This window comes from Pyramidobacter sp. C12-8, assembly GCF_002007215.1.
Taxonomy (GTDB): Bacteria; Synergistota; Synergistia; order Synergistales; family Dethiosulfovibrionaceae; genus Pyramidobacter.
This window is the reverse complement of sequence record NZ_MUHX01000020.1, coordinates 1-46,458: the sequence shown is the minus strand read 5'-3', so window position 1 is coordinate 46,458 and position 46,458 is coordinate 1. Positions and strand designations below refer to the sequence as shown.

Sequence of the window (46,458 nt, the reverse complement as noted above, 5' to 3'; positions counted from 1 at the left end):
GCTAAACCAGAAAGTTGAGTTAACGATGAACTCCTAGGGTGGTGTTTCGGGAATCTGGGATGAATCGCAGCCGCCGCGTCGTGATCGCTTTGAGAGAAGCGGACGCTTTTGCCGCGACGGTTTGTCTGCGAGCGTTTTTTCGGTGTTTTCGCGGTCCAGGACGCGAAAAGGGATTTTTTTTATCGGGAACTCCTGATATAATGTTTAAGATGAGTCGGGACGAGCGTTTCTCGTCCGTTCCCAAGTTTGCGGGCTGATAAAATTTTTAGGGGAAACCGTGAAGGGAGGAATCGGCTGTGACGTTGCCCTTCAGCGCTGACGCGATCGTGCCGCTGCTTCTGGTGGCGATCGGGTGCGTGGCGCTTCAGCGTTTTTTCAGGAAAAAACTGAGCCGAGATCAATATTTCTACATGAGGGACCTCTCGCTGATGACGGTGATGATGCTGCTGGCCCTGTGGAGCGGCAGCGACCGCATCGAAGCGCTGGTGGCCTGTTCGCTGCTGTCCATGGTCGTGGGGCTGGCGGAGCGGGCTCGACCGGGAAAAGGTTTCTTTGCCTTTATCGTTCTGCCCGGGCTGATCTTCGCCCTGACGGGGCAGCCGATCTCATTCGTCTCTTCCAGCGGCTCCGCGTTCCTCTACCTGTCTTCATGGCAGTCTATCCTGCTGACCACGGCGTGGATGACGCTGTTCCCCGTGTTGTTCCGGCGGCTCGACCAGGTGCCGGGGTTGGCGGGACATCTGCTGGGCGTCAGCCTTTCGCTGATGGTCGCGGTGACGTATTTTTCGCGCCAGAATCTGGGCGAGGCGTTTTTGGTCTCGGTCGTGTCTCTGGTGCTGGTCGGCGCGTACTGGAGCCGGCTCGGCCATCAGTTCCGTCAGCTGGGAACGCCGCTGGCGTCCCTGTGGGGCACGCTGGTGGCGGGCATTTCCATCATCGGCGTCAGCAAGGGTATCACGCTCACGGCGCTGATGGTGATCCCGCTGGGATTTTACGCTGTGCCGTTGGTGGAGCTGTCGCTGGGGCTGGTCAGTCACGCGTTCACGCATGGACAGACTCGCGTGGCGCCTGACCTTTACAGCCGCGTGATCGAGCGCGGCGTGGATCATCCGGCGGCAGTGCGTCTGGTGACGGAGATTTGCCTGCTGGTGGGCGCCTCGGTGGCGCTGATGCAGCTGATCCCGGATTCCGCCGCGCTGAAAATGGCGGTGCCGGCGATGGCCGGCGTGCTGTTGCTGGTGCTGTGGGGCGTGCACGGCGGCCGCCGCGCGCGCGCCGATGACCATGCGCTGTGGGGCGTGAGGATCGACGGGATCTCCATGAACTACGCGCTGTCGAAGAGTCTGGCCTGGCTCAAGAGCTCCGAGCCGCGCTTCCACATGGTGGTGACGATGAACGCGCTGGGGCTGAACGAGACGCGCTCCGACGCGGAGTTCCGCCGCATCGCCAACGCGGCCGATCTGAATCTTCCCGACGGCGCGGGGCTGGTATGGGCGTTGAAAAAACTGAAAGTGCCTGTGGTGGAACGCATCGCTGGCATCGATTACATGGATCGGCTCTGCCGTCTGGCGGCGTCCGAATCGCTGCCCGTGTACCTGTTGGGCGGCCGCCCGGGCATTGCCCGCCGCGCCGCGGAACGCCTGCAAAGAGAATATCCCGGGTTGGTCGTTTCGGGCTGTTACGACGGCTATTTCGACCGCGCGTTTTCCGACGAAGTGGCCGGCAACGTGCGCAAAAGCGGCGCCAAGATCCTGTTTGCGGCGCTGGGCATGCCGGCACAGGAGAAGTGGCTCGACTCGCAGCGCGCGAATCTTGACGGGGTCCTCTGCGTGGGCGTGGGCGGCAGCTTCGACGTTTACGCCGGCGTGTTGAAGCGGGCGCCCCGCTTCTGGCAGAAAATCGGCTGCGAATGGCTCTATCGCCTGTTCCAGGAGCCGTGGCGGCTGAAGCGCGATTTCCAGCTGCTGGCTTTTGTGCTGGCGGTGTTTCGCGAGCGGCTCAACGTCTTCCCGTGGAGAGAAAAAGATCATGAGTAACGAAATGGTGACCGCCGAGCAGCTGATGAAGCGCGATCTGACCGCGGTGATGGCCGAAGACACCGTCGAAGACGCCATGCACGTGCTGCACAGTCACAGCCTGAGCGGCGTTCCGGTCGTGGACGAGCGGTGGCGTCTGGTGGGTTTCCTTTCGGAATCGGACATCCTCCGTTCCGTGTTGCCGTCGTATCTGGAGATCCTTGCGCAGGATTCCTTCCTCTACGGCGAGCACGAACTGCTGACGAAAAAATTCTCGCAGGTCCGCGCCGGCACGGTGCGCGACTATATGCAGATAAACTGTCAGTCCGTGAAGACGACGGCGAACATCATGAACGTGGCCGACCTGATGCTGCGGCTCAGAGTCAAGCGCCTGCCCGTCCTCGACGGGCGGCTTCTCGTCGGGATCATCGACCGGGGCGATCTGTGCGAGTATCTGATGAATTCCAGAGGCGCCTCATGACGCCGAAGGAAAGCGAATCGCGCTGGAAAGAGCGGTTGCGCCAACTCGTTGCGTCTCAGCGGACGCAGACGCTCAACCTGGAACGGGAGCTCGAAGCTCGCGTCGACGAGACGGAACGGCGGGCGCGGTTGATGGTGGAGAACACGCTGAAACGCTGCGACGAGATGCAGAAGGCCAGAGTTGCCGCTTATGAGCGCGAGACTCAGCTGCTTCTCGAACGGATGCGCGAGGAAGCGGAGCGCCGCCGCGTCGAAGCCGCCTGCGCGCCGATGGATGCGGAACTGGACCGCGCCTGGGCGGCAATGAACGGAGAGGAGGAAGCGCGCCGATGATCGAAAAAATGTGCCGGCTGTCGTTGGCGCTCCCCGAATCTCTGGGGATGGAGCTGATCGACTTCTTGCAGGCCGACGGGCGCGTCCATCTGATCCTGCCTTCTGAAGAACAGCACAACGTCGATCTGGCAGATCGGCTCTTGGTGCTGCGCGAGAAGCTGCGCGCCGTGGTGGAAACGTTGGAGGGAATTGCCGTTCCCGCTTCGGCGGAAAGCGTTCCTGCTGCGGCCGACGCCGAGGTGGAGCGGATCCTGTCCGAATCCTTCGCTCTCACCGTTCCCGAGCTGGAAAAAAGCGTAGAAAAATTTCAGGCGGAGCTAGCCTGCATCATGAAAGGGCATGACCGTCTTACTGATGAGAAAAAACTGCTGGAACGTATTCTTGCGCAGCTGGGAACGCTCGCTTTTAAGGATTCTTTGGGACGTCGCTGTCTGCTCTGGTGGGTAGCGAAAGACCTTTGGCCGCTGGCGCTGAGACAGATCGAACGCCAGTGTGCTGACGGCGAGAAAACGCTGTTTCACGTGCACGATACCGCCAAAGAGGATCAGCTGCTGGTCGAGCTTTCGGTGCCGGCGGCTCGGATTTCCGCTGTGACGGAAATCCTGCATGACATCGGCGCTGCGTTGTGGACGCCGCCGCCTCAATATGCCGGAAAAAATTATGCTGAAAGCATGGAACTGATGAAACGCCGTCTGTCGGAGATCCAGTCCCTTCTCAAGGCGGAGCAGTCTGCACTTGTCGCCATGAGAAAGCAGTGGGGTCCTCGGCAGAAGGCGTTTTTTTTGCTGATCGATCGCAAGGTCGACCAGTATCAGGTCTTCAGCCGCTGCGACCGCCTCGGCGGCGTGCTGCTGATCGAAGGCTGGATGCCGCAGCGTGGTCTGGAAGATTTCCGTGTCCGTTTGGAAGAAAAATTTGCCGGGCGCGTCGCGCTTCACAGCCGCGAACCGGAACCCGACGAATATGGACAGGTGCCGACCGCTCTCCGCCACGGCGCATTCTTTGCGCCCTTCGCGGTGTTTCTCAAACTCGTGCAGCCGCCGGCTTATGGCACGGCGGATCCCACCAGCCTGATCGGCGTGTTTTTCCCGTTTTTCGCAGGCTGCATCATCGGCGACGCCGGCTACGGACTGGTCATGATGATCCTGACGTGTCTCGTGCGCCGCCGCGCCAAAAGCGAAGCGGTGCGCGACGTGGCTTTCGTTCTCATGACCATGTGCGTTTGGAGCATTCTCTGGGGCGCCGCCTTCGGCGAGTTCTTCGGCGATTTCGCGCACCGGATGTTCCACGTGGAACCGCTCTGGGTGGAACGTTCTCAGGCCGTCATGCCGGTGCTGATGTTTTCGGTGGCCCTCGGGCTGGGGCACGTGCTGCTCGGTCTGGCGGTGGGGCTGATCCACGGTCTGAAAGCTCGCCATAAAAAGCACGCCATGGAAAAGCTGGGCGCCATGCTGGTGATCCTGGCTATGGTGGCGGCGCTCATGTCCGTGCGCCGGCTTTTGCCGCCGCAAGCTTTTCCGGGCGGCATCGCGGCGCTCGTCGTCGGCTTGGTGCTGCTGACGGCCGGGGGCGGCATCGGCGGACTGATCGAAGCGATGAGTTCTTTCGGGCACATCCTCAGTTATGTGCGCATCGGCGCCATCGGCCTGTCGTCGGCTATCCTTGCGGTGGCCGCTTCGAAGTTCGTGGACGTTCTCGGCGTTTCGGCGCTGGGACTTTTCGTCGCGCTGGCGATCCATCTGCTCAATTTCGTGTTGGCGTTCGCCGAGTCGGGGCTGCACGCGGCGCGTCTTCATTATGTGGAGTTCATGGGCAATTTTTACGCTGCTCAGGGAAAAGATTATCATCCTTTTATATACAGGAGGAAACTATCGTGGAAAAAGGACTCGTAGCATTGGCGGCAGCGCTGGCCGTGGGGATCCCCGCGCTTGCGACCGCTTTCGCCCAGGCCAGGATCGGCAGCGTGGCGGCCGGCAGCGTGGCGGAAAAACCGGAAACGGCCGGCACGATGATCATTCTCGAAGCGATCCCGGAGACGATGGTCATTCTCGGTTTCGTCGTGGCCATCATGCTGATCTTGCAGTTCGCCTAGGAGTTTTCCGTTGACGGGCGAGGAACTTCTGCCTCCGGCGTTTCTGCGCGCCATGGAGGCGGAACTTGCGGCGCAGCACGAGGCGATGCGGGCGTCCGCGGACAGCCGCATGGGCGGGCTGATCGCCGCCTGCCGTGACGAGGCGGCCGCCGCTGTGAAGGAATGCACCGCCGCCTGCGAAGAGGCGCTGGAGCGCTTGAGCATGCGCCGTCGCCGTCTGGTGCGCGCGCTGGAGAGCAGCGTGCAGAAAGAGCTCGAAGCGCAGCATCTGCGGCGGCTCGAACGGGAACTGCGGCGGAGAATCGAACTTTTTCGAAGCAGCGAGAGCTACGGCGCGTTCCTGGCGAGAATGGCGGAGCAATGCCGTCGCGCCGGATTTTCCGGCGCGGGAACGTTTCGCGCCGGGCCGCGCGAAGCCGGACTGCTTCGTGCCGCGGGATTCAACGTGGAAGAAAAAGATCCCGGGCGCTGGGGCGGCTTTATCCTGATCGAGGAGGGAGGCGCGCTCTTTGACTGCACCTTTCAGACCCGCTGGGAGCAATACCGCTGCGAGCTTGTCGTCCACCGTCAGGGAAGAGGCTAATTACGAATACGTGAACGGGCGTCTGCGCGCCCGCACGCGGGATTTCCTCCCGACTCAGGTTTTTGCCGAACTTGCGTGTGCGGATTTGCAAGGCGTGGAACGATATTTGCTCGATACGGTTTACGGCCCGCTGTACCGCCGGGACTTCATGCTCTCGGACATGCCGCTGGCGCTGAAACTGGAGAGCCTGATCTCCGCTTCCGCCCGACAGCGTTTCGGCGAACTGAAAAGTTGGGGCAAAGGCACGGTGCGCTTGCTCACGTCGGTGCTTTCGATCCAGTCGGATCTGGAAAACGGCCAGCTCTTTTTGCGCGCGCTCCAATCGGGGCGGAACGATTACGAGCCGGCTATGCCCGGCTGCGGCGAACTGAGCCCGGAATTCTGGCGGCAGCTGGCCGGCGCCGGCGGCGACCGGGAACAGATCGACGAACTGTGCCGCTACGATCCGACGGAGCTGTCCAATGCGCTCAGCACGGCAGTGAAACTGCTTGACGAGTCGGGACGGCTCTGGGAAGCCGAGTGGTCCTACATGAAGAGCTCTTTTGACTGGGCCGGCGGCGTGCTGAAACGGTGCCGCGGCGCGAATGGGATGGTTGTCTCGCAATGTCTCGGCTATCTGATCGACTTGTGGAATCTGCGCGTCTGGCTGAGTGTCCATTACGGCTCCGGCGCGCCGGACGAACCGGCGCGTTTTCTCGAAGGCGGTTCGTTGCCGCTGGAGCGTCTGCTCTTCGCAAAGAGCTATAAAGCGCTGCTGCGCGGCACGTTCTGGCGTTCCCGCGGCGCGGAACCCGACGAACGTTCGCTGTTCGAGTTGGAACGGCAGTATCTGCTCTGGCAGATGACGCTGCGCCGTGAAGACCCGCTCGGCGTATCGGTGATCATATCCTATCGGGCGCGCTTATTCTGCGAGTGGCGCGATCTGATGACCGTCGTTTCCGGACTGCAGAGCGGCTTGGACCGCGCGGCGCTGCAGAGCGTGCTGCTCGTCGGCCGTTAGGGGGAGACATGAAAAATCATGCGCTTTTGATCGGTTCGGCGTCGTTTCTCCGTCTCTGGTCGGTGCTGGGCTGTATGGAAAAAATCGTTCCCGCTCGGGTCGGATTTCAGGAACTGAAAGAAGCCGGACTCGCCTCCGGAGCGGAGGCCGTCTTATACGAGGAAACGCTCGTGAAGAGCTTTTCTTCGTTGGAAAAAAAATATTTTCAGGAGTCGGTCGATCCTTACTGGATCCCCTTGCCTGCGGTGGAAGGAGGCGAGTTGAAATAAAGGGGCATTCTGCGCCGGTTCAGTCGGTTTGCGCCGAAAGCGTTTGCATCGAAGCCGGATTTCCGGTCGTGCTGGGCGAATTCGCCTGCACCGAAGACAACTCGTGGTATGGGCAGGTGCAGAGTCATGACGGACGGACCGTGCGCATCCTGCCGCTGGATCTTCCGGAAAAGATCCGGCCGGGCGAGTTGCTGCGCCTGAGCGGCGAGACGCTGGAAGAACGCCTTGCCCGCGCGGAGCCGGGCGCCGTGATCGATCCGCTGGGACGGCAGATCATAAAGATCGGCGACGTGTCGATGGGCAATCTCAACTTTTCCGCGGTTCCTCAGCAGACGGCTGGCGGCAGTTTCTGGGGGCTGAAAACGCTGGGCGAATTCATGAACCTGCACGACGGCGAGGGCGTGGCGCTGCTGGGCACACCGCCGGGCGGTTTCGCTTTGTTGTTCAGCCAGGTCGCCGCGGCGCAGCGGGCGGATTTTCTGTATATTTTCTGCCAAGGCGGTTACCACGAACTGTATCGTTACTGCCGCGCCGTGCAGATGGCTGGCAGTGCGGAGAGCTGCACGATCCTCTGGACGCCGCCGTGGAACGTGCCGGCGATAAAGACTCTGGTGCCGCGGGCACTCACGTATCTGACGGGGCGTCCTCACGCCATCCGGCGACGGCTGGTCCTGATCGACGATCTGCATTACTGGCTGGAATCGGCGCGTGAATACGGCGAAAGTTCGGGCGAGCCGCTGCTCCCCGACGGTTATCCTTATACGGCCCGGCGTCAGTTGGGCGATCTGCTGGACCTCAAGTCGCGGCCCGATGGAGACGGTCGCTCCACGTCGCTGATCGTCGGCTGGCGCTATGAAGAGGGCTTTTCACCGCTTGCGGAGCATCCCTATATGGGGCGTTTGCCGCGTTTTATGCGCACAGGCATCATCCTTGAAGAGTTTTCGGAGAATCTGGTACCGTCGGCGGACTCCTGGGGTGATCTGTCGCCCGCCGGCCGCTGTTGGCGGCAACTGTGCCGCCTGACCGAGGAATGCGACGAGGACATTCGTCACGCGCTGGAAGCGCTGACAGGACTTTTCGGGGAGCTCTTCGTGGAGTATTCTCCGCTCGGCTTTGCGATGGAGCCGGAGAATCACGTGCAGTGGAGCGATGCCGACGGTGAGACGCTTCTGAGACTGGCGTCCCGGGCCGGTCCGGCGTTGCTGGCGTCGGTGCTGAAGATTCGCGCCGAACTGCAGCTGAACTTTCGCGAATGGCCCGATGTGCGCCGCCGCAGCTTTATCGACTGGCTGCGCGCGCAGGAGGAGGAACGGCCATGAAACTGCTTCGCCGCGGTTCGAACAACGTCAGTTTTCTCTCTGCTTCGTCGCTTTGGGTCGAGCGCCTCGCCGGCGCGTCGCTGAACGATCTGGTGACGATCCGGGACGATTCCGGCGACAGTTTCGTGGGGCGCGTCGTCGAAGTCCAAAACGACCGCTGTCATGTGCGTATCTGCGACGGCGAGCATTCTCTCTGTCGTGATTCGCTGCAGGTCTGGCTGGGCAGCAACGAACTGGAACTGCCGGTCGAGCCGCCGCTGGCCGCTTCGCGGCTGACGCGCCGCTCGGTCTTCAAGACGGGGATCGCGCCGGTGGACGCTCTTTTTCCCTTGCAGCACGGTCATTCGATCTTTGTGGCCGGAGTGTCGCTCTATCGCTCGCTGGGATTCTTTTCCGCGCTGCTGCACGGCGCGCTTTCGGATCATCAGTGGCCGTGCCTGATCTCGCTCGACACGTCGAAAAACGAGGCGGAGGAAATCCGCCGTATCTGGGATCATTATGGGCTGGAAGACGAAGGGCTGTTTGTTTCCGACAGCCGCGACCAGCTCTATCAGAGCATGACGCCGCTGCGCCTGGGCTGGGAAGCGGCGATCGGCCGCGCCGACGAAGGGCGCGACGTGTTCCTGATGGTGCTCGACCTCGAATCGTGGGCGCGCTTCTATCAGGAAGATCTGGCGCTGCGAGGTTATTACCGCAGCCGCGCCGGAGCTCTGAACGGTTTCAGAAACGCGTTGAGCACTCACATGCAGCTGCTGTACGGCCACAAGGGACGCATCACCGTGGCGATGCTGCTCTCGGAACGTAAAGTGGCGGGACTGCCTTCGGAGCTGCTGGCGCTGCGCGATCTTTTCGACGGCGTTTTGCCCCTGCGCGGCGACGGCGCGCTGTCGCTGAACGGTTACATGCCCCAGCTCCCGCGGGGGATGGACCGTTCGGTCGAGTTCGCCTGCCTGCTGCGCCGCCAGTGCAAGGAACTGAGAGCGGAATTGAAACGCCGGCGCATGGACGAATATCCGCTCAGCGAGGAGGAGCGGGCGTTCGACCGCGCCCTGCACGAGTTCCTGAGCGATCTGGAACCGCACGCCGACGCTTCGCCGCAGCGGATCTGGCGGATCCTTGCCCTGATGCCGGAAAGCCGCATCAGCCGTGTGCCGCTGTCGTTGCTGCGGGAATACGGCCGCAATGACGGCGGGGAGGCGTCACGATGAGCGGAGAAGACGTCCGCTCTTTGCCGGAGAGGCTGCGCCAGCGCATCCGTCGGCTGATCGTCAGCCGGGAGCGCCTCGGCGCCCGGAGTCTCGAACAGAAACGGCGGCTGGCCGAACTGACAACGCGGACCGCTTCCGCTCTGGCGATGCTGAACATTTACAGCGGGCCGCAGAGCGCCGAGCTGTTCCGGCTCAGTTTTTCCCCGATCGCCGTCGAATCGAAAAAGGAAATCCGTTCCGGCGTGGAGTGTCCGCAGTTTTACCGTGCGGACGCCGGCATGCGGCACGGCCTGCTGCCGCGCTATACTTCGCTGCTCACCTCGCCTCAGGAGGAGAGCGCTTCGCTCCAGATCGAAGAACTGGTGCGCTCGCTGTGGGAATATATCAACGGCGTGATGGAACTGCGTTCGGCGGATCATCTGATCCGCCGGCTGCGGCGCAGCCTGAAACAGGCGGAGCGGGCGCGCGAGCAGGCTGTCCGTTCGTTTGCGGCGCGGCGTGTCGCCCGCGAGCGCGCTTTCGAAACGGAACGGCACCGGAGGAAAGTGAGCGAAGGACGATGAAAATCGAGGTGCTGGCCATGGGGCGTCCGCGCGAGCCGTTCATCGTCAAAGGTCTGGAACACTATCGGACGCGTTTGAAGCCGCTGCTGCCGGTAGAGTGGACTTTTTTGCCCGAACCGGGCAAAGGGAAAAAACTGACCGTCGAGCAGCGCAAAGAGCTTGAGGGGCAGGAGTTCCTCAAGCGCATCGGCGGCGAGGACGTTCTTTTTCTGCTGGACGAGCGCGGGCGAGCGCTGGGCAGCGAAGAGCTCTCGAGCAGGATCTACGATCTGCTTGGCGGCGGGCGGGGACGGCTGGTTTTCCTGATCGGCGGTCCCTACGGCACTTCGGAGGCGCTGCAAAAACGCGGAAACGTGATAATATCTTTGTCGAAGATGACTTTCACGCACGAGATGGCGCTGCTGCTTCTCAGCGAGCAGATCTATCGCGCGGCCATGATCCACGAGGGCTCGAAATATCATCATTAGAATCGTATTTTGCGAAAGGATTGAAGAAAAATGAACTTTGGCGGCAGAGGCGGTATGGGCAACATGAGCCAGATGCTCAAGCAGGCTCAGGCGATGCAGGCGAAGATGATGAAGGCTCAGGAAGAGCTGAAGGAGGCCCGAGTGGAAGGCAATGCCGGCGGCGGCATGGTCAGCGCCACGGTCAACGGGCAGGGCGAACTGGTCGGCGTGAAGATCTCCAAAGAGGTGGTCGATCCCGAAGACGTGGAAATGCTCGAAGACCTGATCCTCGCGGCAGTGTCCGACGCGGCCAACAAAGCCCGGGAAATGATGGAACAGCGCATGGGCTCTCTGACCGGCGGCATGAAGCTGCCGTTTTAGTGACCGGCGATGTCTCTGCCTGAACCGATCGAACGTCTGATCTCGCTGCTGAAAAAATTTCCCGGCGTGGGCGAAAAGAGCGCCCGGCGCATGGCCTTTTACGTGCTCCAGGAGGGCGAGGGCTTCGGCGCCGACCTGGCGCGTTCCGTCGGCGAGCTGAACCGGCGCCTGACGACCTGCGAGAAGTGCGGCAACCTGACCGAGACACAGCCCTGCCCCATCTGCGGCGATCCGCTGCGCGACCGTTCGCTGCTCTGCGTCACCGAAACCATCGAGGACCTCGTCAGTATCGAACAGTCGGGGCTTTTCAACGGCCTGTACTTCGTGCTCGGCACGTCGCTTTCGCCGCTGGAAGACCGCGAATCGCTCCCCGAGGAGACAGTGCGCCTGCTGCGCAAACGCTTCGAAGAGTATCCGATCCGCGAGGCGATTATCGCCACGAATCCGCGCATTGAAGGCGACATGACCTTTTACGCGCTGCTGGAGGCGCTGCGGGATATCCCCGTAAAAAAATCGCGCCTGGCGTACGGCCTGCCGGTCGGCGGTTCCATCGAGTTCGCCGATCGCGTCACGCTCCACGCGGCGCTGGAAAGCCGGCAGGAAATCAGGGAATAGCCGGCGGAGTTTCGGGAGCGCTTTTCGGGCGCTCTCGTTTCGTTCAAAGGAGGTGGAAAACCAATCATGACCGACGGACTGAAAAAAATCGTCAGGTACAGCTGCGGTGCCCTGCTCGGACTGCTGGGGGCTTTGGCCGGTTATCAGGCGGGGGCGCCGCTGCTCAGGGCATATTTCCCCGACACGTTTCTTTTCCATGGACTGGCGATCGTCCTTTCCATTGCCGTTTTCGGCTTTATTGGCGTCCTTCTGGCGCCGTATTTTATGAAGTTGCTCCACGACGTGGGCCTGCTTTTCGAACGTCAGCTGCGCAGCACGGCCTGGCCCGAGATCGTCGCCGCGCTGACGGGCATGATCGTCGGGCTCGTGCTGGCCAATTTGCTGGTGCTGCCCTTTTCCGACACGCCCTTCGGCCCGTACCTGACGGTGCTGTTGAACGTGCTGATCGGCTTCGTCATGGCCTGGATCTTCGTGACCCGTCAGGGGGACATCCGCGGCGCCATGGCTTCGGTGAAAGAGCGCCTCAGCCAGAAGCGGAAGAGCCGCGCCGGAAAAGTCCCGGCGGAAGAGAGCGAAGACGCTGAACCGGCGGCCGATCCGGTGCCGCGCAAGATCCTCGACACCAGCGTCATCATCGACGGACGCATCCTCGACATCGCCAAGACGGGATTCCTTCAGGGCACTTTGATCCTGCCGTCGTTCGTGCTGCTCGAACTGCAGACCGTGGCCGACTCGAAGGACCAGAACCGCCGCGCCCGCGGCCGCATGGGACTGGATGTGGTCAAGGAGCTGCAGAAACTTCAACAGGTGAAGCTGGCGCTGATCGAAGCCTCGCTGGCCGATTATCACACCGAGTTCGTGGATTCGGGCGTGGTGTCCATGGCCAAAAAATTCGGTTACGACGTGCTCACCACCGATTACAATCTCAACAAAGTCGCGCAGATCCAGAACGTACGCGTGCTGAACGTCAACGATCTGGCCAACGCCATGAAACCCGCTCTGCTGCCCGGCGACGAGGTGACGGTGGATCTGATCAAACAAGGCAAGGACGCGCGTCAGGGCATCGGCTATCTCGACAACGGCACGATGCTCGTCGTCGAAGACGGCGGCCCCTACATCGGCAAGACGGTGGAGGTGACGCTCTCGTCGCTGCTGCAGACCTCGGCCGGGCGCATGGTCTTCGGCCGCGTCAAACGCGAGGTGAAAAGTTGAGCCGCGCTTTCGTCATCCTCGCGGCGGGAAGAGGAACGCGTCTCGGCGGCGAACCCAAACAATTCCGCCTTTTGGGCGGGCGTCCCGTCTGGGGATGGAGTTTGGAAACGGCGCGGATACTGTGGCGGGAAAAGATGATCGACCGGATCGTGCTCGTCCTGCCGCCTGAAAACGCGCTGACGGCGCCCGACGGCGTGACCGTCGCGGCCGGCGGCGCGTCGCGCGCGCTGTCCGTGTTGTCGGCGCTGCGCGCCTGCGATGAGGACGAAGTGCTGCTGCATGACGCCGCGCGCCCGTTTGCTGGCGTGCCGCTGTGCCGGCGTCTGATCGCCGCCTCGACGGGGAAAAACGCCGTGGTCCCGCTGCTGCCGGAAGCGAACGCGCTGAAAAAGATCGAAGACGGACGCATCGAATCGCTCGACCGCGACGGCGTTTACATCACCCAGACGCCGCAGCTTTTTCCGCGCGCAGCGTTGCGGGAACTGCTCGAGAACGCCCCCCGCGCCGACTTCAAAGACGAGGCCGAGTTGTGGTTGCAGCGGGGCGGGACTCTTGATTGGGTGGCGGGCGAGAGCGTGAACTTCAAGGTGACGGAAGGCGGCGACTGGGAAATAGCGCGGAAAATTGCCGATGCCGGCGAGATCCGTACCGGCCTCGGCTACGACGTGCATCCGCTCGTGCCGGAGCGAAGGCTGATCCTCGGCGGCGTCACCGTCGACTCACCGCTGGGGCTCGACGGCCATTCCGACGCCGACGCGCTCGCTCACGCCGCGGCCGACGCCCTGCTCAGCGCCGCGGGACTGCCGGACATCGGCACGCTGTATCCCGCCGGCGACGAAAAGTTCAAAGACGCCGACAGCATGGCGCTGCTTCGCGACGCGCTCGCCAAAGTCAACGCCGAAGGCTGGCGGCTCGAATGGCTGAGCGCCGTGCTGACTGTGCAGACGCCGCGGCTGGCGCCGTGGAAAGACGCGATCGTCCGTTCGCTGGAAACGGTTCTCGGCAGCGGACGGCTGAGCGTGACCTTCAAATCGGGCGAACGCGTCGGTCCGGCCGGCGAGGCGCAGGCCGTCTTCGTCTGGGCGTCGGCGACGTTGCGCCGCTGACGTCCAGACGGCGTTGGCCGGAGGGGAGCAAAGAGAATTTTTTTGCACGAAACAGGTTGCTATCTGAAAACTTTCATGTTACAATACGCGAAGAATTTGGAGGCTGGGAGTGAAGAGTGGGCTGTGCCCACTCTTCGTTTTTTATAAATCGGCCAATCATAAAGCGAGGCATCGTCATGGACATGGAAAAGATTTCCGAACAACTGAAGGCGTTCGTCGAATCGCTGGGGTATGAATTCGTCGGCGCAGAGACCGTCAAGGAAGCCGGCTCGCAGATCCTGCGCGTGTACATCGACCGCGACGGCGGCGTTGGTCTCGACGACTGCGAACGGTGCGCCAAGGACATCAGCGCTCTGCTCGATACCGCGGCGGACGTCTTCGAGGACCATTATCTGCTCGAGGTCAGTTCGCCCGGACTGGAACGTCCGCTGTTCAAAGCGGAGGACTACGCGCGTTTTGCGGGACGTTCCGTCAGCATCCGCCTGAGAGACGTTTACGAGGGGAGACGGCGCGTCACGGCCGTGATCGAGGGGATAAAGGACGGCGCGGTCCTTTTGGACTGCGGCGGCGAACCGCTGGATCTTCCGTTGGCGAAAATCCAGAAAGCCCATTTGGTTTACGAGGAAGAAAAGGGGCAGAAGAAGACCTTCAAGAAAAGGGGAGGAAAAAGTTAGAATGGAACTGGGTGTTGATTTTCTGGGGGCGCTCAAACAGCTGGGCGAGGAGCGGGGCCTCTCCGAAGAAGTGATCCTCGCCAGCATCGAGGCGGCGCTGGCGCTGGCCTATCGGAAATTCAGGGACGGCAAGTTCGATCCCGTCGTCACCATCGACCGCGCGACCGGCAGCGTGTCCATTTTCGACGTGCGCCGGGCGGTCGATGCCGAGGTGCACAGCGACAGCGAGATCAGCCTCGGCGAAGCGCGTGCCCTCGGCTACCCCGACGTTCAGGCGGGAGACAGCGTCAAGGTGCCCGTGCTCGAGCACCCCAAGAGCTTCGGACGCATCGCCGCTCAGACCGCCCGTCAGGTGATCACTCAGCGCCTCAAGGACGCCGAGCGCGAAATCGTATATAATGAGTTCAACGACAAGATCGGCGACCTGATCACGGCCACCATCTTCAAGGCCGAGAACGATCAGATCCTCGTCCGCTTGAGCGAGCGCAGCGAGGCCGTGCTGCCCCGCGAAGAACGTATCGCCGGCGAAGTCTACACGCCCGGCGAGAGCAAGAAATTCTTCCTGCTCGATGTGCGCCAGACCGGGCGCGGCCCGCGCATCGTCGTTTCGCGCACCCATCCCGGGCTGCTGAGGAAGCTGCTCGAGCTGGAGATCCCCGAGATCCACGACGGCACCGTAGAGATCAAAGGCATCGTGCGCGAGGCCGGCGCCCGCGCCAAAGTCGCCGTGGCCTCCACCGATCCCGCCGTCGATTCCGTGGGAGCCTGCGTCGGCAACAGCGGCGCCCGCATCAGGAACATCAGCGCCGATCTCTGCGACGAAAAGATCGACATCATCGTCTGGAACGAAGATCCTCTCGAGTTCATCAGAAACGCGCTTTCGCCCGCCCGCGTGACCAGCGTCGAGGCCGTCGAGGGACAGGACCGCACCGCCAAGGTGTACGCTCCCGCCGATCAGCTCTCGCTGGCCATCGGCAAAGCCGGACAAAACGTGCGCCTCGCCGCCCGCCTGACAGGCTGGAAAGTGGACATCAACACCGACGCCGCGCCCGCCGGAAAGCCCGAGACCGAAGAGGGGGAGCGGGCTTGAGGCGATCCGTGAATCCCCGCCGATGCGTGGCCTGCCGCCGCGAGCGCGCGCCCCGCGAGATGCTGCGCGTGGTGCGCCGGCCCGACGGACAGGTCGCACTTGACGAACAGGGAAAAACGTCGGGACGGGGCGCGTACGTCTGTCCCGATCCTCAGTGCGTAGCCCTCTGCCTGAAGAGGCGGCTGCTGGAAAAATCTCTTAAATGTTCCGTTCCCGCGGAGGTGCAGGCCAAACTTCGCGCCGCGGTGAACCTCGAAGAATGCGACGCGCTCCCCGATGCGGCGGAGCTCTTTGAGGAAATCAAGGGCACTTTGGGGCTGGCGCGGCGTGCCGGCGAGCTGATCGTCGGTCAGGACCGCGTGCTGGGGGCGCTTTCCACCGGGCAGAACCTGTTCGTCCTGCTGACGCACGATCATTCCGTTACGTTGAAAAGATCCATTGACGCCAGAACTGTCACCACGCACGTTTTGGCGGGGGTAAGCCGTTTGGAACTCGGACAACTCCTGGGACTGCGACAGGCTCAGATAGTCGCCCTTCCGGTGCAGAGCGGCTTTGCAGAGAAAATAAAAGGACTGCTTCCAGAAGGAGGAAATGCCGTTGAGTAAGATGAGAGTATACGAACTCGCAAAGCTGCTGGAGATGAACAACAAGGATCTGCTCACTTTGCTGGAAAAGGTGAACGTCTCCGTCAAGTCCCACATGAGCACGATCGACGACGATGCGATCCAGCTTGTCGAAGAAGAGATCGAGAAGAGCAAAAAGAAGAAAAGTCCCTCCGGAAAGAGTGTGCCTGCCAAGGCCGAGCCTGAAAAGAAGGCTCCCGCGCCGAAAGCCGAGAAGGCCGAGAGCAAAACGCCCGCTCCGGCGGAGGAAAAGAAAGCCCCCGCTCCTGCAAAGGAGACCGTGAAAGTCAAACACGGCGGCTGCGTGAAAGACTTGGCCGACGCGCTCGGACTTTCCGCCGCCGAAGCCGTGAAGAAATTGATGAGCGCCGGGATGATGGTTCCCGCATCCGCGTCCTTGAACGACGACATCCTGCTCACTCTCGGCGACGTTTGCGGCGTCGACGTCGACTGGAGCGACGAAGAACCGGCCAAAGAAGCGAAAAAAGCTCCAGCGCCCCAGCCCGCCGGCGGCAAGGCGACGCCGCACGGCTCGCATCTCAAGCCCCGCTCGCCGATCGTCACCGTCATGGGGCACGTCGACCACGGCAAGACCTCGCTGCTTGACGCGATCCGCAAGACCCACGTGACAGCCCGCGAGGCCGGCGGCATCACCCAGCATATCGGCGCTTCGCACGTCGCGTACAACGGCAAGGAAATCGTCTTCCTCGACACGCCCGGCCATGAAGCTTTCACATCCATGCGCGCCCGCGGCGCCCAGTGCACCGATATCGCCGTGCTGGTCGTCGCCGCCGACGACGGCGTGATGCCTCAGACCATCGAGGCCATCAATCACGCCAAAGCCGCCGGCGTCCCCATCATCGTCGCCATCAACAAGATGGACAAGCCCACCGCCAACCCGCAGCAGGTCATGCAGGAACTGAGCGGCTACGGTCTTGTCTCCGAAGCGTGGGGCGGCGACACCGTCATGGTGGAAATATCTGCCAAGTCCGGCAAAGGCGTGGATCAGCTGCTCGAGATGATCTCGCTCGTGGCCGAGATGCAGGATCTTAAGGCCGATCCCACCGTTCCGCCCGAAGGCGTCGTCATCGAGGCACGCCTCGACAAGGGGCAGGGCGCCGTCGCCTCCGTGATCGTGCAGCAGGGAACGCTGTGTCGGGGCGATCTGATCCTGTTCGACACCTGCTGGGGAAAGGTGCGCGCCATGTTCAACGACGCCGGCAAGAACGTCAAACAGGCTGGTCCCAGCACTGCCGTCGAGATCATCGGCCTGAACGGCGTGCCGCAGCCGGGCGAGCACTTCCATCAGATCGGCTCCGAAAAGGAAGCCCGCGACTACTTTGCCAACCTCGAAGCCGAACGCCGCAACGCCCAGAACAACATGGCCGTGAAGCGCATGACGCTGGAAGACCTCTACAGCCAGGTGCAGGACGGCGAAAAGCCCGTGCTGAACCTGGTCATCAAGTGCGACGTGCAGGGCACCATCGAGGCGATCGTCGGCTCGCTGGAGAAGCTCGGCACCGAAGACGTGGGCATCAACATCGTGCACACGGCCGTAGGGCGCATCTCCGAATCGGACATCATGCTGGCCACGGCGTCCAACGCCATCGTGGTGGGCTTCAACGTCCGCCCCGAGAACAGCGCCAGCAAACTCGCCGAAAAGGAAAACGTGCAGATCCGCCTGTACAGCATCATCTACGAGATCATCGACGACGTGAAGGCGGCCATGGAAGGTCTGCTGACGCCGACGATCAAGGAGAACTCTCTGGGCGAAGTGGAGATCCGCAAGATTTTCAAGGCCCCGAAGGTCGGCAAGATCGCCGGCTGCCGGGTCATGAAGGGCGCGATCAAACGCGGCAGCAAGGTGCGTCTGGTTCGCGACGGCATCGTGATCTGGGAAGGCTCGGTCGCTTCGCTGCGCCGCGAGAAGGACGAAGCCAGCGAAGTGCGCGAGGGCTTCGAATGCGGCATGACCTTCGCCAACTATCAGGATTTCCGCGAGGGCGACGTGGTCGAAGCCTACGAGCTCGTGGAAGAGAAAAGAACTCTGTAAAATTTTGTAAAAGAACCGTTCGCGTGCCGGCAGACTGAAGGGACATCTCAGCGCCGGCGCGTCGAGCAGGAAGGACCGGTTCGCAAGAGAGGAAGGAAACGGATGCCTCGTTTCAGAATGGGAAGAATCAACAGCCAGCTCCAGCGCGAGATTTCGCTGATCCTCTCGCGCGAAGTGCGCGACGAGAAACTGGCCGAGGTGATCGTCACCTCGGTGGAGTGTTCGAAAGATCTGAAGTACGCCAAGGTCTATTACACCACGCTCCGCGAGGAAGGACGCGCCGAGGTCGCCAAGCTGCTCGAAAAAGTTTCGGGCTACGTGCGTTCGTCGCTGGGACGCGTGCTGTCGTACCGTACCGTGCCGGAGCTGACGTTCAGATTCGACGACAGCGAAGAGCTGGCCCGCGAGATGGACCGCGTGCTCGACCGCATCAGCGCCGAGCTGCCGCCTGAGGAATCGGAAGCGTTAGAAGACGCATCGGAGGAATCCGATGACTGAAGCCGAGAAGATCGCGCGTATCCTTCTGGCCGAGCCGAAATGGCGCGTCGTCTGCCACGTCAAGCCCGACGGCGACACGCTCGGCTGCGGCAGCGCCCTTGTTTCGGCCGGGAAAAAACTGGGGCGCGACGTGATCTGGGGCGGCGTCGATCCGCTGCCGCCGCTGTACGCCTTTCTGCCCCACAGCGGCGAGTACCGGTCCGGCGCTTCCGCGACCGACGACGGACGCTGCGTGATCGCCGTCGACGTCAGCTCCCGCGACCGCGGCGTGCCCGGATTGGAGCCGCGCATCAGCATCGATCATCACGAAAGCAACGAACGGTTCGGCGCCGAGGTGAACTGGATCGAGCCGCATGCCGCGGCGACCGGCGAGATGATTTACGAGGTCGTCCTCGCGCTCGGCTGCGCGCTCGACGCGGACATCGCCGAAGCGCTCTACGTGTCGATCGCGACGGACTGCGGCTGGTTCAAGTTTTCCAACACCACCGCCGACACCATGCGGATCGCGACGGAGCTGGTCAAGGCCGGCGCGGTCCCCGCCACACTGGACGAACGGCTGCATTTCAACGATACGCCGGCGAAACTGCGCCTGTGGGGACGCTGCATGGCCCGCGTCAGACCGGTCGGCGCGCGTGCCGCGCTCTCGTGGATCACGCGCGACGATTTCCGCGAGACGGGGGCGCTCGAAAGCGATACCGATGGGCTTATCAATATGTTGACGCATATGAAAGGCGCCGACGTCACCGTGATGGTCAGCGAGGTCAAAGACTGTCTGCGCTGCAGCGTTCGTTCTCGCGGCCCCGTTTCCGCTCAGGCGATCGCCGCGAAGTGGAACGGCGGCGGCCACCGTTATGCGGCCGGCTGCAAGATCCATCTGCCGCTCGGCGAGGGGTTGAAAGCCCTGGAAGAGGAACTGAGCCGTGTATAACGGGATCCTCGTCCTCGACAAAATTTACGGCGCGCCCAGCCGCGGCTGCGTTACCGCGGTGTCGAAGGCGCTCGGCGGACGGAAACAGAAAATCGGACACGCCGGCACGCTGGACACCTCGGCGTCGGGAACGCTTGTGTTGCTGGCCGGGAGCGCCACGCGCCTGAGCGAAGCAGTGATGAATCTGCCGAAAAGTTATCTGGCGCGCGTGACGTTCGGCTGGGAGACCAGCACCGACGACGCGACCGGCGAGCCGCTGAGCGAGCCGGCACCGGCCGCTTACGACGAGCCGGCGCTGCTGGGCGCGCTGCCGGCTTTTCAGGGCGTGCGCCTGCAAACGCCGCCGCGCGTCTCCGCGGTGAAGGTGGACGGCGCGCGCGCCCACAAGCTGGCGCGTTCCGGACGGGAACCGGATATCCGCCCCCGGCCCGTGAACGTCACTTCGATCCGCTATCTCGGCCGCGACGAAACGGGCGCAGCCCGTCTGCTGGTGCGCTGCCACCGCGGCACGTACGTGCGCAGCCTGGCGCGCGACCTCGGCCGCGCGCTGGGAGCGGGCGCGCATCTGTCGGGACTGCGCCGCCTGAACGTGGGCTGTTACCGCGCCGAAGAGGCGCTGCCCTACAATCCGCAGGCTCCCGCGAGCGAAGCGGAGCTCGCCGCCCGCATCCAGTCCGTCGAATCGCTGGCTTCCCAGTATTACAGTTACGACGCCAACGCTTTCTGCGAGAAGCGGCTGAGCAACGGCCTCGGCGTGTACGTGAGCTTCATGCGGTTCCGCAATCCCGGCGTAGTGCCGGTGGACGAGGGCGTGATGGTCGTGGGCAGAGAGCATCTCTGCCTCGGCGCGCTGAGAGTCGAAAACGGCCGCGCCGTGATCTGCCCGCAGGCCAACATCCCCACGGCGGTGCGCCTGTGATCGTCTGCATCGGGGCCTTCGACGGCTATCACCGTGGCCATTTTTCCCTGTTCCGTCAGGCGCGGAAAATGGCCGCGCGCGCTCATACCGAATGGAAAGTCGTGACCTTTTCGCCGCATCCCCGTTATGTGCTGGGGGGGCTGAAGGCCCGGCTTTTCACGCGCGAGGACACCGCGTTCCTGCGCCGCAACTTCGACATTCCCGAGCCGCTGGAGATCCCCTTTACCAGAGAATTCGCCTCGACGGAGCCGCGGCAGTTCCTCGACGAACTGCGCGCGCGTCTTGACGTGACGGGGATCGTCGTCGGGCGCGAGTTCCGCTTCGGGCGCGGTCGCTCCGGCGACGGCGAATTTCTCACGCGCTACTGCGCCGGGCACGGCCTGGAGCTGGCGCTGATGCCGCAGCTGGTCATGGACGACGGCATCGTCGTCAGCAGCACGCGCGTCCGCGACATGGTGCAGGCGGGCAACGTGGATCAGGCGGCCGAACTGCTCGGTTATCCGTGGTTCCTCTTTTCCCGGGTGGTGAGCGGCGAGCGCCGCGGCCGCGCCATGGGCTATCCTACGGCGAACATGCTTCCCGACGAGAAGAAACTGACGCCCGGCGAGGCCGTGTATGCCGGCGCGATGTGGCACGAAGGCCGATGGTGGCCGGCGGCTGTTTCGGTCGGGCGCAATCCGACGTTTCTCGTTCAGGGCAGCCTGCGCATCGAAACGCACGTGATCGGTTTTCACGGCGATCTGTACGGCCGCCGGCCGCTGCTGGCCTTTTTGAAGCGGCTGCGCCTGATGACGCGCTTCAGCGGGCGCATGAGCCTGATGAAGCAGCTGGCGCTCGACTGCGAGGAAACGCAGCGCGTTTTCGGCGCTTCGCAGCCGTTGTTGAAAGTTTTCCATTGCCTGCCGTCGTTTGATTGATACTCGTTCTCAACTAAAAGAGCTCAATGAAGATACGCTTCTTCGAAGCGCTCTGAAGGGCTTGTGCCGCGTCGCAGAGCACTGCGCGGCGTTTCAACGATGTCTTTTTATTGAAAATCAGGATCAGTATGGACACAAGAAAATTCGGAACGCCTGTTGCCGGGCGTTCCGAATTTTTATGATCTCGACCAAGATGGAAAAACTGACGATTGGTAAATTGGGCGGGACGGAGTATGATATTCGCAAGAAAATCATTTCGGTATTCTGCGAGGGACTTGGATGAAGGATGACACCATGTCGCTGGCGCGCTGCCGGCGTTTTTCGCTGCATTCGCTTGTTCTGACGGGTATGCTTGGAGCGGTCGGCACGCTGCTGATGATCCTCGAATTTCCGGTGCCTTTTGTGCCGCCGTTCGTGAAGTTCGATCTTTCCGAGCTGCCGGTGATCCTCGGCGGCTGCATGATGGGTCCCGGCGCCGGAGCTTTTGCGGCGGTCGTCAAGGTAACGCTCAATTTCCTGCTCAACGGCACGACGACCATGGGCGTCGGCGAGGCGGCAAACCTGTGGGGCAGTCTGTGCTACGTCGTGCCCGCGGCGCTTTTGTACGGCCGCCGGCGCACGAAACGCGCCGCTGCGCAGGCGCTGCTTTGGGGCACGCTGTGCGCTTCGTCGCTGATCGTGCTGGGCAACTTTTTCGTCTTTTTTCCCGCTTACGCGCGCCTGCTGGGACTGAAAATGGAGACGGTGATCGGCATGGGGCACGCTGCCAATGCCGCGGTGACGGATCTTTATACGCTGATGGTCTACGCGCTGCTGCCGTTCAACCTGTTCAAATACGGCGTCACGTCGCTGCTGGCGTTCATAGCGTACAAACGGCTGAAACGATTTTTTGCGCTCCCCTGGCGGGGGGCGTGAGCAAAGGAGGTTTCTTCGAATGAACCGCGTACAGTTGGATGCGTGGATGAAAGAGCGTTTTGCCGCCGGCTCGGGCAACGTGCTTACCGCGGCAATAGCGGACGGACACCCTGAACTGGCGGGAACGGTTTTTTTTGACAGGCCGCTGATCGGCATCGCCGCGGCGGATGATCCTCTTTTTGAGAAGTTCAAGAGTGCGGAAGTGGTGGGGCCATGGCATCTTTCGCCGCGGGACTGGCTGCCGGAGGCGCGCAGCGTGCTGTCTTTCTTTTTTCCGTTCTCCGAGCGCGTGAGAGCGAGCAACCGCATCGCGCCCGAGCGGACCTCATTGGAATGGCTTTACGGCCGTATCGAGGGGCAGGAGTTCCTCTCCTCTCTGTTGGACGAGCTCTGCGCGTGGCTGCAGGCTCAAGGCGTCCGCGCTGTGGCGCCGTCGCGGGATAGTCGCTTTCGAGTGGCGCGCGGCGGACAGGGGACGCTGGCTGGATTCCCCGGCGTCAGCGCGGATACCTACGCGAGCAACTGGTCCGAGCGTCATGTCGCTTTTGCCGCCGGCTTGGGAACGTTTGGGCTCAGCAAGGGGCTGATCACGGAAAAGGGCATGGCCGGCCGCTTGGGCAGCGTGGTGGTGGACGCGCAGATTGAACCGACGTCGCGAGAATACGACGCTGTTTACGAGCGCTGCATTCAGTGCGGGGCGTGCGTGCGTCGCTGCCCGGCGCACGCGATTTCGCTGAGACAGGGAAAGAAGCATCCGTTGTGCGCCGCTTATCTGGCAACGCAGAAGCGAAAATACGCGCCGCGCTATGGCTGCGGCAAGTGTCAGACAGCGGTGCCGTGCGAATTCCGCAGCCCTTGCGGGGAACGAACCATTGCGCAGTGAGCGGAGGAGCCTATGACGTCTGAAAAGCGCTGCCCGTGGAGCGGTGCCGACCCGCTGCTGAGAAAATATCACGACGGGGAATGGGGCGTGCCGCAGCATGACGACAAAGTCCTTTTCGAACATCTGCTGATGGAATCCATGAGCTGCGGGCTGAGCTGGCTGCTGATGCTGCGCAAGCGCCGGTGCTTCGCGCGCAATTTCAGCCGGTTCGATTACGCTCAGGTGGCCGGATACGACGACGAAACGGTCGCCCGCATCATGGCCGATCCCGAGATGATCCACGCCGAACGCAAAGTGCGCGCCGTTGTGAACAACGCCCGGCGCTTTCTCGACGTGCGCCGGGAATTCGGCAGCTTCGCCGCGTACGTCTGGAGCTTCACGGGCGGGCGCACCGTGATCTATCCCGCCTATCAGAAACAGCGCCTGACGCGCAGCGCCCTCTCCGATGCGTTCAGCGGCGACCTGCGCCGGCGCGGCTTCAAATTCGTCGGCACGGTGAGCATGTTCTCCTTTCTCGAAGCCTGCGGCGTGATCAACGATCATCTGCACGACTGCTTTCGCTGCAACGAAACGCGCGCGCTGAATAAAACCGTGATCGTGGCGGATCCCGACGCGCCGTGGACCGTCGGGAAGTAAGGAAGCCCGCGTTCGTTCCTTGCGGCTTTGAAGCGCTTGTGTTATGATGAATCCGCTTTTGAGAACGACCCCGTAGCCCAGATGGATAGAGCGACTGCCTCCTAAGCAGTAGGTCGCGCGTTCGAGTCGCGCCGGGGCCGCCAAATGATAACGATTCGGCTTGATTCAAGGTCGATTGAAAATCGCCCTCGAAACCTTTATTACAAAGGCTTTGAGGGCGATTTTGCGTTGAAGTGTCCGGCCGTCAGCTGACGAGTTCCAGCGTTTTGACGGCCAGCGGGGCCGGGAGGATCAGCGTGTCGATGACGTTCAGCCGCAGCGCGCCCGAGGTAACGCTGGTCAGCACCAGATAGATCACGGCGACGAAGATGAACGTCTCGAACGAGGCGTAGGTGACGCTGCGCACCTGCTGGTCGACCATGGTCAGGTCGCTGATTTGAAAAAAATCCAGAAAAAGCAACCGCCAGCCATCTCAGCCATAGGAAACGACAAAAAGCGCCCGGCGGGTCGCAACCCCGCCGGGCGCGATGGTATGCAATATGAAGTTTATTTACATGGTATAGTTCATATTCATGGCCAAAACTGTCCGCCGACGGGGATGGGCTTTTTTGAGCAGCTAGCTCTCGTCAGATCAGGCTGGGATAGAATCCGGCGTAACATGGCGGCATCCTCCTTCTATGCCGCCGTGTAAGTTGTCGGAACAAAGAAAAACGGCGGCTCGAATTGAACCGCCGTGAAGAAACTAAACTATTTTTGAGCGCAGAAAGCCGTCTGCCTTGCGGCGTTTTTTTCTGCCGCTTGGCAGATCATAGAGAATATCAAGAAAACAGAGCCGATAACATCCGAGGTTTCCCTTTGTGTTATCGGCTCCGCGTCTGTGCGTCCGGCTCTTGGATAATTGATAGATTCAGTTGTTGTGCCGCGATCAAGGTTTCGTGTTTACATTTGGGACAATACAGCGGAAAATTTTCAAGGACTGTATCATCACGGATTTTTAATCGCGTTTTATTGCCGCAAAAGGGGCATAAAATCCATTCTATCCTCATGTCATCTTCCTCTATGTTTGGCTTTCTTCTTTTCCTGCCGTGTCGCAAACTGGCGATCTTTCTCTGCTTCTTTCCGCTCTCGGCTCTTTGTTTTCCTTTCCAGCTTGCATTGCTCATGCTGGAGTTTTAACGCCTGCTGCGCCTTTGTGCCAATGCCCTTATCTTGCAGTTGACTATGAATTTCACGCTGCATACGTTTGGGATTGATTTTCCGTTCCATGGCTGCTTCGGCCTGGAGCGGTGGGCTGAATTTCAGCTTGTGCCGATACTTCAGCAGAAACTCATAGACCTCATAATCTTTGGGTTCTGATCCAAAAGTGATTTTGCATACCTCATACTTGCCGTTATCAGTTCTTTCATATAGGGCGATCCAAAATGGAGCTTCAAACAGGATGGTTAAGCTGCTTTGAGGGCCTACGCTCATTCTTGTAAAAACCGCCCTTCAAAGTGATCCAGCCATTCCAGAAGGGCGCGATAGAGGAGCCGCTGCTGCTCGAAAATCGTTCTTCCCAGCAAAGGAATGTCTGAAAATTCCTGAGCATATCCCTCAATTAATTCAGTGGAGGACTGTATGCTCTGGCGCAAAGTAGAAAGCAGCTCCATTGCTTCAGCTTTATCCATTTTGTTCAGATTGGTAATGACTACATTGAAATCGAATAACAGGGGCACCGAGCCCGCGGCACAAGAAGCCATCAATTCCTTGAAATATGCTCTGCCCTTATCGGTGATGGAATAGATTACCTTATCCGCAAACTTATCGCCTTTAACAATATCGCTTTGCAGATAACCTTTCTCGCTCAACTGGAGTACCTTTCGATAAATGGAAGGCACGCTTATTTTCGTCCAACGGGAAAAATGGTGGTACTCCACATCTTTTTGAATGTCATAGGCGCTTTGCGGTTTTTCCAATACGATACCGAGTATAACTAAATCTATTGATGACATAGCGACGCCTCCATTTTTTACTATTAATGATATTACTATTGTTGATAGTAAAAGTCAAGGTGATACGTTGAGAGGCGCTATCAAAAACTTAACTTCATAGATATTATTAAAATTTTGTTTAAACTGCTTTGTAATAACATAGGTTAAAAGAAGTTTATCGGTATTAACAACCTTTTCGCGATCTGCAAGAGTCGCGTTATTGATCATGTTATTGAACACTTTTACTGCCGGATTTTTATTTCTTGTTGTAAAACCGGTTTCGGATCGCGGTCGGCGATGATCCTCACGGTGCGGCTGACTCCCGAAAAATCATTGTCTTCGCTGACCTCGATATCGGCATGATCTTTGTTCTGTGACCTAGAATACAGCCGTTTTTACTCCTGAACACTCCAGTTTTCTATCGGGCTGGACAATGGCGATGTTCCCGGGGATCCATGTCTCGGCATGAACAAAGACGATGAGATCGCCATCGTTGATCTTCATCATCGGCGTCGCCGAAGCGCGAGTCGATCTCCGTCAGTTCCTTTTCCGCGTTTGCGACGGCCTCGGCCGCGCCGACGATCCGTTTCAAGAATTCAGCTCTGCATTTCCATGGGGGACTCCTTTCTAACATGTGTTAGTGATATATTTTAATTTTTAAGAAGTGCTATAATGCAAATGAATTTCGTGACAAGGATAAGCACATAGAAATTTTACCTCGATCTGAAGGACGGACTTTCGGCGATGAGGTCGGGCGCGAAAAGGCGGGCACTTTGCTTTATAATATGACGAGATTTTTCGGAGAAGGTGAGAGCATGGCGGCGCTTGCCGCGATTATTTCCGATACGCACGGGCTGCTGCGCCCGCAGGTACTGGAGCGACTGAAACGCTGCGACTGCATCGTCCACGCCGGCGATTTCGACGACGAGGACACGCTCGACTGGCTGGGGGAACTGGCGCCGCTGTACGCGGTGCGGGGGAACAACGACTGGGAGCTGGCGCGCCGTCTGCCGTTGTCGCTGCGCTTTCGGATCGAAGGGCTGAATTTTTTCATGGCGCACCGTCTTGCCGACGTGCCGACGGACCTGGACGATGTGGACGCGGTGATCTTCGGACACTCGCACCGCTATTGCGAGGCGCTGCGCGGCGGCGTGCTGTGGTTGAACCCCGGCAGCTGCGGACGGCGGCGTTTCGGCCTGGAACTTTCCTTCGCGATGATGCGCGTCGACGGGAGAAATTACCGGATCGAGAAGATCGCGCTCCCGGCGGACTTGAAATAGCGCCGCGAAGGATTGGCGCGCGCTTGAGAAAGATTGTTTCTTGCGGGAGCGCTGTCTTTTTTGCGTCCTTTGGGATAAAATGTCGGAAGTATTTGATTGGAAAATTCAAGCTGAGAGGTATGGGATAATGAAAAGAACCGTTATCGGGAAAATAGCGCTGGCCTGTGCGCTGGCGCTGGGGCTGAGCGGCGCGGCGGGCGCGGCGACGGTCGTGAAGATGTCGTACATCGGACCGGCGAACGTCGAGAACAACGTGGTGCATTACTTCGTCAAGGAATTCGTTTCGCGCGTCACGGAGCGCACGCAGGGGAACATCACGTTCGAACTGTACCCCGACGAGCAGCTGGGCAGCGAAGAGCAGCGCATGGAGCTGATGATGAAGGACGGGTTGAATCAGCCGGTGGCCGACGTCTCCTCGTTCGCCGCCATGGGCACGGTGCTGCCGGAGCTGTATCCCTCGTCGGTGCCGTTCATGTTCAACAGCTACGAGGCGGCGCACGTTTTCTTCGACGAGAGCGAATACTGGGCCAATTTGAAAAAGCTGTTCCGCGAGCGCACGGGCTGCGTGCTGATCGAAGCGGTGGAGGAAGGCGGCTTCCTCGCCTTCACCAACTCCAAGCGCGAGATCCGCAGCCCCGCCGATTTCCCCGGCCTGAAGTTCCGCGGCATGGACGAGGGCCAGGTGGCGATCTTCAAGGCGTTCGGCGCCAGCGGCACGCCTATCCCCTGGGGCGAACTCTACATGGCGCTGAAAACGGGCGTCGTCGACGGGCAGATGAACCCGGCCTTCTACGTGCTGCTGGGCAGCCTGACGGAAGTGCAGAAGTACATGACGCTGGCGAACATCCAGTACTCCGACCAATTCCTGGTCATGAACGGCGACCTGTTCGACAGCTTCAGCGACGAGGAGCGCGCCGTCATCCTCGAAGCGGCGAAGGAGGCCAACCGCCTCACCCGCGCTCGCATCGAAGCCGAAGATTCCCAGCAGGTGGAAAAATGCCGTCAGCTGGGCATGCAGGTCTACGCGCCCACGCCGGAGGAGATGGAGCAGTTCCGCGGCATCGGCCAGCCCGCGTACATCGAGTGGCTGAAGAGCAAGGTCTCCGCCGAATGGCTCGAAGCGGCCCTGCGCGACGCCAAGGCGGCCAACGAAAAAGCCTCCGCGAAGTGAGGCCCGGCAGCGCATGGATTTTCTCGAACGGCTGAGCCGTTGGGTGGGGCTCCTCAGCCTCTGGTTCGGCGGGGTGCTGCTGCTGATCAACATCGGCGACATCGTCATGGGCGTGGTGCTGCGCTATTTTTATCATGCCGCCCCCATCTGGACGGAGGAGCTGGCGCGTTTTTCGCTGGCGTGGATGGCGCTGATCGGCGCGGCGGCGGCTTCTCTCAACGGCGACCAGATGTCGATCGATTTCGTGGCGAACGCGCTGCCGCCGCGCGGCAGGACGTTTTGCTGTCTTCTGTCGGCGGCGGTCCAGGCTGCGGTCCTCGGCGTGATGGTCTGGTTCGGCGCTCAAAACGTGATGGGCGGGTGGAGGATGAAGACCATGGCGCTGGGCGTGCCCAAGGCGGTGCCGCTGATGGCGGTGCCCCTCGGTATGGCCATGCTGATGATCGTCGTTCTCTGCAAGTGCCGGTACGGCTCCGAAAGCGGGGATGAAAGCCGATGAGCGGTTTCCTTCTGTTGGCGGCGTTTTTTGCGCTGATGCTTCTCGGCGTGCCGCTCTACGCTTCGCTGACGATGGCGGGGCTGCTCGGCATCCTCGGCGCGGGCGACCTGACGCTGCTGCGCGTCGTCCCGCAGCAGTTTTTCGGCGGCATGGATTCCTTCTCGCTGATGGCGATTCCCTTTTTTATCCTCACGGGCACGCTGATGAACCGCTCCGGACTCACCGACCGCCTCATCGACTTCAGCCGTCTGGCGGTCGGTTCGGTGCGCGGCGGGCTGGGTTACGTCAACGTGGTCGGCAGCGTGATCTTCGCCGGCGTCAACGGCAGCGCCGCGGCCGACGCCTCGGCGCTGGGTTCGATCCTGATCCCCGCCATGGTGAAGGAAGGCTTTCCCGCGTCGTACGCGGCGGGGATCACGGCGGGCAGCTCGCTGATCGGACCGATCATTCCTCCCAGCATTTTCATGATCATCTACGCCTCGATGACCAACACGTCCATCGGCGGGCTCTTCGCCGCCGGCGTGGCGCCGGGGATCGCGCTCGGGCTGGCTTACATGGCCATGAACTGGTACTACGCGCGCAAATACGACGTGCCCAAGACCGACCTGGCGGGCGTATACGCGCAGAAGTGGCGGATCCTGTTCCGCTCGTTTCTGGCCCTGCTGGCGCCGTGCATCATCATGTGCGGCATCATGTCGGGGATCGTCACGCCGACGGAGTCGGGCGCTTTGGCGGCGGTCTACTGCGTTTTCGCCGGCGTGGCGGTGACGCGGCGGCTGACGCTGCGCGGTTTCGCCGAGGCGGTCGGCGAGACGGTGCGCCTGACCAGCGCGATCTTTCTGATCATGGGCGCGGCCTCGGTCGTCGGCTGGTATCTCAAGTGGGAGCGCGTCACGCAGGCGTTCAGCCAGTTCGTCGTCGAAGCCGGGCTGCTGGGGCATCCCTGGCTGCTGATGGTCGTGCTCAGCCTGATCGTCTTCGTGATCGGCATGTTCATGGAGGAGATCTCGGTGATGACGCTGCTGACGCCGGTATTCGCGCCGTTGGCGGCCAAGGCCGGCATCGACCCTTTCCACTTCGGCGTGGTGATGACGCTGAACGTGACGATCGCTCTGATCACGCCGCCGGTAGGGGCCTGCAACTACATCGTCGCCGCGGTGGGCAAGGTGCCGCTGGGCGAGATGTTCCGCCGGATCTGGCCGTTCGTGCTCGTGGCGCTGGCTGTGCAGCTGATCATCGTGACGTTTCCGGTCTTTACGACCTATCTCCCTCGCGTCATGGGATTGTAGAAAAATATTATAAGACAGGTTGGCCGACGCGCCAGCCTGTTTTTTTGTGCGGCGCTTCGAGCGGCGATCCCTCTCTTGTGAAAACAAATAAACAAAATTGCAATTTTCATCTGGCAATAAACTGATAGTTGATTTATAATGAACGCATTTCAATGGAGGTGAGCGAATGTGACTCACGCGATAGAAGTAAAGGACCTGCACAAATCGTTCGGCGCTCTCGACGTGCTGAAAGGCGTCTCGCTGAACGTCGACGAGGGCGAAGTGATCACGGTCATCGGGCCCAGCGGCTCGGGCAAGAGCACTTTGGCGCGCTGTATCGCCCGTCTGGAGAGGATCGATTCCGGCGAGATCTACGTTTACGGCCACCGCATGGACGGCGAGAAGATGTCCAACGCCAGGGAGTCGGAGCTGCTGGGCATGATCTTTCAGCAGTTCAACCTGTTCCCGCACCTGAGCGTGTTGGAGAACGTGGCGATCGCGCCGATGAAAGTGCGCGGCAAATCCCGCGCCGAGGCGGAAAAGACCGCCCGGGAGCTTCTGGAACGCGTCGGTCTCGGCGACAAGATCGAAGCGTTCCCGGCGCAGCTTTCCGGCGGCCAGCAGCAGCGCGTGGCCATCGCCCGAGCGCTGGCTATGGATCCGAAGGTGATGCTCTTCGACGAGCCGACTTCGGCGCTCGATCCCGAGCTGGTCGGCGACGTGCTCAACGTCATCGCCGACCTGGCCAGAAGCGGCATGACGATGATGATCATCACGCACGAGATGCTCTTCGCCAAGGAAGTGTCGGACCGCGTCATCTTCATGGCCGACGGGCACATCGTCGAGCAGGGCGCGCCGGACGACATCTTCGTGCGCCCGCAGAAGGAGCGCACGCGCGCGTTCCTGCAGCGCGTGCTTTCCCATTACGGCGCGGCCGTGGCAGAGGAGGCGGAGTAAATGGAACTGGACTTTTCCGTGCTGATCCCGTATCTGCACATGTTCTGGAAGGGCGTGTGCGTGACCATTCAGGCCTCGTTCCTCGGCGTGCTGTTCGGTTCGGCGCTGGGCATCTTCATCGGCTCGTTCCGCGTCATGCCGTTCAAGCCGCTGCGCTACCTGATGGCGGCGTACATTTACGTGCTGCGCGGCACGCCGCTGATGATCCAGCTGTTTCTGATCTACTTCGGCCTGCCGGCGCTGGGCGTGAACCTCGACGCGGCCACGGCCGGCATCCTCGGCATCGGCATCAACTCGTCCGGTTACGTGGGCGAGATCGTGCGCGGCGGCATCGAAGGCGTGTCGAAGGGGCAGTGGGAAGCGGCCAAGATGCTGGGGCTGTCCTACTGGCAGACGATGAAGAGCATCATCCTGCCGCAGGCGATCCGCCACATGCTGCCGGCCATCGGCAACGAGTTCGTGACGCTGATCAAGGAATCGTCGCTGCTCTCCGTGCTCGCCATCAGCGACCTGACCATGGTCGGCCAGCAGGTGCGCAGCGTCACCTACGCCTCGTTCGAGACGTTCATCTTCGTGGCCGTGGTCTATCTGGTGCTGACCAGCGTCACCTCGGGCGCGCTGCAGCTGCTCGAAAACCGCTGGAAGGTGAAATAGCGCGGCTGGATCGAACAAGAAAAACAAACAGGGCGGCTGAACGAAAACTCTCGCTCAGCCGCCCTGTTTTATTTTTTTGTCGTAAAGTTTCGCCGCAGGATTACTGCATTTTCACGCCGGGATGATCGGGGTCGGTCTTCCAGCGGCGGTGGAACCAGAACCACTGCTCGGGGGCGAGGCGCACCATCTCTTCGAGCACGGCGTTGGCTTTTTGCGTCAGCGCGGCGACGTTCTCGCGGCTGCGTTCCTGCGGATCCCCGACGAGGTCGGGCAGGAAGACGACGCGGTATTTGAACGGAGCCAGGCGCAGCGAGTAAACAGTGAGCAGCGGCAGTTTGGCCGTCAGCGCCAGCGCGGCGGGGCCTTCGACCATGGTGGTGCGGCGGTTCAAAAACGTCACGGGCACGGCGCGGTCCCCGGCGTCCTGATCGGCGAGCAGGGCGACCCATGTGCCGGCCTGCGCCTGCCGGATCATGTGGCGCACGTTCATGGCGCCCTTGCGCAGCGTGGTTTCGCCGAGGTTGGCGCGGTAGCGCTCGATCAGCGCCGCGAATTCGGGATTGTCGGCGTCGCGCGCGGCGGGCTGGACGGGATAACCGTTCTGCGGCAGCCAGCCGCCGAGGATCTCCCAGTTGCCGAAATGGCCGGTGAGCATAAAGCAGCCGGCGCCGGAGGCTTTCTGCGCGTCGGCGCATTCGCGCCCTTCCACCTCGACGACCATCTTGCTGACGAGAGAGGGATCGTTCTGGCAGGCGAGGAATTCCACGATCATCCAGGAGAAGTGGCGGTACACGCCGCGCAGCGTTTTTTTGTGCCACGCTTCGTCCTTTTCGGGAAACGAGGTTTTGAACGCGTCGAGCATCAGCCGCCGGCGGATGGGCACGAGAGCGAAAACGCCGCGGCACAAGCCGTAGAGCGCGCGTCCGCGCCAGTCGGGGTAGGCGAGCGTTTTGCGCAGGAATTCGACGGCCGAAACGGCGAAGCTCATCTTATTTGCGGCCGATCATAAAATATTTCTTTTTGCCGAGGCGGATCAGCGAGGAGTAGCCGCAGAGCACGTCCTTCTCCTCGATCTGCGCGCCGTCGTCGGCGCGGACGCCGTTGACGGACACGCCGCCGCCGGCGATCAGGCGCTTGGCTTCGCCCTTGCTCTTGCACGCGCCCACCTCGGCGAGCGCGTCGGCGAGCGGCATGGGCAGCGAGGCGACTTTGCCGCAGGGCGTCTCGGCCGCCAGCGTGTGGAGCATTTCTTCCGTCAGATCTTCGGGCGTGTAAGCGCCGCCGAAGAGGATCTCGCTGGCGTGCCGGACGTTGGCCGCCACGTTTTCGCCGTGGACGAGCCTGGTGATCTCGTAGGCCAGCACGCGCTGCGCTTCGCGTTTCTCGGGCGACTGCATGTGGCGCGCGACCAGCGCGTCGATCTCGTCGAGCGGCAGGAACGTGAAATAGCGCAGCGTCTTGGCGATCGTGGCGTCTTCGCTGTTGACCCAGAACTGGTAGAACTGGTAGGGCGAGGTCTTGGCCGGATCGAGCCAGACGGCGCCGCCCTCGGTCTTGCCGAACTTGTGCCCGGCGGAAGTCAGCAGCAGCGGATTGGTGCCGCCGTACACCGCCGCGCCCTCTTCGTGCTTACGGATGAAGTCGATGCCGCTGGTGATGTTGCCCTGCTGGTCGTTGCCGCCCAGCTGCAGGCGGCAGCCGTAAGTCGTGTAGAGATGGTAGAAGTCGTAGGACTGCAGCAGCGTGTAGGCGAACTCGGTGAAGGACAGGCTCTTGGTCGGGTCCTCGATGCGGCTCCTGACGTGTTCCTTGGCGATCATCTTGTTGATCGTGAAGAACTTGCCCACGTCGCGCAGGAACTCGAGGAAGTTCATGGAACTCAGCCAGTCGTAGTTGTTGACCAGCAGCGCGGAGTTCTCGCCGCAGTCGAAGCTGACGAAGTGCATGAGTTGCTTCTTGACGCCTTCAACGTTGTGGCGGATCTGATCCATCGTCAGCAGATTGCGCTCCGCGCTCTTCATGGACGGGTCGCCGATCATGCCCGTGCCGCCGCCGGCCAGCACGATGGGCCGGTGCCCGAGCCGCTGCAGCCAGGCCAAGCCCATCAGCGGGATCAGATGGCCGACGTGCAGACTGTCCGCGGTGGGGTCGAAGCCCACGTAAGCCGTGACCATGCCTGTGTCGAACAATTCCCTGACGCCGGCGTCGTCCGTGGTCCAGTCGATGAAGCCGCGCGCGCGAAGCACTTCAAGCGCATTTTCTGCCATTTTTAGATCAAATCCTTTCGCCTTCGAAGAATAAAAATTTGCCGATGAACGAGTCAGTAGAGTACATCTTAACACATTCGGACGGGAAATGTTCCATGCGCCGCGACACGTTTCCCGTTTTTCATTCGGTCAAAGAAGGCATAAGCGGACTTTGGCTGACAACTTCGGAGGATTGTTCGTGAAATATCACTCAATATGCTATTGCAAAAATATAAAATTTATGGCTAAATATTAACTGTATTTATACTTTAAGCACAAGGTGAGAAAAATGTATGAACAGAACTCTGAGGGAAACATCCTGCTGCGCAAATGCGCCCAGGAAATCGCCGCCGCCGTCGCCTCGGCCATCAATTTCGACGTGATCATCACCGATGCGGAAGGCGTTATCGTCGGTTCCAGCAACACGGACCGCCTCGAACAGTTTCACGAGGCATCGCTATCCGTCGTCGCCAGCGGACAGAACGCTCGTACCGGCGAAAGGCAGGCGCAGCAGCTCAGAGGCACGCTGCCCGGCGTCACCGCGCCGGTCCGGAGCATGAACGGGCAGATCGCCGGCACGGTGGCGATCGCCGGCGAGCCCGAAAAAGTCGTTCCCTTCGCCGCGATCGTGAAGCAGCAGGTCGAACTGCTGCTGCGCGAGCGCGAATTGTACGCCTACTCGGTCAATCGCGAGAGCACGCTGCAGAATCTCGTCCAGGACATCGGCTCCTTCGTCCCCGGCGTCAGCAACGAGGCGCTGCTGCTGTCGCGCGCGTCCGAATACGGTTACGACCGCACCTGGCATTACATTCCCATCGCCGTCGACCTGTACCAGTTCGGCCGCTTCGCCCTGCAGGTGCGCGAGCAGATGCGCCGCCAGAGCGAGAACGCCGAAACGCGCATCCTCAACGTGAAGAAAGCCGTGCTCGCGTCGATCCGCAAGCTCTTCGCCGAGCCGCGCGACCTTTCGGCCATGCTCGGCAACAACCGTTTCGTGATCCTTTTCGCGGCCGGCGGCGAGAAGACGGAGCACGGGAATTCCATGGCCGACGAAGCCGCGGCGCGCGCGCGCAAGATCCTGCAGGCCATCGAAGCCTTCGATCTCAAGGCCGCCATCGGCATCGGTTCGCCGGCGCTGGGCATTTCCGCGCTGGCGGTCAGCTATCAGGAAGCGTGGAAAGCCCTGTTCCTCGGCAAGAAATTCCGTCAGCAGCCGGGCGTCTACAACATCGCCGATTACCGCCTCGAAGACGTGATCACCACGATCGATTCGCCCGTGCGCACCCGTTTCGTCCAGGCCGTGACGGGCGCTTTCCGCCGCTATCCCGACTGGGAACAGATGCGCGAGACCATCCGCGAATGGTGCGAAAGCGGCTTTTCGCTGGTCGAAGCGGCGCGGCGCATGCACGTGCACCGCAACACGCTGATCTACCGCCTCGACAAGCTCGACAAGGAGTCGGGCTTGAACCTGAAAGATTTCCGCACCTGCCTCAATCTCTATCTGGCGCTCGTGATGGATCAGTACGTCGGCCCCGCGGTCAAGGAGAAAGATCTGTGATTCGAGACGGCTCCCTTTGTCGCCGCGGGATCGTAAAAAATCGTTTTTTTGCTGATCCCCCTCTTGACATTGCGTAGAAATATGATATTTTTAGTCAGGGTTAATTAATGCTAATCCAAAAACATCAAGGGGGTCATTCAAGATGTCTCTTATCAACAAGGAAGTTTCCGATTTCAAGGTTTCCGCTTATCAGAACAACGAGTTCAAGACCGTGACCAAGGCCGACATCCTCGGCACGTGGAGCGTGTTCTTCTTCTATCCCGCGGATTTCACCTTCGTCTGCCCGACCGAACTCGAAGATCTGGAAAACAATTACGCGAAGTTCAAGGCCGCCGGCTGCGAGATCTACTCCGTGTCCTGCGACACCCATTTCGTGCACAAGGCGTGGCACGATCACTCCGAGAAGATTTCCAAGCTGACCTATCCGATGCTGGCCGATCCGACCCACGCGCTGGCGAAGGACTTCGACGTCCTCATCGAGGAGGCTGGCATCGCCGAGCGCGGCACGTTCATCGTCAATCCCGAGGGCAAGATCGTCGCCTACGAAGTCAATTCCGGCAACGTCGGCCGCAACGCCGACGAGCTGCTGCGCAAGCTGCAGGCCTGCCAGTTCGTCGCCGAGCACGGCGACCAGGTTTGCCCCGCCAAGTGGAAGCCGGGCGCGGAGACTCTGAAGCCGAGCCTCGACCTCGTCGGAGCGCTGTAAGTGAGCGTGGGCGAAAATCTCTACGACGTCATCGTTATCGGCGGCGGTCCGGCTGGACTGACCGCCGCTCTTTATCTGGCGCGGGCCTGCTACCGCGTGCTGGTCGTGGAGAAGGAAAAGTTCGGCGGACAGATCACGATCACGTCCGAAGTCGTCAACTATCCGGGCGTCGAGCGCGCCAGCGGCGCGGATCTGACGGACAGGATGCGCCGCCAGGCGGAGAGCTTCGGCGCGGAGTTCCTGCTGGCCGAGGTGACGGCCGTCGAGGTCGATGGCGACGTGCGTCGGGTCGTGACCAGCCGCGGCGTCTTCGAATGTTTCGGGCTGCTCGTCGCCACGGGCGCGCATCCGCGCACGGTCGGCTTCGAGGGCGAGCTGGATTTCCGCGGGCACGGCGTCGCCTACTGCGCCACCTGCGACGGCGAGTTCTTCACCGGCAAGCCGGTCTTCGTCGTCGGCGGCGGTTTCGCGGCGGCGGAGGAGAGCGTTTTCCTGACCAAGTACGCCTCGCACGTCACCGTGCTGATCCGCAAGGACGATTTTTCCTGCGCCAAGTCGGCGGCCGACGAGGCGCGGCGGAACGAGAAGATCACCGTGCTCACCAACACCTCGGTGGAAAGCGTCTCGGGCGATTCCGTGCTGCGCCGCCTGGTCTACGTCAACGGCAAGACCGGCGAGCGCACGGTCTTCGAGCCGGAGAACGGCGATACTTTCGGCGTCTTCGTCTTCGCCGGCTACTCGCCGAGCACGGAGCTTTTCAGGGGCGTCGTCGATCTGGACGAGCGCGGTTACGTGATCACCGACCGGCAGCAGAAGACCTCGGTAGACGGCGTCTACGCCGCCGGCGACGTTTGCATCAAAAACCTGCGTCAGGTCGTCACGGCCGTCGGCGACGGCGCGCTGGCGGCCACCGAGCTTGAAAAGTACTGCGCGGCCATGCAGAAGAAGACCGGTCTGAAGCCCGAAGTTCCCCACAGGCGCGCAGCCGCGCATCGGCCCGCCGATTCCGGGCGCGGCGAGAGTGCGCCGGCGACGGCGCCCCAAGGCGACGGCCTCTTCAGCGCCGATATGGTTCAGCAGCTGGACGCGCTGTTCGCCAAGATGGAGTCGCCGCTGATCCTGCGCCTGTCCCTGGACGAGCGGCCCGTCTCGCGCGAACTGGAGAATTACATGGACGCGCTGGCGGCCTTGACGGACAAATTGACCGTGGAAAAATCCGCCACGGCGGGCGACGGCGCCCCTTGCGTCAGAGTGTGCCGCGCCGACGGCCGCGAGGCGGGGATCGCGTTCCACGGCGTTCCCGGCGGGCACGAGTTCACCTCGTTCGTGCTCGGCCTGTACAACCTCGCCGGCCCCGGACAGCGCATCGACGACCGGACCAAAACCCTGATCGAAAAACTCGATCGCGACGTGCATATGACGATCATGGTCAGCCTGACCTGCACGATGTGCCCGGAGCTGGTGACCGCGGCGCAGCGCATCGCTTCGCTGAATCCGCGCGTCTCCGTCGACGTCTACGATCTCAACCACTTCCCGGAACTGCGCGAAAAGTACAACGTCATGAGCGTTCCCTGCTACGTCGTCAACGATGGCCAGCCGATGTTCGGCAAGAAGACCGTCGAGGAACTGCTGGCGCAGCTTTAAGCGAATCATTGTACATAAAACGATAACGGCCCGGCGGACTCTGAAAGTTTTTCAGACGCCCGCCGGGCCGTCGTTTCTTGATGAAACGGCCGCTCCGGAAACGGATCGTGAAAGAGATATCAAGCGTCCATGCGCCGTTCGGAAAAATGGATCCATTGACACACTCAGGGAAAATTATTATACTCAAGCCGAGGGTTTTTTGGATACATTTATTTTTTGTTTACGACGCCGTTTTTGCGGCGCGCGCTGTTTTCAGGCCCGGAAAGGAGGCGCGGGATCTTTAGGGACGACGGCGGAGGTGCGGCAGAGGCATTTTTTTTGAAAGGAGCGGCTTGGATGGATATTTTCAGCAACAGTTTCGAAAAAAAATGGGCGCTGGTTTTCGGTTTTCTGTTCTTCATCATCATGGTCCCGTTCCCGTTCTTTTACGCGACCCGGTACATCCCCGTGATTTACGGGCTGCCCGGTTTCATCGTGGGCTGGACGGTCCACACGGCGATCACGATGGTCCTGATCGTCGTTTTTTATGTACAGGCCATGCGCCGTCCCGAGTACCACGAATTTGACGAAGAACGGAAAGGAGAGTAGTTCATCATGGACGTAGGGACAATGCTCAAGCCGATCCCGTCGGTGTTTTACGGAGTTCTCGCTTTTTATTTCGTGCTGATGGCGGGCATCGGATACTTTTCGGCGAAGAACACCACCACGCTGAAGGACTTCTTCGTCATGAGCGGCAAAGCCGGCGCCATCGTCAGCGGCTTCGCCTATTTCGCCACGCAGTACAGCATGAGCACGTTCATGGGCTGTCCGGCGACCTGCTATAAGGTCGGCTTCGCGGGGCTGTCCATTTCCGTGCCGGGGCTGGTGTTTTCCATGATCATCCCGGCGCTGCTGGTGGGGCGCAAGCTCATCAAGCTCGGGCACACGCAGGGATTCTTGACGCTGGCCGATTATCTGGGCGACCGTTTCGAGTCCAACGGCCTGCGCACGTTCCAGGCGCTGCTGATGATCATTTTCATGATCCCGATGATGGGCGCGCAGACGATCGGCGCCGGCGTGATCCTGCGCGTGTACACGGGCGCGCCCGAGTGGGTGGGCATCGTCGGCATGGGGATCGTCGTCATCCTTTACTGCATGAGCGGCGGCATCCGCGGCGCCATGCTGACCGACGTGATCCAGGGCGGTCTGATGCTGGCCACGGCGATCGTCACGTTTGTGGTGTCGATCAGGTTGGGCGGAGGCTTCGAGGCGATTTCGGCCAAGCTGCTCGAGCTCAATCCTGCGTACATGTCGCATCCCGGCGTTGGCGGGGCTTACGGCTGGGCGAACTACGTGTCGATGATCGTGCTGTGGAGCTTTTTCTCGATCTCGCAGCCGACGCTGGTGACGAAGTTCTTCGCCATGAAAAACTATAAGGTCATGTTCAAGGCTACGATTCTCGGCACGCTGGGCATGTGGATCGCCGCGACGCTGATCGAGTGGTCGGGCGTCAACGGCATCGTTTCCATTCCCGGGCTGCAGGGCAAGGATATCGACTTCATCGTGCCTCTGCTGCTGCAGAAGAGCCTTTCGCCCGTCATTTCCTCGCTGCTGATCACGGGCATCATGGCGGCCGGCATGTCGACGATCGATTCGCTGCTGATCTCCGCCACGGGCGCGATCACCCGCGACATTTACCAGAGGCGCGTCAACCCGCGGGCGACCGACGGCCAGATCCTGCGTATGTCGCGCTACGTCACGGTGATCATCGGCGTGATCGCCATCTGCTTCGGCGTTTCGCGTCCCGCGACGATCTTCAAGCTGATCCTGTTCGCTTTCGGCGGTCTGGGGATCTGGACGGCGCCGGTGCTGCTCGGGCTCTACTGGAAGGGCGCGACCCGTGCGGGCGCTTTCGCCGGCGTGGCGGTGGGCGAGGCGCTGTTCGTGCTGATGACGCTCAAGCATCCCGGCTGGGCCTTCGGCTTCAACCCGCTGATGGTCTGCTGGGCGTACGCGATGATCGTCATGATCGTCGTCAGCTTGGCGACCCGCAGGGCTTCGGACGAGACGCTGAAGCGCCATTTCGCCTAGGGCTCGCCCAGTCATGACGGAGGTCCCCGCCGCAGCCGCCCGGCGCGCGGCGGGATCTCTCTTTGCTTTTGTTCGGGAAGTGCGGGAGGGATTGAAAATGTATCTGGCTTCGATGACGTGGCACGAGTTCCACGAAACGGCTTCCGACGAGCTGCTGGCGCTGGTCCCGCTGGGAAGCACCGAGCAGCACGGCTCGATCGGCCCGCTGGGCACCGACTTCACGATCCCGGAAGAGATGGCGCGGCGGCTCGAGGCGCGTTATGCCGACCGTCTGGTCGTGCTGCCGACGATGCCCTACGGCGTGTGCCCTTATCACACGGAGTTCAGCGGCACGATCGACATCGGCACGGCGGCGCTGCAGTCGGTGATGACGAGCGTCGCCGTGCATCTGATGGACGCCGGCGTGCGCCGTTTCGTCTTTCTCAACGGCCACGGCGGCAACGATCCGGCGCTGGAGGCGGCGTGTTTGCGGATCTACGGGCGCGGCGGCCTGGGCGCGATCCTGGACTGGTGGACGATCGCCCGCGAGCTGGATCCGCGCTGGGGCGGCGGGCACGGCGGCGGGCAGGAGGCGGCGGTGATGATGGCGCTGCGCCCCGACTGGGTGCGCAAGGAAAAGAACTTTGTCCCCGAGGAGATCCGCTCGCTGACGCCGGAGCTGAAAAGCACGTACGGCAACGCCATCACCTTCAAGGGCGCGACGGTGAAGATTATCCGCTCGACGGCGGCGTTCACCAAGACCGGCACCTTCGGCGGCGGCGACGACAGCTGCGCCAAAGCCGACGCGGCGTGGGGGCGCGAGATCTTCGAGGGCACGGTGCGCTACCTGGGCGATTTCGTCGAGGAGTTCCTGAAAGCCCCTCTGCCGGCGGCGAAATGCTGACGGCGGCGGAGAAAGGTCTGCTTGGCGCGATCGACCACGGCCGCGTCTGGAAGGACGTCGAAACGATCGCCTCTTTCGACCGCAGGTCGGGGCGCGAGGGCGAGGCGAAGGCGGCGGAATTTGTCGCCGACCGCCTCAGCCGCGCCGGCGTGAAGTGGACGCTGCATCGTTATCCCGCCTGGCTCAGCGACCCCGTCTCGGCGCGGCTGACGCTGCTCGATGCGGACGGGAGCGAGCGCCGCCTGCCGTGCAAGACGTGGAGCTTCTGCGCTTCGACGCGCGAGCCCGTGCGGGGGACGCCGGTCTTCGTCGAAAAGACGGAGCTGCTGCACAATCCGCTCGACCTTCTGGCCGCGCGCGGCGCCCCGCGCGAGCGCGACCTGCTGGGAAAGATCGTCGTCGCGCGCACCGCGTCGCCGGTCGCGGCCATGGACGCTCAGGACCGCGGCGCGGCGGCGCTGGTCTGCGTTTGGGAACAGGGCGACGAAACGCTGATCCACGAGGGCAACGTCAATTTTATCTGGGGACAGCCCGACCCGTGGGAAAGTTCGCTTTATCCCGCGCTGCCGGTCGCGGTCATGCCGCGCGGCGCAGGCGAGGCCTTGATCCGCCGCGCCTGCGCCGGAGATGCGGTTCTCGAACTCGAAACGCGCGTGGAGAACGGAGTTCGCGAGATCCCCGTGCTCGAAGCCGACCTGCCCGGCGAAAGCGAAGAGTACGTGCTGCTGGGCAACCATCTGGATTCGTGGCATTACGGCGCCTGCGACAACGCCACCGGCAACGCCGTCGCGCTCGCCATGGCCGGACTTTTCGCCGCACGCCCCCTGGCGCGGGGGATCAAGATCTGCTGGTGGTCGGGACACTCGAACGGACGCTACGCCGGCTCGTCGGCCTTCGCCGCGGATAATTTCGATTCGCTGCGGCGCCGCTGCCTGGCGCTGTGCAACGCCGACATGCCGGGGCTGCGCGGCGCGGACGACTTCGCGCGCGGCTCTTCGGGGCCGGACCTGCGCGGTCTGTACGCTTCCGTCGTGGCCGACGTGACCGGCCAAAAACTGCGCCCCGGCGGCTTCGTGACGGGCTGGGACCTGTCGTTCAAGAATATCGGCGTTTCCAGCTGCATGAGCTGGAGCTCGACGCTGCCTGACGGTTCGCCGGACGGCACGGCGAACGGCTTCATGAGCTGGTGGTGGCACACCGAAGAGGACGTGATGGAACACGTCGATCCCGTCGTCATGAAGCAGGACGCGCGGCTTTACGCGCTGGCGCTGAGCCGCCTGGCGTCGCCGAAAAGATTCCCCTTCGACGTGCCGGCCCTGACCGCGGCGCTGGAACGGGAGCTGCCCCGTTACGAAGACACGGAAGACCTGCGCGCGCGGCTGAAAGGACTGCCGCTGCCGCGGATGGAGCCCCTGCGCGCCACGCGGCTTTTGAATCGCGCGCTCTACGCCTTCAAGGACGCGCCGCAGCAGGATTGGGCCCTGCCGCTCGATTGGCTGCCGGGGCTGGCCCTGGCGCGGGACGCCTCTCCGCGCACGGAGCGCGCGCGGCTGATGATCCGGTCGTTCCGGCGCGCGCAGCTCAACCGCCTCGGCGATCTGATCTGCGCGCTTGAGAGTCTGGCATCGTAGTTGCTGAGAGAAGCCGGTTTTCAACGAAAAAGCCGAACGATTTTTTTCGATCGGCGAAGAGAGTCAGAGAGACGAAAAAGAAGCGCGTTTTCGCGATCGTTTCGACCGCGGAAGCGCGCTTCTTTGTTTTTTGCCGCAGGATCACGGGTTTTTTGCCGCAGGATCACGGCGCGGCGCGGAGCGTGAGCAGCGTGATTTCGGCGGGATCCATGAGCCGCAGCGGGAAACCGTTCCAAAGCGAAGTGCCGGGACTGTTGAACAGTTTCATGCCGCCGACGTCGTACCAGCCCTTGACGAAACCGCCGTTGAACCGGGCGACGAGCCGGTCGAGCCCCGGCATCATGCCGCCATGCGTGTGCCCGGATACCTGCAGCGCCACGCCGCGGGCCGCGTTTTCGCGCGCCGCTTCGGGGCGGTGGGCCATGAGGATGACGGGGACGCCCCGAGGCGCGCCGGCCAGCGCTTTGTCCGGATCGGGCGCGGCGCGGCCCATGCGCGCCCCCTGTTGGTCGGGCACTCCGGCCAGCACCAGCCGCCCTTCGCCGCGGGCCAGTACGCGGTGTTCGTTTTCCAGCATCGTGACGCCGAATTTGCGCAGCTGCTTCATCCAGGCGTCGAAGCCCGAGTAATATTCGTGGTTGCCCGACGAGCCGAAAACGCCCAGCGGCGCTTTCAGCTGCGCCAGCGGCTCCAGATCCTCCCTGCGCTGGCTGACCAGCCCGTCGACGAAATCGCCGGGCATCAGGATCAGGTCGGGCTTGAGCGCCATCGTTCTGTCGACGATGGCCTGGATCAGCGGGCGGCGGTTCAGCGCGCTGGCGTGAAGGTCGACGAGCAGCGCCACCCTGAGCCCCTCGAACTCGGGCGCCAGCCCGCGGATCGTCACGGGACGCTCGGCGACGTCCGGCACGCGGATCGCCTCCCACGTGCCGTAAGCGGTCAGCGCCGCGGCGAAGACGAGGGCGAGCAGCGAGGCCTCCGCGGCGGGGAACGGGCGGCGGGCGCAGAGCTTCCACAGCAGCCAGACCGCGTCCTTGACCAGCAGCAGAAACAGCGCCACGATCAGCAGATTGTAGAGCAGCGAGCCCGCGATCATGACCCAGCGCGGCAGATCGGGGGCGAAGAACATGCCGCCGCCCAGCCGCTGGTAGATGGAATTCTTGAAAGCCCCCGCCAGCAGCAGCGCCGCGGCGGCCAGCTTGCCCCAGAGATGCAGCCGCAGCGGCCAGATCATGCTGAACGCCTCGTACAGGAAAATAACGCCTGAAACTGCGATGATGATGCGCACAGAGAACCTCCGTCACTTTTGATCGTCTATGGCGACCGGAACCTGCCCGGCCGAAAACCTCGAATAATTTAACACTGAAAGTCCGCTTCAGGTCAAGCGCCTTTTTGTACGGGCGTCCCCGTCGTGATTGTAGATAAATTCATAAAAGACTGCGACGCCGGCCGCAAAAGCGGGCTGAATAAATTTTTTTCGCGTATTTTTGTCAAAAAGCGCTGAAAAATGTTGAAGAATATTTCGACTTTTCCCCTTCGTGTCTCCGTTCTTTGCGCGGGGAATTCCGAGCCGGCCGCAGGCGTTTGAAAGCGTCGCGGCTTTTGTTTACTCGGGGTAAAGTATAAACACAAACAACTCGTTATCTTTACACGGGGGTATGATATGTTTGTGAACACTCTTATGATGGCGTGTTGTATGCCGGCATGGAGCGCAGCGCGCGTCGAAAGACGCGGAAAAAGCGAAACGGCGCCCGGTGCGTTGGGAAGATTTCAGAGGAGGTCGTATACGATGATGGGAAAGTTTATGCAGCGGAGCAGACCGCCCGCCGTGCGGAAGGCGGCGGCGCTGCTTCTGGCGTTGGCGCTGGGGGGAACGGGAAGCGCTTTCGGCGCCTGGGTCGACTGGGTCGAGGGAGGAAAGCTGAAGATCGGCCCGAATGGCTCTCCTTCTGTGGGCTTGCACGCTCTTGCCGCGATAGGGGCGGGCGCCGAAGCGATCGGCGTCAACGCTATCGCAATGGGGCAGTCGTCCTACGCCAAAGGGCAAAATTCCTTCGCTCTCGGGCTTGTGGCCCGCGCCGAAGGCAACAGTTCCTATGCGATAGGTACGAATACCAAAGCGACCAACGAAGGTTCCATCGCGATAGGGAGAGAAGCCGAGAGCACCGGCGAAATTTCCGTCGCGCTCGGGTTCAAAACGGTTGCCAAGGGCGGCTATGCCACCGCGATGGGGAACGAAACCAGTGCCGAGGGCGAGTCTTCCACCGCGATGGGGAGCAAGTCCAAAGCCATCGGCAACGTTTCCACCGCAATGGGGGTTGAGAGCGAAGCCAAGGGAGGTTCTTCCGTCGCGATGGGGTACAAAGCCCAAACCGCCGGCTACGCTTCCATCGCGATGGGGAACGTGACCCGCGCCACTGGCGCCGCTTCCACCGCGATGGGGAGCAATACCCTTGCCGAGGGCAACTATTCCACCGCGATGGGTTCAAGTTCGCAGGCGAAGGCTATAAACTCCCTGGCGGCGTCGGGAGGCATCGTCGAAACCGCGGCGGTGAATTCCTTCGCCGTAGGCGTGGGGGCGCGCGCCGTGCGGGCCGATTCCGTCGCCCTCGGCAGCGGGGCGATGGCGGATACCGCCGCCGGGAAAGCGGCGTTTCTGGGGGCCGGGCAGAGCGGTGCGGCGTGGATCTCCACGCGCAACGCCGTCGCCGTGGGCAACCTGGCCGGTAACATTACCCGCCAGATCACCGGCGTGGCGGCCGGGACCGACAACGATGACGCCGTCAACGTGGCGCAGCTGAAGCGCGCCGCCACCTGGACCATCAAGGACAGCCAGACCCCGACGCCCGGCTCCAAAGTCATCGACGTCAGCACCCCGCTGGTGGTCAAGGGAGACGCTTACATCAAACCGGTGGTGAACGCCGCCGGGCTGAACTTCACCCTCGACCAGACCAAGCTGAACAGCCAGATCAACGCCCAGGTGAACACCAACCCCACCGTCACCGGACACACCACTGACATCAACGCCCTCAAAGGCGGCTTCACCGTCAGCAACGCCGCCGGCACCAAACAGACCATCACCCTCGGTGGCGCGACCAAGAAGAACATCCAGTTCGTAGGCGAAGCCAACAAAATCCTCGTCGAAGTGGCGAGCGCCGCCGACGGCGCCACCGTCACCGTGAAGACCGACCCCAACCTCGGAACTCACCTCAACATCGCCAACAACGGCGCCATCACCAGTCTGAACACCACGGTAAACGGGCACACCACCGACATCACCGCCCTGAAAGCCGGTTTCAACGTCAAATCCGGTAGCAGCGTAGGCCCGATCGTGGCCGGCGACACCCTGGAGTTCGCGGGCATCAACTACATCCAGACCTCCTACGACGCCGCCGCCAAGAAACTGACCGTCGGCCTCGACACAACGGCGCTGAACAGCCAGATCAACAATCAGGTGAACAGCAACACCACGGTCACCCAACACGGCACCGACATCACCGCGCTCAAGAACGGCTTCACCGTCAGCAACGCCGCAGGAACGAAACAAGACATCACCCTCGGCGGCGCGACCAAGAAGAACATCAAGTTCGAAGGCGAAACCGACAAGATCGACGTGACCGTAGCGGCCGACGGGGCTGACGGCGCAAAAGTGACCGTGACAGCCAACGCCAACCTCGGAACAAACCTCGACATCAGCAACAACGCGACCGTGACGAACCTGAGCAACACCGTGAGCGGAAACACCGCCAACATCGCCACCAACACCAGCAACATCACCAAACTGCAAGGCGGCTTCGACCTCAAAGCCGGCAGCACGACCAACAACGTCGCCTTAGGCGGAGCGACAGCCCCGACCGTGGAATTCGCGGGCGCCGACGACACCGTCACCGTCGACCTGACCGGGACGAAAGTCACCTACGGCATCGACAAGACCAAGCTGATCACCCAGCTCAACAACAACAGCACCACGATCACCAACGTCGAAGCCAAGTTCAAACTGGCCGACGAAGGCACCGGCACGACAACCGTCACCGCGGACAAGACCGGCACACAGACCGTGAAATTCGCCGGCGACGGCAACATCATCGAATCCGAAGTCGGCACGGCTGGCGTGAAGTACAGCCTCAACACCACGGCGCTGAACACCGCCATCACCAACAACA

At 61.7% G+C, this 46,458-nt stretch carries 49 protein-coding genes and 1 tRNA gene; 43 read left to right on the top strand and 7 right to left on the bottom strand.

Annotated features, from left to right (window positions below):
* Positions 1–296 precede the first annotated feature (296 nt).
* The 29 genes from B0D78_RS08485 (at position 297) to B0D78_RS08355 (ending at position 23,901) form a co-directional block, all read left to right on the top strand.
* Complete coding sequence (locus B0D78_RS08485; RefSeq protein WP_078016543.1) at positions 297–2,036, top strand: WecB/TagA/CpsF family glycosyltransferase; 1,740 nt, start codon at positions 297–299, stop codon at positions 2,034–2,036.
* On the top strand, positions 2,029–2,496 hold the full coding sequence (locus B0D78_RS08480) for a CBS domain-containing protein (protein WP_078016542.1): 468 nt from the start codon (positions 2,029–2,031) through the stop codon (positions 2,494–2,496). Before B0D78_RS08485 ends, B0D78_RS08480 begins: the two co-directional genes overlap by 8 nt.
* A complete protein-coding gene (locus B0D78_RS08475) occupies positions 2,493–2,828 on the top strand; it encodes a hypothetical protein (protein ID WP_078016541.1) in 336 nt (111 codons plus the stop codon). The genes B0D78_RS08480 and B0D78_RS08475 overlap by 4 nt, the downstream gene beginning before the upstream one ends.
* Positions 2,825–4,720 (top strand): V-type ATP synthase subunit I, encoded by a 1,896-nt coding sequence (locus tag B0D78_RS08470; RefSeq protein ID WP_078016540.1) that lies wholly within the window; start codon positions 2,825–2,827, stop codon positions 4,718–4,720. Before B0D78_RS08475 ends, B0D78_RS08470 begins: the two co-directional genes overlap by 4 nt.
* Complete coding sequence (locus B0D78_RS08465; protein ID WP_009165809.1) at positions 4,702–4,920, top strand: ATPase; 219 nt, start codon at positions 4,702–4,704, stop codon at positions 4,918–4,920. Before B0D78_RS08470 ends, B0D78_RS08465 begins: the two co-directional genes overlap by 19 nt.
* A gap of 10 nt (positions 4,921–4,930) precedes the next feature.
* A complete protein-coding gene (locus tag B0D78_RS08460; protein WP_078016539.1) occupies positions 4,931–5,503 on the top strand; it encodes a hypothetical protein in 573 nt (190 codons plus the stop codon).
* 10 nt (positions 5,504–5,513) lie between these two features.
* Positions 5,514–6,503 (top strand): V0D/AC39 family V-type ATPase subunit, encoded by a 990-nt coding sequence (locus B0D78_RS08455; RefSeq protein WP_205948283.1) that lies wholly within the window; start codon positions 5,514–5,516, stop codon positions 6,501–6,503.
* An 8-nt stretch (positions 6,504–6,511) separates the two neighbouring features.
* Positions 6,512–6,772, top strand: coding sequence for a hypothetical protein (locus B0D78_RS08450; RefSeq protein WP_078016537.1), 261 nt, complete (start codon positions 6,512–6,514; stop codon positions 6,770–6,772).
* A 68-nt stretch (positions 6,773–6,840) separates the two neighbouring features.
* A complete protein-coding gene (locus B0D78_RS08445; RefSeq protein ID WP_078016536.1) occupies positions 6,841–8,091 on the top strand; it encodes a hypothetical protein in 1,251 nt (416 codons plus the stop codon).
* On the top strand, positions 8,088–9,299 hold the full coding sequence (locus B0D78_RS08440; RefSeq protein WP_078016535.1) for a hypothetical protein: 1,212 nt from the start codon (positions 8,088–8,090) through the stop codon (positions 9,297–9,299). The genes B0D78_RS08445 and B0D78_RS08440 overlap by 4 nt, the downstream gene beginning before the upstream one ends.
* Positions 9,296–9,862 (top strand): V-type ATP synthase subunit D, encoded by a 567-nt coding sequence (locus tag B0D78_RS12845; protein ID WP_168170070.1) that lies wholly within the window; start codon positions 9,296–9,298, stop codon positions 9,860–9,862. Before B0D78_RS08440 ends, B0D78_RS12845 begins: the two co-directional genes overlap by 4 nt.
* Positions 9,859–10,329, top strand: coding sequence for a 23S rRNA (pseudouridine(1915)-N(3))-methyltransferase RlmH (locus tag B0D78_RS12840; RefSeq protein ID WP_168170069.1), 471 nt, complete (start codon positions 9,859–9,861; stop codon positions 10,327–10,329). The genes B0D78_RS12845 and B0D78_RS12840 overlap by 4 nt, the downstream gene beginning before the upstream one ends.
* A gap of 30 nt (positions 10,330–10,359) precedes the next feature.
* On the top strand, positions 10,360–10,689 hold the full coding sequence (locus B0D78_RS08430) for a YbaB/EbfC family nucleoid-associated protein (RefSeq protein ID WP_078016533.1): 330 nt from the start codon (positions 10,360–10,362) through the stop codon (positions 10,687–10,689).
* Positions 10,690–10,698: 9 nt separating this feature from the next.
* On the top strand, positions 10,699–11,304 hold the full coding sequence (gene recR, locus B0D78_RS08425) for a recombination mediator RecR (protein ID WP_078016532.1): 606 nt from the start codon (positions 10,699–10,701) through the stop codon (positions 11,302–11,304).
* A 66-nt stretch (positions 11,305–11,370) separates the two neighbouring features.
* A complete protein-coding gene (locus tag B0D78_RS08420; protein ID WP_078016531.1) occupies positions 11,371–12,516 on the top strand; it encodes a PIN/TRAM domain-containing protein in 1,146 nt (381 codons plus the stop codon).
* The gene (gene ispF / locus B0D78_RS08415; RefSeq protein WP_078016530.1) at positions 12,513–13,622 is read left to right on the top strand and encodes a 2-C-methyl-D-erythritol 2,4-cyclodiphosphate synthase; all 1,110 of its coding nucleotides are present in this window, start codon (positions 12,513–12,515) and stop codon (positions 13,620–13,622) included. The genes B0D78_RS08420 and ispF overlap by 4 nt, the downstream gene beginning before the upstream one ends.
* A 176-nt stretch (positions 13,623–13,798) precedes the next feature.
* Positions 13,799–14,296, top strand: a complete 498-nt coding sequence (locus B0D78_RS08410) for a ribosome maturation factor RimP (protein WP_078016529.1) — start codon at positions 13,799–13,801, stop codon at positions 14,294–14,296.
* 1 nt (position 14,297) lies between these two features.
* Positions 14,298–15,386: a transcription termination factor NusA gene (nusA, locus tag B0D78_RS08405; RefSeq protein WP_078016528.1), complete on the top strand. Its 1,089-nt coding sequence runs from the start codon at positions 14,298–14,300 to the stop codon at positions 15,384–15,386.
* Entirely contained in the window at positions 15,383–15,991 is a 609-nt protein-coding gene (rnpM, locus tag B0D78_RS08400) for an RNase P modulator RnpM (protein WP_240496147.1), read from the top strand. Before nusA ends, rnpM begins: the two co-directional genes overlap by 4 nt.
* Positions 15,978–18,062 (top strand): translation initiation factor IF-2, encoded by a 2,085-nt coding sequence (gene infB, locus B0D78_RS08395; protein ID WP_274703315.1) that lies wholly within the window; start codon positions 15,978–15,980, stop codon positions 18,060–18,062. The genes rnpM and infB overlap by 14 nt, the downstream gene beginning before the upstream one ends.
* A gap of 102 nt (positions 18,063–18,164) precedes the next feature.
* Positions 18,165–18,560: a 30S ribosome-binding factor RbfA gene (gene rbfA / locus B0D78_RS08390; protein ID WP_078016526.1), complete on the top strand. Its 396-nt coding sequence runs from the start codon at positions 18,165–18,167 to the stop codon at positions 18,558–18,560.
* The gene (locus tag B0D78_RS08385; RefSeq protein WP_078016525.1) at positions 18,553–19,488 is read left to right on the top strand and encodes a DHH family phosphoesterase; all 936 of its coding nucleotides are present in this window, start codon (positions 18,553–18,555) and stop codon (positions 19,486–19,488) included. The genes rbfA and B0D78_RS08385 overlap by 8 nt, the downstream gene beginning before the upstream one ends.
* A complete protein-coding gene (gene truB, locus B0D78_RS08380) occupies positions 19,481–20,407 on the top strand; it encodes a tRNA pseudouridine(55) synthase TruB (RefSeq protein ID WP_078016524.1) in 927 nt (308 codons plus the stop codon). Before B0D78_RS08385 ends, truB begins: the two co-directional genes overlap by 8 nt.
* On the top strand, positions 20,404–21,324 hold the full coding sequence (gene ribF, locus B0D78_RS08375) for a riboflavin biosynthesis protein RibF (RefSeq protein ID WP_078016523.1): 921 nt from the start codon (positions 20,404–20,406) through the stop codon (positions 21,322–21,324). The genes truB and ribF overlap by 4 nt, the downstream gene beginning before the upstream one ends.
* Positions 21,317–21,607: a hypothetical protein gene (locus B0D78_RS12835; RefSeq protein WP_168170068.1), complete on the top strand. Its 291-nt coding sequence runs from the start codon at positions 21,317–21,319 to the stop codon at positions 21,605–21,607. Before ribF ends, B0D78_RS12835 begins: the two co-directional genes overlap by 8 nt.
* Positions 21,604–22,239, top strand: a complete 636-nt coding sequence (locus B0D78_RS08370; protein ID WP_078016522.1) for an ECF transporter S component — start codon at positions 21,604–21,606, stop codon at positions 22,237–22,239. Before B0D78_RS12835 ends, B0D78_RS08370 begins: the two co-directional genes overlap by 4 nt.
* A 19-nt stretch (positions 22,240–22,258) precedes the next feature.
* Positions 22,259–23,122: a 4Fe-4S binding protein gene (locus tag B0D78_RS08365; RefSeq protein WP_078016521.1), complete on the top strand. Its 864-nt coding sequence runs from the start codon at positions 22,259–22,261 to the stop codon at positions 23,120–23,122.
* Positions 23,123–23,134: 12 nt separating this feature from the next.
* Positions 23,135–23,758 (top strand): DNA-3-methyladenine glycosylase I, encoded by a 624-nt coding sequence (locus B0D78_RS08360; protein ID WP_078016520.1) that lies wholly within the window; start codon positions 23,135–23,137, stop codon positions 23,756–23,758.
* Positions 23,759–23,824: 66 nt separating this feature from the next.
* Positions 23,825–23,901, top strand: a tRNA-Arg gene (locus B0D78_RS08355).
* Positions 23,902–24,002: 101 nt separating this feature from the next.
* Here the strand turns inward: B0D78_RS08355 and B0D78_RS13400 are convergent.
* From B0D78_RS13400 to B0D78_RS08335, 4 genes are all read right to left on the bottom strand, one after another.
* Complete coding sequence (locus B0D78_RS13400) at positions 24,003–24,218, bottom strand: hypothetical protein (protein WP_233543524.1); 216 nt, start codon at positions 24,216–24,218, stop codon at positions 24,003–24,005.
* 400 nt (positions 24,219–24,618) lie between these two features.
* A complete protein-coding gene (locus B0D78_RS08345; RefSeq protein ID WP_078016519.1) occupies positions 24,619–24,804 on the bottom strand; it encodes a cysteine-rich KTR domain-containing protein in 186 nt (61 codons plus the stop codon).
* A gap of 1 nt (position 24,805) precedes the next feature.
* Positions 24,806–25,228, bottom strand: coding sequence for a YjdF family protein (locus B0D78_RS08340; RefSeq protein ID WP_078016518.1), 423 nt, complete (start codon positions 25,226–25,228; stop codon positions 24,806–24,808).
* A complete protein-coding gene (locus B0D78_RS08335) occupies positions 25,225–25,749 on the bottom strand; it encodes a PadR family transcriptional regulator (protein ID WP_078016517.1) in 525 nt (174 codons plus the stop codon). Before B0D78_RS08335 ends, B0D78_RS08340 begins: the two co-directional genes overlap by 4 nt.
* Positions 25,750–26,543: 794 nt before the next feature.
* Here B0D78_RS08335 and B0D78_RS08330 point away from each other — a divergent pair.
* The 6 genes from B0D78_RS08330 to B0D78_RS08305 all read left to right on the top strand — a co-directional run bounded on the left by B0D78_RS08330 (position 26,544) and on the right by B0D78_RS08305 (position 31,557).
* Positions 26,544–27,008 carry a metallophosphoesterase family protein gene (locus B0D78_RS08330; protein ID WP_078016516.1) on the top strand — a complete coding sequence of 155 codons (465 nt, stop codon included), beginning with the start codon at positions 26,544–26,546 and terminating at the stop codon, positions 27,006–27,008.
* Positions 27,009–27,135: 127 nt separating this feature from the next.
* Positions 27,136–28,179, top strand: a complete 1,044-nt coding sequence (locus tag B0D78_RS08325; protein WP_078016515.1) for a TRAP transporter substrate-binding protein — start codon at positions 27,136–27,138, stop codon at positions 28,177–28,179.
* 13 nt (positions 28,180–28,192) lie between these two features.
* A complete protein-coding gene (locus tag B0D78_RS08320; RefSeq protein WP_078016514.1) occupies positions 28,193–28,678 on the top strand; it encodes a TRAP transporter small permease in 486 nt (161 codons plus the stop codon).
* A complete protein-coding gene (locus tag B0D78_RS08315) occupies positions 28,675–29,967 on the top strand; it encodes a TRAP transporter large permease (RefSeq protein ID WP_078016513.1) in 1,293 nt (430 codons plus the stop codon). Before B0D78_RS08320 ends, B0D78_RS08315 begins: the two co-directional genes overlap by 4 nt.
* Before the next feature lie 168 nt (positions 29,968–30,135).
* A complete protein-coding gene (locus B0D78_RS08310; RefSeq protein WP_078016512.1) occupies positions 30,136–30,903 on the top strand; it encodes an amino acid ABC transporter ATP-binding protein in 768 nt (255 codons plus the stop codon).
* Positions 30,904–31,557: an amino acid ABC transporter permease gene (locus tag B0D78_RS08305; protein WP_078016511.1), complete on the top strand. Its 654-nt coding sequence runs from the start codon at positions 30,904–30,906 to the stop codon at positions 31,555–31,557.
* Positions 31,558–31,657: 100 nt separating this feature from the next.
* Here B0D78_RS08305 and B0D78_RS08300 read toward each other — a convergent pair whose 3' ends face one another.
* Together B0D78_RS08300 and tyrS are read right to left on the bottom strand one after the other, a co-directional pair.
* Positions 31,658–32,545 (bottom strand): lysophospholipid acyltransferase family protein, encoded by an 888-nt coding sequence (locus B0D78_RS08300; protein WP_078016510.1) that lies wholly within the window; start codon positions 32,543–32,545, stop codon positions 31,658–31,660.
* Position 32,546: 1 nt separating this feature from the next.
* A complete protein-coding gene (gene tyrS, locus B0D78_RS08295) occupies positions 32,547–33,824 on the bottom strand; it encodes a tyrosine--tRNA ligase (protein WP_078016509.1) in 1,278 nt (425 codons plus the stop codon).
* 268 nt (positions 33,825–34,092) lie between these two features.
* Between tyrS and B0D78_RS08290 the strand changes: the two genes are divergently transcribed.
* From B0D78_RS08290 to B0D78_RS08260, 7 genes are all read left to right on the top strand, one after another.
* Positions 34,093–35,361, top strand: coding sequence for a CdaR family transcriptional regulator (locus tag B0D78_RS08290; protein WP_078016508.1), 1,269 nt, complete (start codon positions 34,093–34,095; stop codon positions 35,359–35,361).
* Positions 35,362–35,503: 142 nt separating this feature from the next.
* The gene (gene ahpC, locus B0D78_RS08285) at positions 35,504–36,067 is read left to right on the top strand and encodes an alkyl hydroperoxide reductase subunit C (protein ID WP_078016507.1); all 564 of its coding nucleotides are present in this window, start codon (positions 35,504–35,506) and stop codon (positions 36,065–36,067) included.
* Positions 36,068–37,711 carry an FAD-dependent oxidoreductase gene (locus B0D78_RS08280; protein ID WP_078016506.1) on the top strand — a complete coding sequence of 548 codons (1,644 nt, stop codon included), beginning with the start codon at positions 36,068–36,070 and terminating at the stop codon, positions 37,709–37,711. It abuts the gene before it with no gap.
* 336 nt (positions 37,712–38,047) lie between these two features.
* Positions 38,048–38,299 (top strand): hypothetical protein, encoded by a 252-nt coding sequence (locus B0D78_RS08275; RefSeq protein WP_078016505.1) that lies wholly within the window; start codon positions 38,048–38,050, stop codon positions 38,297–38,299.
* A 6-nt stretch (positions 38,300–38,305) separates the two neighbouring features.
* Complete coding sequence (locus B0D78_RS08270; protein ID WP_078016504.1) at positions 38,306–39,781, top strand: sodium:solute symporter family protein; 1,476 nt, start codon at positions 38,306–38,308, stop codon at positions 39,779–39,781.
* Between the two features lie 97 nt (positions 39,782–39,878).
* Positions 39,879–40,664 (top strand): creatininase family protein, encoded by a 786-nt coding sequence (locus tag B0D78_RS08265; RefSeq protein WP_078016503.1) that lies wholly within the window; start codon positions 39,879–39,881, stop codon positions 40,662–40,664.
* Positions 40,658–42,295, top strand: a complete 1,638-nt coding sequence (locus tag B0D78_RS08260; RefSeq protein WP_078016502.1) for a M28 family metallopeptidase — start codon at positions 40,658–40,660, stop codon at positions 42,293–42,295. Before B0D78_RS08265 ends, B0D78_RS08260 begins: the two co-directional genes overlap by 7 nt.
* A gap of 163 nt (positions 42,296–42,458) precedes the next feature.
* On the opposite strand, the gene B0D78_RS08255 is transcribed toward B0D78_RS08260, so the two are convergent.
* A complete protein-coding gene (locus tag B0D78_RS08255) occupies positions 42,459–43,583 on the bottom strand; it encodes a metallophosphoesterase (protein ID WP_078016501.1) in 1,125 nt (374 codons plus the stop codon).
* Positions 43,584–44,084: 501 nt separating this feature from the next.
* Between B0D78_RS08255 and B0D78_RS08250 the strand changes: the two genes are divergently transcribed.
* Positions 44,085–46,458: hypothetical protein (locus B0D78_RS08250; protein WP_168170067.1), on the top strand; the 2,374-nt coding region annotated here is incomplete at its 3' end.

Bases quoted from the DNA above. Each gene is read 5' to 3' on its own strand.
- B0D78_RS08480 (WP_078016542.1), top strand. From the start codon at position 2,029: ATGAGTAACGAAATGGTGACCGCCGAGCAGCTGATGAAGCGCGATCTG.
- B0D78_RS08440 (WP_078016535.1), top strand. From the start codon at position 8,088: ATGAAACTGCTTCGCCGCGGTTCGAACAACGTCAGTTTTCTCTCTGCT.
- B0D78_RS08340 (WP_078016518.1), bottom strand. From the start codon at position 25,228: ATGAGCGTAGGCCCTCAAAGCAGCTTAACCATCCTGTTTGAAGCTCCA.
- B0D78_RS08420 (WP_078016531.1), top strand. From the start codon at position 11,371: ATGACCGACGGACTGAAAAAAATCGTCAGGTACAGCTGCGGTGCCCTG.
- B0D78_RS12840 (WP_168170069.1), top strand. From the start codon at position 9,859: ATGAAAATCGAGGTGCTGGCCATGGGGCGTCCGCGCGAGCCGTTCATC.
- B0D78_RS08470 (WP_078016540.1), top strand. From the start codon at position 2,825: ATGATCGAAAAAATGTGCCGGCTGTCGTTGGCGCTCCCCGAATCTCTG.
- nusA (WP_078016528.1), top strand. From the start codon at position 14,298: ATGGAACTGGGTGTTGATTTTCTGGGGGCGCTCAAACAGCTGGGCGAG.
- B0D78_RS08360 (WP_078016520.1), top strand. From the start codon at position 23,135: ATGACGTCTGAAAAGCGCTGCCCGTGGAGCGGTGCCGACCCGCTGCTG.
- recR (WP_078016532.1), top strand. From the start codon at position 10,699: ATGTCTCTGCCTGAACCGATCGAACGTCTGATCTCGCTGCTGAAAAAA.
- B0D78_RS12845 (WP_168170070.1), top strand. From the start codon at position 9,296: ATGAGCGGAGAAGACGTCCGCTCTTTGCCGGAGAGGCTGCGCCAGCGC.
- B0D78_RS08260 (WP_078016502.1), top strand. From the start codon at position 40,658: ATGCTGACGGCGGCGGAGAAAGGTCTGCTTGGCGCGATCGACCACGGC.
- B0D78_RS08330 (WP_078016516.1), top strand. From the start codon at position 26,544: ATGGCGGCGCTTGCCGCGATTATTTCCGATACGCACGGGCTGCTGCGC.
- B0D78_RS08270 (WP_078016504.1), top strand. From the start codon at position 38,306: ATGGACGTAGGGACAATGCTCAAGCCGATCCCGTCGGTGTTTTACGGA.
- B0D78_RS08410 (WP_078016529.1), top strand. From the start codon at position 13,799: ATGGACATGGAAAAGATTTCCGAACAACTGAAGGCGTTCGTCGAATCG.
- B0D78_RS08290 (WP_078016508.1), top strand. From the start codon at position 34,093: ATGTATGAACAGAACTCTGAGGGAAACATCCTGCTGCGCAAATGCGCC.
- B0D78_RS08300 (WP_078016510.1), bottom strand. From the start codon at position 32,545: ATGAGCTTCGCCGTTTCGGCCGTCGAATTCCTGCGCAAAACGCTCGCC.
- B0D78_RS08325 (WP_078016515.1), top strand. From the start codon at position 27,136: ATGAAAAGAACCGTTATCGGGAAAATAGCGCTGGCCTGTGCGCTGGCG.
- B0D78_RS08450 (WP_078016537.1), top strand. From the start codon at position 6,512: ATGAAAAATCATGCGCTTTTGATCGGTTCGGCGTCGTTTCTCCGTCTC.
- B0D78_RS08430 (WP_078016533.1), top strand. From the start codon at position 10,360: ATGAACTTTGGCGGCAGAGGCGGTATGGGCAACATGAGCCAGATGCTC.
- ahpC (WP_078016507.1), top strand. From the start codon at position 35,504: ATGTCTCTTATCAACAAGGAAGTTTCCGATTTCAAGGTTTCCGCTTAT.
- B0D78_RS08315 (WP_078016513.1), top strand. From the start codon at position 28,675: ATGAGCGGTTTCCTTCTGTTGGCGGCGTTTTTTGCGCTGATGCTTCTC.
- B0D78_RS08335 (WP_078016517.1), bottom strand. From the start codon at position 25,749: ATGTCATCAATAGATTTAGTTATACTCGGTATCGTATTGGAAAAACCG.
- B0D78_RS08265 (WP_078016503.1), top strand. From the start codon at position 39,879: ATGTATCTGGCTTCGATGACGTGGCACGAGTTCCACGAAACGGCTTCC.
- B0D78_RS08370 (WP_078016522.1), top strand. From the start codon at position 21,604: ATGAAGGATGACACCATGTCGCTGGCGCGCTGCCGGCGTTTTTCGCTG.
- tyrS (WP_078016509.1), bottom strand. From the start codon at position 33,824: ATGGCAGAAAATGCGCTTGAAGTGCTTCGCGCGCGCGGCTTCATCGAC.
- B0D78_RS08475 (WP_078016541.1), top strand. From the start codon at position 2,493: ATGACGCCGAAGGAAAGCGAATCGCGCTGGAAAGAGCGGTTGCGCCAA.
- B0D78_RS08275 (WP_078016505.1), top strand. From the start codon at position 38,048: ATGGATATTTTCAGCAACAGTTTCGAAAAAAAATGGGCGCTGGTTTTC.
- B0D78_RS08345 (WP_078016519.1), bottom strand. From the start codon at position 24,804: ATGAGGATAGAATGGATTTTATGCCCCTTTTGCGGCAATAAAACGCGA.
- B0D78_RS08385 (WP_078016525.1), top strand. From the start codon at position 18,553: ATGACTGAAGCCGAGAAGATCGCGCGTATCCTTCTGGCCGAGCCGAAA.
- B0D78_RS08305 (WP_078016511.1), top strand. From the start codon at position 30,904: ATGGAACTGGACTTTTCCGTGCTGATCCCGTATCTGCACATGTTCTGG.
- B0D78_RS08320 (WP_078016514.1), top strand. From the start codon at position 28,193: ATGGATTTTCTCGAACGGCTGAGCCGTTGGGTGGGGCTCCTCAGCCTC.
- infB (WP_274703315.1), top strand. From the start codon at position 15,978: ATGCCGTTGAGTAAGATGAGAGTATACGAACTCGCAAAGCTGCTGGAG.
- rbfA (WP_078016526.1), top strand. From the start codon at position 18,165: ATGCCTCGTTTCAGAATGGGAAGAATCAACAGCCAGCTCCAGCGCGAG.
- B0D78_RS08365 (WP_078016521.1), top strand. From the start codon at position 22,259: ATGAACCGCGTACAGTTGGATGCGTGGATGAAAGAGCGTTTTGCCGCC.